This window comes from Thermoanaerobacter kivui (genome assembly GCF_000763575.1).
GTDB lineage: Bacteria > Bacillota > Thermoanaerobacteria > Thermoanaerobacterales > Thermoanaerobacteraceae > Thermoanaerobacter > Thermoanaerobacter kivui.
Genome location: NZ_CP009170.1, coordinates 1828871 through 1886173 on the forward strand (window position 1 = coordinate 1828871; position 57303 = coordinate 1886173).

Sequence of the window (57303 nt, forward strand, 5' to 3'; positions counted from 1 at the left end):
TCCTACAATTTCTACTGTATCATAGTTGTTTTCTACTCTTATTCTGTTTATGTCTACGAAAATAGATACTACTAAAGAAATAGCAATAAATATTACAAGTATTTTTCTTAGCTTCAAATTAATCTCTCCTTTGTATTCGCTTTTGTAACACATCGACATTTAAGGTGGGTAACTACTCATATTATATCACAAAAATTTCTTTAGAGCATAAAAAAACAGCGCAAAGCGCTGTTAATTTTTTGTATATTTCCCCATCACAACTATGTATGTGTGTTTTGTCGCTTTTATGCCTCTGCCATCAGAGCGTGGAAAAAGCAAAAGGTGATTAGCAGGTATAAGGTCATTATCTTTCAAATTTGTACCTGCAGTAAGGTCCGCTACTCCATCAGTTTTTGTAACAATTACTGCTGAATTTGCAATTCTAACTATCGCTTGGGTACCGCCCTCCATTGTCAAAACCTCTCCTGCATTTAGTTCAACTACTTCATAGCTTGCCCCTGTCTTTGCCTCTTTTAGCTTATCATCAACATAAGCTTTTACCTGATTATATTGCGAATCAACATAGCTTTTGCTGACAAGGGGGTCTTGCTGACTTCCTGGTTCAGGATTTTGATCAGCATAACCAATACTCAAAGCCACTAAAATCACAACAAAAACCAATATAAGCGCATAAACTTTTTTCATTTGTTCTTCCTCCTATAATTCCCCTCTTCCACCTCTATTTTATAAAAAAATAAATGACATTTCAACAAAAAATAAGAACTTATCTTAAAATAAGTCCTTAAAAATCAATCAACCCTAAACTTATTTGCAAAGCTTCATTGACTTTCTCCATCATTTCCTGGTCAAAATGGCCAATTTTTTCTCTTAAACGTTTTTTGTCGATAGTCCTGATTTGTTCTAACAATACTACAGAATCTTTGTTAAGTCCATATTCTGCCCCATTTATTTCAACATGAGTGGGCAATTTGGCTTTGTTGATCTGAGATGTAATTGCCGCTACTATTACTGTTGGACTATATTTATTACCAATATCATTTTGAATTATAAGTACAGGCCGAATTCCACCCTGTTCAGAGCCTATTACAGGGCTTAAATCGGCATAAAAGATATCTCCTCTCTTTATCACCATAGTCAATCACACTTTTTCAATTTCATTTCATATCCTGTAAAACATTCATTTTCTGCGGTTAGGCCCATTTCCGCAAGTTCACTATTAATTGCTGCCATCTCGAGATATCCTTTTTTCATGCTCTCGCGTATTTGAACTTTTTTCCTCTCGCGTATATATAATTTCATCGCTTCTCTTATAAATTCACTGCGATTTCTGTTTTCCATAGCGGCAAGAACATCGACCTCTTCTAATAAACTCTGAGGTAAGCTTACAAGTATTCGCTTTGTTTCGCCCACACTTAGGACCTCCTTACGCACTTATATAATTTATTATATATTACTATATATAATGATGTCAATCATCTGTAAATTTTATACTATAAAAGTTAAATTTTTAAATAATTTTTTACCTCTAGTACTTCCCCTTTGTAAATATATATTCGAGGTACCCTCCTCGATATTCCACAATATACTTCATAAGGTATAGTATTTAGTTTTTTAGCTATTTCATCAACAGTTATCTTTTTATCCTGCTGCATGCCAAAAATTACTACTTCATCTCCCACCTCAACATTATCTACATCAGTAACATCAATCATACACTGGTCCATACAAATTCTGCCAACTACTGGTGCATATTTGCCTTTTATTAACACATGATGATTGTTTGACAGCAATCTGTTGAAACCATCTGCATATCCAACAGGTAGGGTTGCTATTTTGCTTTTTCTTTTCGTCACAAATGTTCTGCCATAACTTATATATGACCCTTCTGGCACTTCTTTTACGTATACTACTTTTGTTTTAAATGACATTGTTTGCTTTAAATTCGCTCTTTTTTGCACTTCTTCTGAAGGATAACTGCCATACAAAATTATCCCCGGTCTTACCATGTCTAAATAACTGTACTCAATGTCAAGAATAGCTCCACTATTTGCAATATGCTTTAATGGAATATCTATTTTCCTTTCTTTAAGTTTTTCCAACAATTTTTTAAACATGTCAAATTGCATTTCAGAATAAGTTTTGTCTTTTTCATCCGAAGTAGAAAAATGGCTGAATATACCTTCCAATTCTATTCCCTTCATATTTGCCATTTCTTCAATTTCTCTCTGAGCTATCTCCAAATCCGTATACCCGATTCGTCCCATTCCCGTGTCAATTTTGACATGGACCTTTGCTTTTTTACCTTTATTTAAAGCCATTTTTCCCAGTTCCCTTACATACTTTATATCAAAAACCGTTTGAGTTATATGGTACTCTATTAGGTCTTTAGCCTGTGTCAGTGGAGTATAGTCAAAGATAAGGATAGGAGATTTAATTCCGCAATCTCTTAGTTCCAAAGCTTCATCTACAGTTGCCACTGCCAAGTATGAAACCCCATTTTCTATTAAAACCTTTGCCACTTGACAAGCTCCATGTCCGTAAGCATTCGCCTTTACAACCCCCATTATCTTCACTTTATTTCCTATTAACCTTTTGACTTCGTTTAAATTGTTCACTATATTGTCAAGGTATATCTCCGCCCTCGTGGGCCTAATTTCATCAAACACCATAAAATCCTCCCTTAGTTTATCTCAATGACTTAATTATCTTCAGCACTTCTTTTTCACTGAAAGCATCGTTTATAATTATTTTTATTTGAATACCATTCACTAAGGCAACATACGCTTTTTCTCCTTTATCTCCTTTTACATAGTAGACACCATCTGAAAGTGTTTGCTTTTCACCTTCTTGTGTAAAATTCGAATTTACAGTCTCTACTATTTTAATCATGTTTTCACCTGAAGTATAAATAAGAGTTACTCCATTGTTTTCTCTTTGGTCCACTAAAATATTTAAAAGTTTATAGCCACTTGGCATATAAACAGGAATTAAGGGATTTATTCCACAATATTCATAAACTTCTTTTGCATCTATTGACATTTCATGAGATTGCAAAATATTTATAGCCAAAGTAGTTATGCTATCTTTTGTAAACAGCTTATCATCTATCTCAGGGTTATACTCAAAATCCCGATAAGTAACTTTAGCAAAAACTTCACTGTTAATATCGTATATTGTTAAGACCTGAGGCTTTAAATCTTTTTTTGAAAATCCCATCTCCTCTTTATACATAAATATATTTCTTTCCAAAATAGGAACCGCAATTACATAAAAGTCGTTTGTCTCTTTTTTATCGATTTCTCCACCAGCATTTATATAGTTTTTTATAAAAGAAGTAACAAGAGAATACAACGGCACTTCTTGTGTATTTTCTGCTACGAAGATTTGATTCACTTTTGAAAAATAAACATAGCTTCTATTTCCATTATAGACGATAATTTTATCTGGATTTTTATTTTCATCTAAAACTTCTAATCGATATTTCCCTTTTTTGTAAAATTGCATAACAGTGAATTTGCTGTATATTTTGTTATTATAAAGCTCTATAGAAGCTGTAGCAATATAGCTTTCTAAATTATTCAATTGCTCTTTAATGGAGGAAAAAGGGTCTTTTCCTTTTTTTACTTTTTGGCTGCAGCCAGAAAGTAAAAGTATAAAAATTAACAAAACTCCTACAAAGCGAAATTTCAATACCCACCACCTTCTCACATCCCACATTTAAAAGCTTCAGAAATAAATTCAATAATATTTGTAGCTGTCATACTGTATTCTCCAAAGTGCTCTTTAGCTATATCTCCCGCTTTGCCATGATAAAAAACTCCGTAAACTGCAGCATTTATAGCATCAAATCCCTGAGCCAAAAAAGCTGTAATCATACCGGTTAAAACATCACCACTGCCAGCCGTTGCCATTCCCGGATTACCTGTGTTATTTATATATATGCGGCCATCCTTGCTTCCTATTATAGTTTTAGACCCTTTAAGAACAAGTGTAACTTTATATTTTTCGCAAAAATCTTTTACCACTTCAAATATATTATCCTTTATTTCACTGATTTTTAACCCTGTAAGCCTTGCCATTTCACCATAATGGGGTGTAAGTATGACATTTTTATTCTTTATGACATCAAGACTTCCTACCAAAGCGTTAAGAGCATCAGCATCTAAGACCATAGGTTTGTCAACATTTTTTACAATTTCACACACAAGCCTTGAAATGTCTTCATTATGGGTCATACCCGGCCCTATAGCAATCACCTCACTTTCATCTATCAATTTTAACAATTGATCCAATGCTTTATAAGAGAAAATTCCATTTTCATCTTCTACCCCATAAGTTATAACCTCATAAAGGTCACTTTGTAAAACCTGCTGTATCGTCTGCGGTACTGCCAATTTTACCAAACCGCATCCCGTTTTAATTGCACTTTTGGCACACATATGAGCTGCCCCAGTCATATTTTTTGAACCAGCCATAATTAAAGCTTTTCCGTAGTCTCCTTTGTGAGTGTCTCCATATCTTTTTTGAAGTTTCACATCTTCTAAACCAACTAAACTGTAATTATATCCAACTTCCTCCGCGAGTTTATGGGATATTCCAATATCCGCAACCGAAACCTCACCCGCATAATCAACTCCCGGATATAGTAAAAGACCTGGCTTTAAAAATTGCATAGTCACAGTTTTATGAGCCTTTACAGCACAACCTTCAACACGACCTGTATCTGCATTTAAACCTGAAGGAATATCTATAGATACAACCACTTTATTAGACTGATTTATCATCTCAATGACTTCTCTGTAAATGCCAGTTATTTCTCCCCTAAGCCCTATTCCATAAATTGCATCAACTATGAGGTCACTGTCTTTAATGATTTTTTCTAAGAATTTCAGATGCTTCCTTTGAGTAATTTCTGCCACATAAATTCCCATATTTAATATTGCATCCAAATTTCTCTTGGCATCTCCAGTTATTAAAGCCGGATTAGCAGTTAAAAAGACTTTTACGTCTATCCCCCAGTTGTAAAGGTTTCTTGCTAAGACATAGCCATCCCCACCATTATTGCCTTTGCCAGCTATAATTACTACAGACTTTAAATCATGCTCCTCTAAAAGTTTTTTAACCTCTATAGCAACTTCTCTTCCCGCATTTTCCATCAAGCAAATAGAAGGAATTCCTATTTTTTCTATAGCTTTTTGCTCAACTTCTCTCATTTGTTTTGACGTCAACACTATCATTTTTCTCACCTCCAATGCCAACTGCAAAGCTCACTGCATAATCTTTTGTGTGGGAAATAGAAAGTTTAATAGTCTTTATCCCTTTATGTCCAGCAGCCTCTTTTGCTTTACCCTTTAAAATTACAACAGGTGCTCCTTTTTCATCATGTGCTATCTCTATATCTTTCCATCTAAAACCACTGATTCCTGTACCCAAAACTTTCGAAACGCTCTCTTTTGCAGAAAAAAAGCCTGCAACACTTTGAAATTTTGACTTTTTGCTATTGAAATATTCCACCTCTTTCGCTGTAAATAGCTTTTCTAAAAACTTTGGGTTTTTTTCATATGCTCTCTGTATCCTTTTGACTTCCACAATATCAGTACCCACAAATAATTCCATTTTTCCAAACTCCTTTACCAATCAAGCTACATAATATATTATTTTCTATACTAAATAGCAAAATCCTTCAAAAAAATAAAAGAAGGCGTTACACCTTCTTAAATCGCTATCTTACACAGTTTAACCAGCTTATCATAATCGCTTATGTAATGTTCACACATGTCATCAATCACTTCATAAAGGTGAATTGGCGATAAAGACATTTCCTTGAATAATTCTGCCAGCTTGTCTACTTTTTCAAAATAAGGACTTATATTCACCACCCTTTCCTCCCATTTTTCTACCACATCTTTTTCGTCATCAAAAACTTGTTGGACAATTTCGATTCCATACGACGGCAATTTTACTTCTTCTTTCCCATTAAAAATGCTGATTTCTGACATGACAATCGAATAACGCGTTGTAACTGTTCCCCTTACCTCCTCTGTTGTCGATACATACTCTGCAACTTTCTTGTAATACATTTTACTATCCCCTCCACTTTATTTTTTACTTAAGGTTTTTTAATAAGATTAATTATTAACTTGCAACTTATATTAATATATTCTATTTTTTTCTAAAAAATCCTTTATTTTTTTGAAAATTTTTTATCGACAGAAAAGACTATTTTTCACCTTCAACAAACAATTAACAATGTTCATACCTTTATGAATGGCCTTTTAATAATAAGAAAAATGTTGAATTATATCATTTCAAGCAAGAAAGAAAGCAACAAATGTCGAAAAGTTCCTTCAAAAATTTTTTAACCCCAATAATTTTACAAAATAGCAAAAAATCCTTTAAAATTTGTCGCTTCTACAGCCTTAATATTTTTATTATCTTCTCTTTATACTTCTTGCCAGACCTTTCACCATGTAAAATCATGCTTAAATATGGCTCACTGGTACCTATCAATCGCGACAATTCTTTTTGTGTCATATTCAGTTCCGCCAATCTGTCATTCACTAATTTCCCAAAATCTGTCAACTTTCTTTTCTTCATCAAAGCACCCCCTTGTTTTTTCTTACAAACAAAAGTTAGCATTTTTATTCAGTAGGAATAATAAAATATTTGTGTTAAAATAGATAATGATTAAAAATTAACTATTTTAAATATATATCTGAATTACGAAAATGTCAATACTAATATCGTAATTCAGAAAAACAAAGGAGGAGTGTTATGGATACAGTTGGCGAACGCATAAAATATGCTCGTAAAAAAAATAATTTGACTATAACAGCTTTGAGCAAACTCACAGGATTATCTGTTGGAAATTTAAGTGACCTTGAAAACAACAAATCAATGCCTTCTTCCAATGCTTTGATAAAGTTAAAAAACGCCCTTAATGTTTCAATAGATTGGCTTCTTACTGGCCAACAAATAGAATATGTAAAAGAAGAAGAGGAAAAATACTTATCGAGAGAAGAGTTTGAAAGCATCAGTGAAAAGGATAAAATAATTTTTAAAGCCTTTGAAACATTGCCTGAGGAAAGAAAGAGAGATATAGAAGGATACATAAAAGTGAGTTTGAATACTACTGATTTAGAAGAGTTCATTAAAAAAGAAAAGAAAGTATAATTTTAACCATTATGATTAATTATTAATCATAATGACAAAAGATTACGGCTGCATTTTGCAGCCGTAATCTTTACTCACCCATGAACATTTTCATGTCATCTTCTACGTTTGTGATACCACCAATGCCAAATTTGTCAACTAATACTTTTGTGACATTTGGTGATAAGAAAGCGGGAAGCGTAGGTCCTAAATGAATATTTTTTACTCCGAGGTATAAAAGTGCCAAAAGCACTATAACAGCCTTCTGTTCATACCACGCAATGTTGTAAGAAATAGGAAGCTTGTTTATGTCATTTAAACCAAAGACTTCTTTAAGCTTCATGGCTATCACAGCTAATGAGTAAGAGTCATTGCACTGCCCTGCGTCTAAAACTCTTGGAATGCCGTTTATGTCTCCAAGGTTTAACTTGTTGTACCTGTATTTTGCACAGCCTGCAGTTAAAATGACTGTATCTTTAGGAAGAGCTTTAGCAAATTCGGTATAATAGGTTCTGTTCTTCATTCTGCCGTCACAGCCTGCCATTACGAAAAATCTCTTTATAGCTCCTGTCAAAATTTAAAAAGGATATGCCTTTTAATGTAAAAATCAACAAATCTTGCAGATTTGCAACGTCGTATGTCTTACCGCATACACCTCTCACTGTACACCCTATGCCCTGAGAGGCTTCTTGACATTGATAGCAAAACATACTCATTTTACTTCCTCCTTTTTCTAAGTTCTTGTCCACAAATTATGATAAGCTAAAAACTCAAAAGAATCTGTGATAAAAATCACAAAATAAAAGCTCCAAATGAACATAATTCATTTGGAGTCAGACATTTATTGTATCCATTTCTATATTTTCTATATAAGCATCTGTATTTTCTTCAATATAGTCTACAACCTCTTGAACTATTTTATTTGTTAAAACAGCATCACTGCCACACACCGAAAAACCTATGACAATTGATTTGTGTAAATTTTGGTTTTCTATTTCGGATATAGAAACATTATAGTGACTTTTTACTTTACCTACAATACTTCTTACAATCATTCTTTTTTCTTTTAAAGAATGAACCCAATTTGCACGTAGATATATTTTACAATAAGATACAATCATATATATCCCCTTACCTAATTTCCTCCAGAAAATTTTTACAATATAATTATACCTTACATAATAAACTGTTTCAATAAAATCACACCTTCTCTATCTAACGCGTATTATAAATAGAGTCTGGATAGAGAGGAGTGTGAACATATGAAATGGCTAATTATTCTTGGTTTCGCAATATCATCAAGCATAGATAATTTTGGAGTAGGCATTTCCTATGGTATACGAAATATACGAATAAGCCTTTTTTGTAATACAATTATCGCAGTAATCGCTTTTTTGTTTAGCATATCTGGAATTGTCTTTGGCAAATGGTTAAATTCAATACTTCCAGGGTCACTCCCTATTTTTGTAGGAGCTTTTTTGCTGTTTATAATCGGACTTAGAATTATTTTACTGGCTGTCCCTCGTAAATCTTCTTCACAAAACACACAACAAGTATCATCAAAAACTACTTCTATAAAGGGAATTTTAGAAAATCCTGAAATTGTAGATTTAGATAAATCAGGAGAAATAAGTCTATTGGAAGCAATTCTTTTAGGAATTGCCCTTTCGGCAAATGCCCTGACAAACGGATTAGGAGCAGGGCTTTTGGGCTTTTCTCCCTTTGCTATATCTTTCACTACAGCAATTGGAAGCCTTGTTTCTGTATGGGCAGGAGTACAATTGGGGACAAAAGTTGCTAATATACGAATAGGCTCTTTTACTATCGGACAATTTGGCACAATTATAAGCGGGGTTATTTTACTTATAATAGCTTATAAAGCTTTGTTCTAAGCTTTAATGTACTAAAAGTTTAAGCCGGAAAACCCGGCTTAAACTTTTTATCTATTTTGAAAGTCATACACCATTTTTGATATCTGCCTTATTACAGTATAAGCATAAGAGTCGTCAGAACCATCTACATCATTTGCAAGTACAGTTAATATATAAGGCCTTGTAGGATGGAAAACTATCGCTGTATCATTCACTACATTGGACAAATTACCTATTTTGTGTGCTACTTCTATTTCATCTGGTATAGGATAAGATATTCTGTCATTATATATAGTATTTTTAAGATAATACATCAATTCTCCTGCAGTATCCGGATGAGCATTTACATAATCTAAAAGTTTTTTCATATACATACTCATATCTCTTGGAGAAGTAATATTGCTGCTGTAGGGTATTACATAGGCCCCTAACTCTTCCATAAATTTTATATAATTATCCCTTCCTACAACTCTCATAATCATATTTGATGCAATATTGTCACTTTCTTCAATGGAGCGTCTTGAAAGCTCTCTTATGGTATAATAACTTCCAACAGGGTCTGCCTGTATAGAACCGGCGCCCCCTTCATAGTCAGCTTGAGTGTATTGCACTTTCATATTAGGGTCTATTTTTCCATCCGTTATAAGAGTATAAAGGTAAAAGTTAAGAGGTACTTTATAAGTGCTTGCCGCAATAAACAAATCATAACCGTTTATTTCAAAAGTTTGCCCTGTATTTAAGTCAATAAAGTAAACTCCGTATTTGCCAGGATATTGAGATATTAATGCTTGAATGTTATTTTTAAGTTCTTGATAATTTGTAGCATTGTTCAATTGTTGCGGCACTTCAACAGGCGGATGAGGAATTAAAATCTTTTGCCCAACATATAAACTATCCCCATCACTTAATCCATTTGCATCTATTATATTTTGGACATTCGTTCCATGACGCTTTGCTATAAAGTATAAGTTGTCCCCTGGCTTGACTGAGTAAACTATCGGGTCAGCCCAGGTAACAGTTTCAAGAGCAGCATATGTCTTAGGACCTACAATTCCATCGGGCACAAGATTTTTAGACCTTTGAAAGTCTAAAACCCCATTTAATGTCATTTTTCCAAATATGCCGTCAATAGTACCTGTATCAAATCCTGCATTATTTAATATGGTCTGCAAGTTTTCTACATCAGTCCCATACGTCCCGCTATACAAAAGCCTTGACCCAAAGGTGAATTTTGGAAGATTTCTTGCATACGAAAATATAAGTATCAATACAACAATAGCAATAATAAGAATCCATGAAAATATCTTTTTTATATTCTTCAATTTTATCACCCCATTCAATTCCAATTATACTGTATATAACATCATATTTCAACAAACATATATATCCATATATAACAGCTTATATATATATTTTTATAATAAAAAATTTTCATAATGGAAATATTAAATATGAGGTGATTTAAATATGCGCTCGATGTGGAAAGGAGCAATAAGTTTTGGTCTTGTAAGTATCCCCATAAAACTGTATACCGCTACAGAAGACCATGCCATACATTTTAGGCAACTTCACAAAGAATGTAAATCCCCCATAAAATATGAAAAAATATGCCCTGTATGTAATAGACCCGTTTCAGATGAGGAAATAGTTCGAGGGTATGAATACGAACCAGGTAAATTTGTCATTATAGATGACGAAGATTTGGAAAGGATACCCATGCCAACTGTTAAAACCATTGATATAGTAGATTTTACCGATATAGGACAAATAGACCCCATATATTATGACAAAACATATTTCATTGTACCTGAAGATATTGGAACAAAACCTTATGTGCTTTTAAGAGATTCTATGAAAGAAACAAAACGAGTTGCAATAGCGAAAGTGGTAATCAGGTCCAAGCAAAGCCTCGCATGCATACGAGTGTACGATGAAAAATATTTAGTCATGGAAACAATGCATTTTCCCGATGAAATAAAAAGCACAAACCAGCTTCCTCCCTTAAGAGAAGTCAGCTTACATGAAAATGAAATAAAAATGGCCAAACAACTTATTGATACTTTGACCTCAGATTTCAAACCCGAAAAATATGATGATAACTACAGAAAGACATTAATTGAAATGATTGAGTCAAAGATACAAGACAAAGAAATAGAAATTCCCCAAAAAGCACCTGAAGCCGATAATGTTCTTGATTTAGTAAGTGCACTAAAAGCAAGCATTGAATCTGTAAAAAAAGAAGAAAAAGCAAAAAAAGGACGCAAAAGAAAAGGCGCATAAAGGAAGATCAAATATGTCTATGATAGAAGAAAAAATATCACCTATGCTGGCATCCAGCAGTGACCCTTTTGATAGCCCCGAATGGATATATGAAATCAAATGGGATGGTTCAAGGACTATTGCCTTTCTTTCAAATAAAACAAGACTTCAAGATAGAAAGCTTGTTGATATAACCCACCAGTTTCCAGATTTAGCATTACTTCATAAGCAAATAAAAGCAAAAGAAGCAATACTTGACGGTGAACTTGTAGTTTTAAAAAACGGCAAGCCCAGTTACAAAAGCATTATGTCGAGAAAGCATCAACAAAATTTAGTAAAAATAAATCTTTTAAGCAAGATAATGCCCGTAATTTTCATAACATGGGATATATTGTACTTAGACGGTAAACCTCTTGTTGAATTGCCACTTATAGAGAGAAAAGATATACTTAGAAAAACAGTTAAAGAAAGCGAGGTCATAAAAATATCAGATTTTATATTTGAACATGGAAAAATGCTTTTTGAAGAGACAGGCAAAAGAGGACTTGAAGGAATTGTTGCCAAAAAAGCAGATTCAAAATATTTAATAGGAAAAAGGAGTAAACTCTGGCTTAAGTCAAAACATTTTATTGTAATAAATGCCGTTATTATAGGGTACAGAACTGACAAAACAGCCCTCATACTGGGGCTTTACGATGAGGAGAATAATTTAATAAACATAGGAAGTTGTGAATCAGGCCTATCCCAGAAGGAATTAAAAGCATTCTATGAAGTTGCCAAGGGGATAAAAGCCCCAGATAATTATTATAACTTTAAAGAAAAAAATGTGCAGTGGTTAAAACCTCTGCTAACATGTAAAGTGAGATTTATGGAATGGTCTGAAAACATGAAAATGAGAGCACCTTCTTTTATTCAATTTGAGTATAACGTAAAACCAGAAGAGTGCAGGTTTGAATAAACTCACTTCAAAAACTTAATATACACTCTTCTTCTCCTTGGACCATCAAACTCACAAAAATAAATACCCTGCCAAGTTCCCAAAAGGGGTTTTCCATTTTCAATAATTAAAGTTACTGAACTTCCCATAAGAGACGCTTTTATATGGGCATCAGAATTGCCTTCCATGTGTTTAAAACGCATATTAGGAATTATTTTTTCTAAAGCCGCCATTATATCTTCTCTTACAGTGGGATCCGCATTTTCGTTTATTGTAATTCCCGCTGTTGTATGAGGCACAAAGATAACACAAAAGCCATCAACAACGCCAGATTTTTTAATTTCTTGCATCACCATATCAGTAATATCCACCATAACTTCCCTTGTCGGTGTATTTATCTCCAGAACAACCATAACGACTCCTCCATTTTTTGTTTTCTGGATTTGCTTTTTATAATAGCAAATTGTATGATGGCATGTCAACATGCCTTTCAGACTGTTGACAAAATATCGGGAACCCGTTATGATGAGAAGGGTTCCTTGTTTTTTTAACGGTACAAAGCAAAAGAGGAGAGGAGAAGAAAGATGTTATCAAAGAAACAGGATGCCAGACATCAAATAGAATTTGTAAGCATAGATCAGTTAGTTCCAAAAGATCACCTTTTAAGGAAGATAGAAAGAGTTATAGATTTTAGTTTCATATATGATTTAGTAAAAGAGAAATATTCCGAAGATCACGGCAGACCAAGCATAGACCCAGTAGTACTCATAAAAATACTTTTCATTCAATATCTTTTTGGTATACCATCGATGAGGAGGACAATAGCAGAAATAAAAACAAATGTAGCGTATAGATGGTTTTTAGGGTATGGGCTGACAGAAGAAATACCTCATTTTTCAACATTTAGTCAGAACTACATAAGAAGATTCAAGGGGACGGATATATTTGAAAAAATATTTACGAAAATTTTAGAAGAAGCAATAAAACATGGGCTAGTAAATGCAGAGGAAGTATTCATAGATTCAACCCATGTAAAAGCAAGTGCCAACAAGAAGAAATACACCAAAGAAATAGTAGAAAAAGAAGCCAGGACTTATCAAGAAAAACTAGAAGAAGAAATAAACAAGGATAGAGAGGCTCATGGCAAAAAGCCATTAAAGAAAATCAAGAAGATAAAGACGAAAGAAGTGAAAGTAAGCAAAACAGACCCGGATAGCGGAATGTTAAACAAAAACGGAAAAGAAAAAATCTTTGCATATTCTTTTCACACAGCCTGCGATAAAAACGGATTTGTATTAGGAGTAAAAGTTGAAGCTGCAAATGTACACGACAGTGTGATGTTTCAAGAAGTATTAGAAGAAGTTGAAAAGAGGGTAAGAAAACCGAAAGCAATAGCAGTAGATGCAGGCTATAAAAATCCGTACATATTAAAGACAATATTTGATAGACAAATAATACCAGCAGTACCATACACAAGGCCAAAAACAAAAGATGGTTTCATGAAAAAACATGAATTTGTTTATGATGAATACTATGACTGTTACATATGCCCGCAGAATGAAATATTAACATATGTTACAACCAACAGAGAAGGATATAGAGAATACAAATCAAACCCAGAAAAATGTAAAAACTGTCCTCTAAGAGAAAAGTGTACCCAAAGTAAAGACTACACAAAGAGGATATTCAGGCACATATGGGAAGGATATGTAGAAGAAGCAGAACACCTAAGGCATACACCTTACTGTAAAGAAGTATATGAGAGAAGGAAAGAGACAATAGAGAGAGTATTTGCAGATTTAAAGGAGAAGCATGGTTTGCGATGGACGACGTTAAGAGGGAAGGAAAAATTGTCCATGCAAGCGATGCTTGTTTTTGCTGCCATGAATTTAAAGAAAATGGCCTTATGGTTATGGAGGAAGGGCAAAGGGCCCTTTGACATTTCAAAACTTTATCCATTATTTGGAGTTTTAAAGAAAATTTTATCCAGATATATACAGCCCCTGCTTTCGGTACTAAGAAAACAGGGGCTAAAATTTTGCTTTGTCAACAAACTGTAATGGCATGTCAACATGCCTTTAATATTATTAGTTCATAAACTCACAATTATTTTTTAACTTATTAAAATTCCCTTTCCTTATAAAATATTAGAGATGTGATGTTAATTTAAAAAACCTTTCCCTTTCCCTCCCCTCCACCCCGCATAAAATCTACATGAGATTTTGGAGGTAATAAAGTTTAATCCCCGCTAATACGCTTTGGTAAACCCTCTTTATTATAATATTTTTTCTTCAGGGCTAAAGCCGCATTTACAAGTGCAAGCATTACTGGAACCTCAATTAATGGCCCAACAACAGCAGCCATTGCCTGTCCAGAACCTACGCCAAAGACTGCCACAGCAACTGCTATGGCAAGCTCAAAATTGTTACTGGCTGCAGTAAAGGATAAAGTAACAGTCTGCTCATAATTGAACCCAGCAAGGTATGAGATAAAGAAACTTGCAAAAAACATTATAACAAAGTATAACAACAGTGGAATTGCAATCCTTACAACATCACCTGGGAGTGTAACTATATATTTCCCTTTTAAAATAAACATTATAACAATTGTATATAAAAGGAATATCAAAGCTAGGGGCGAAATTTTAGGAATAAATACTTTTTTGTACCATATCTTGCCTTTTGACCGAATCAAAATAAATCTCGTAATAAAACCTGCAGCAAACGGTATACCAAGATAGATTAGAACACTTTTCGCAACTTCCCAGATAGAAATCTCAACTACCATACCACCCCAAGACAGCCCCAAAATTTTCGGTAGTAATGTAACAAAGATATATATATATAGAATGAATAAAATATTATTTGAAATATTGAGTTTAAAGCTACTAACGCTGCTGCATATTCATTATCACCTTTTGCAAGGGTATTCCATACGATAACCATAGCAATACATCTTGCAAGCCCAATAATAATCAAACCAGTAGCATATTCATGCTTAGAGAGAGCTTTTCTTTTTGTAGTTGTTCGCAAGTAATCCCCTTATTCTTATATAATGATAATTTCTTTTTGTCTTCTTCGCATTGCTTTATTTCGCTTAGCTCTTTTTTTATGGTAGCTGCAGCCGAACAAAAATGGCTATTGATGATCGTATGGTAAAATTTGTAATTTAAGATGAATTTTCTGTATAAAGTTATGCCAATGGCCAGACAGTATAAAAACTGCCTAGCCAAATAAAGTGAGCAAAATTTGCGGCCACTTAATGTGAGCTAAATTCGGTAACAATTAGCAGTTTCCGCAGCAACATCCTCCACCGCTTTTTCCTTGTGATTCTAATTCTTCCATAGCTTCCTTTGTTAAAATATCGCTAATAATTTTATCTATTTTTTTACAAATCTCATTTGCAACTTTATCAACTATTTCTTCATAATCCTGAGGCATTTCTTTTAATGAAACTAATTCAGAAAGTGCTTTTTCCTCTCCAAGTATTTCTGCTACATTAACAACGGCATTTACTTTTCCACTATATTTTTCAGTTGCCCTCATTGCACAAAGTTTTGAACAACCATCAACAGCAATTGTTGGAAATACCTTAGCAAAAAGCCTTTCTTCTTCTCCTCCTGCAATAAATAAAGGAAGGCATATTGTAACGGTCTCTCCCATTCTAAGCTTTTCTAAAACCTTTCTTGTTGCAAGTCTTGATATTGTTCCTCCAAGACATTCTTCGCCACTACATGATACTATGCCAATCTTGGTTTCTTTCATTTATTTCACCTCCAAGTTATCAATTATCTCAACTATTTTATCAGCAATATAATCTACAACTTCCCATCCTTCTTCATTTAAATTCGTAGCTGTTCCCGGTTTCATTGCTCTTTTTTCCTTTGCAAACTCTATGGATTTTAATTCTTCAATCACTTCAGCTCCTGCTTCTTTTGCATTTTTGGCAGCACACATCTTAGGGCAGCCATCAATTGTGATACACTTTTTTCCTTGCATATAATTTTTTATTTCCTCATCTCCTGTAACAAGGTAAGCTAAACATTTAGTTTCTGCTTCATTCTTTTTAAGTTCCCTTACAACCTTTAAAGCTGCTTCTCTAGCTATTAAGCCATAAACCTTTCCCATCCCACTACAAGGTATTACAACAACTTTAGACATGAAACTCATCCACCTTCCTTTTCATTTTTTCAAAGTATTCATCAAACGATAATAAAAACATTTTATCTGAATCAAAATTACTAAGCTCTATATCGGCAATCCATCCCTTTTCATAAGGATTTTCGTTTATATATTCAGGACTTTCTAAAAGTTTCTCGTTTATCCTAACTATCCTTCCGCTAACTGGTGATATAATCTCAAAAACAGCTTTTCCAGATTCAATAGATCCTACTTCATCAAATTGACTTATTTCATTTCCTACAGATGGTGGATTAAAGAACATTATATCGGAAAGACTTTGCTGAACATAATCCGTAACACCAATTCTTGCTAAATTTCCATCAGCATAAACCCAACAGTCATTTTCATTGAAATAAAAGCCAGTTTTAGGCAATCTAAATATAAACTTATCCTTTTTATATATTTCATAATCTATAACTTCTGGAAATTTCAATTCTAAATTTGACAATGTTTTTTGACTGTCTTCCTCTACTAGTTGTTTAATTATTATTTCAACAATCTTTTTTTCATTTTCTCCTATTTTAAGGTCCTTTGAAAGAGTAATGTTATTTTGCTGTGATATTTCAGTTACATTTACCTTTTTATAAACTTTAAGATTCTTTTCAGAGGCAAGCTTTGTTGCACACCTTGTGTTGCATCCATCAATTATTATCAATTGATTTTCATTTGCTAATTTATTATATCTTGCATCGGCAACTCTATAGAATACTGGACAAATTATTTCACAAGAAATTTTTTCTTTTAAAGTTAGTGCTGCTTCCCTTGATACGCAACCTGCACATTTATCTAATCCATTACAAGGCAAAACAACATACTTTTTATCCATTTTGCTCCATCTCCATTCTTAATTGTTTAATCTTCTTAGTCACTTCTGATTTATCTGGAAATGAAAGAGCATCAACTCCACAGGTTTTCCCACAAGCCCTACAAAAGACAACGCAATTATAAGGATTTTTTACTATGACCTTTTTTTCTTCATTTTCTCTAACTTCATATACATCGTGTGGACAAAACTTAACGCATTCAAGGCAATTGTTACATTTATCATAATCAATTATAGGGAACCAATCTATTTTTTCCCTTGGAACTCCCATAAAAGTATTCTCACTCATAACAACTCCTCCTCAAGCCCCAACTCTTTTAATGCATTTTTAACTACCTCTAGTGCTTTTTCATTTGTCATATCCCTTATATCAAGCATAACTGCATCTTTTTCAATGTCAAGTCCCGCTTCTTTAAAGGCATCTTTGAACATTTTTCTTTGCATATTTGGCGCACAGGCGCCAATTATTAATTTTCTATGAGCCTTTAAAAAGTCTGCAAGAAACCTATCTCCATCTTCTTCACAAAGCTGTGGATGAATAAAAGCATATTCCACTGGAAGTTCAACTCTAACTTGATTTATAAAGTCCCAAATATCCATCTTTGAAAATCCTGAACACTTTCCTGTGCAAACACACATAATAAAACCTGGTAAATTCCTTTCACTCATGATAACCCTCCTTCATAGTTTATGAACTGATAAACCTAATGCACCATTTATCGCTTCAAAGACAGCCTCTGATGTTGAAATACAGCCTTCATTTAAACAAACTCCGCCTAGATTCTTTTGTTCTATCAACGTAACTTTTGCCCCTAATTTTGCACCAGTTATTGCTTGGTTTAAGCCCAAAAGCAGCAGCAGAAGCAGGACATGAAATATTCTCGCTGGTAACCATTACTTTTTCTCCATTTCCTACCCTCATAAGCGCCTTGCAGTACCGCGTTTTTGTCACATCATCATAATTATCTTTTAGGTTTTGTTTTTCTTTTTCCTTTAAAAATTTAACCCCAACAGGTTCTCTTTCAAGCCCAAGAATCTCTTTCAATTTGGTGCACATTCCAATAAATTGTTCATTAAGCTCAGCACCTCTCCTTCTAATCCTTTCTTTCACACCATTTCGTTTTTGAGTGAAGTCTTTGAATATCTTTCTGAATAACAGAATACCTTTCTTTATTGCTAACTATAGTTTCGATAATATGTCTCATAACGATATCATCCAAATTCAAGTAATAAAAAATCCATTGTCCTTGTCTTTCGTCTCTCACAAATCCAACATCCCGAAGTTTTGCAAGGTGCCTGGATATTTTAGGCTGTGTTTCCTCCATAATTTCGCACATCTCACATACGCAAAGTTCTTTATGAAACAATAAAACCAAAATCCGCAGCCTTGTTTCATCGGACAAAACCTTAAAAAATTCTACCAATTTATCCATCGCTCCACCCTTTCTTCATCATTTTTGGTTATGGAAAAAACTTTTTATAATCTCTTCAACCTTTTGTTCCACTTTGTCCATATTACTCACATCATTGAAGTTTTTGTTTTTTTTCAATGCCGAAATCACTGGTCAGCACTATTTCTTCATATCCTGTTATTCCTACTTTATCCAATGCTTTTGATGAACACTTCATTGGACAGCCGTTTAGTGCAATAAACTTATCATTTTGCTTCGCCATGTCAATAATCTTTTCAATTCCTAAAGGGAGTCCTAATGCGCAAACCATGTTAATTTTTTCATTGTCTACATACTTCAATGCTACCTTACTTGTCATATTCCCTACATTACATGCCCCTTGGCAAGGCAAAATACCTAACTTCATAAAGATCACTCCTATAATTATATTTATATACAAATGTGCGTATATAAATATATCATACTGAATTGTATTTGTCAAGAAGTTGAAGAGACTGTTAATTTTAAAAAAAACTCTTTCCCTTCTCCTCTCCTCCAACCCGCATAAAATCTACATGGAATTTTATGGGATGGAATAAAGTTTTTCTGTGAATCAGTATTATTTTTCCTATTATTTTCCAAATACTGCTCTAATTTGTGTGAAAAAAGTTGGTCCGAAAGGGGCAGGATCATGGTTCAAGGAAAAAAGGGATAAGTGGCGTAAGCCCTATATTTTTCAAGGCTTTACCACTTCAAATATCTTTATAAGATTTTACTCAAAAGTGCAAATATTACAAAATAAACTGAAGTAAATAGCGAAAACTCTATTATGATGCTTTTATACTGTTTGTTTTTAAATTTTTCTTTTGTATTTTTATCTAAAAGTAGCATAAAAACTATATAAATTACACCTGTAATTAGGCTTTGTATAAGTTTATCTAACACTTATGTTGCACCTCTCTTTATAAGTCTTTTAAAATTTACATAGCTTTATTTAAAGTCATAAAAACTACAAAATAAACCAACATGTTTTACTTTAAGGCCCTGTATTTCTGTTTCATTTTTGCTAGAGTAAAAACCTCTATCTGCGGCAACTTCTTTAGGTGCTTTATTTAAAATCTTTATAGACTTCTTCACCATTGGTACGGCCAGGGTTTTGTCGGCAGGATTACCTTCTTCAACATGACTGCAAGCTATCAAACCTTCTTCTGATTTTACCAATACTTCTTTTCTGCCAAATTCTATCTCGGCCTTTGCTTTACCTCTTTTTATAGGCCTTGCTTCCTGAGCGAAGATGCTGACTATCCTGTTGGGAATGGAAATAGTAGTTTTTAAAGGCTAAAACATCATCATAAAATCCTGTTTTAAATATCAAAATATTAACTCCTATTATAATTATTGCTAAGATAACTAAATATAAAGCACCCCCAAAAGCATCTAAAATATTTAACACTCGCAGTAATTCCCAAACCAAATAAACAGGCACTAAACCAAAGATCAAAATATAAACCATTGATAATAAAAACATAGTTACTTTAAACGCTATTTTATTCCCTTTATAATACAAAAATATATTGAACAAAATCAGTCCATTAATGATGATTTTTTCTGCTAATCCCTTAATACCATTAGATATTAAATTAACAGTAAAATCTCCGAACAAAATAAGAATTAAAATAATTATACCAGTATTTACAATTTTTCTGCCTCTGTTAACCTGTTCATTATTAAAAAGCAAAACTATCTCCCTCTCCAGTTTTAGTATCTTCTTGTTCCACAATCTCAATCTAATTATAACAAATTTTCTCTTGAAAAAATTTGTTAAGAACTATATCATTCTTAATGGAAAAACTTTTTTCCCTTTTTGGAACGACATTTTTACTCACGGAAAAACTTCCGCCAAAAACAATTTCCAAACTTGATCCTTATCTCCTTTTTCCTTGCCCCTAACTATGTTAATTTGTAAAAAACCCTTTCCATTTCCAATCCCTCAAACCCGCATAAAATCTGCATGGCATTTTCTGGGAGGCAATAAAGTTTTTCCTTAGTGCAGTAATATTTCTCCTATAATTTCCCAAACACTGCTCTACTTTGTGCGAAAAAAGTCTTTCCAAATGGGGCAGGGTCAAGGATAAAAGGAAAAAGGGATAAGTGGCGTAAATTCCGCATTTTTTGAGGCCTTATCACTTATCCCTTCTCTTATTCCTTTACCCTTTATCCTTATCCCTTCATCTATCCTTTTCCCTTTTTTACCCCTCAACGGAACCACTTTTTTCACATGGGGAAAAAATTTTTTTGAAATATACATACACTTCAGCCTTTTGACCTCCATTACTCTACAGTTACTGATTTTGCAAGGTTGCGTGGTTTATCTACATCGCAGCCTTTTTCAACTGCCATATAATATGCTAAAAGTTGCAAAGGCACAACTGTCAATACTGGAGTAAGCTCTTTAAGCGTTTCAGGTATATATATTACTTTATCTACAACGCCCTCCAGCTGCAAATTACCTTGCTTTGCAAAGGCGACTAAAAAACCACCTCTTGCTTTTACTTCTTTTATATTGCTGAGCATCTTTTCAAAAAGGTCATCTTGTGTTGCAAGAGCTATCACAAGTGTTCCATCTTCTACAAGGGCTAAAGTTCCGTGTTTTAACTCACCAGCCGGATAAGCTTCTGAGTGAATATAGGATATTTCTTTAAGTTTTAAGGAACCTTCCATAGCAACAGCATAGTCCAATCCTCTTCCAATGTAAAAAACGTCTTTTGCGTTGTAATGTTCATAAGCAAATTTTTGAATTGTCTCTTTGTTGTCAAGAAGGTACTGAACTTTTTCTGGGAGCTTCTTTAATTCTGTACAAAGTTCCATAACCTTTGTTTTAGTTATTGTTCCTCTTTTTATTGCAAGGTCCATAGCTATAAGATAGAGGGCTACAAGTTGCGTAGTATAAGCTTTGGTAGAAGCTACAGCAATCTCTGGTCCCGCCCATGTGTATAGTACATCATCTGCTTCTCTGGAGACAGAACTTCCAACGACGTTTGTAATGGCTATAACTCTTGACCCTTTTTTCCTAGCTTCTTTTAATGCAGCAATGGTATCTGCTGTTTCCCCCGACTGGCTTATTACAATTGTAAGAGTTCTTTCATTTACTAAGGGGTTTCTATATCTAAATTCTGAAGCGACATCTACTTCAACGGGTATTCGCGCAAGATTTTCTATGACGTATTTGCCAACTACACCTGCATGATAAGCTGTTCCACAGGCCACAATAAAAATTTTATCTATCTTTTCAAGGTCTTCTTTAGTAATTTTCACATCATCTAAAACTATTTCTGAATCATCAATTATTCTGCCTCTTAACGTATCTTTTATAGCGCTTGGCTGCTCGTGAATTTCTTTTATCATGAAATGTTCATAACCGCCCTTTTCAGCCGCCTCTACATCCCATTTTACTTCAAAAAGCGATTTTTCTACTTGCCTTCCAAACATGTCTATAAACTCTACGCTGTCTTTTTTAATTATGGCAATCTCATGATCATCAAGAAAATATACACTTCTTGTATGTTTTAATATAGCTGGGATATCAGATGCAATAAAGTTTTCACCATTGCCTATTCCAACTATAAGAGGTGCTTCTTTTCTTGCAGCTACAATCATATCGGGATTGTTTTTGCACAAAACACCTAAAGCATAAGAGCCTTCAATTCTGTCTAATACTTTTTTCACAGCCTCTACTATATCGCCATTGTAATAATATTCCAACAAATTTGCTACAACTTCTGTATCAGTCTCAGACTTAAAGGTATAACCTTCCTCTAACAGCCACTTTTTCAGTGGAAGATAGTTTTCAATTATGCCATTGTGAACTACTGCAATTAGCCCTGATTGGGACAAATGAGGATGAGAGTTTGTATCAGACGGTTCGCCATGCGTAGCCCACCTTGTGTGTCCTATGCCTATTGTCCCTACCATATTATCTTTTTCAACAAGCTCTTTTAGGACGTTTAACCTTCCCTTTGCTTTCTTTATATTTATATTGCCATCATTTAAAATGGCAATTCCTGCCGAATCATAGCCTCGATACTCCAATTTTGTCAAACCTTCTAAAAGTATTGGCGTCGCCTGTTTATCGCCAATATATCCTACAATTCCACACATACTCGGTCTCCTCTCACTTTTGTAATAAAGATTCCTCCCTGCCCGGACTGCTTTATGCCACAGTCGCCTGTGGTTTTACCAGTCCTTTATCGGTCGCAGGGAAACCGCAGGGCACCCGCCGATAACTCGATAAACCCTGTCCTCGTCAGCTTAAAGTGTATACTTTAAGCCCAGGCGCTTTTTAAAGTTTTAGCTTTTGCCTATCTGCTCTTTTTCAATAAGCATCCCCCCTTTCAAATAATACCTTTCGCACTTTTATTTAATTTAATTTTCTTTCTATTAATTCGGCAAGTTCTTTTGCCATTTGACTAATTTTATTATAATCTTTTCCTTCTACCATAACTCTCACAAGAGGCTCAGTACCCGAGGGTCTTATAAGTACTCGTCCTTCTCCTCTCATTTCCCTTTCTAAGTTTTCAATTTCCCTTTTTATTTCTTCATCCTCTAAATAAGCATGTTTTAACTCATTTTTTACTTTTGCATTTATAAGGACTTGTGGGTAAGTAACCATGCAGGCAGCTAACTCTGACAATTTTTTGCCACTTTCTTTTAAAATAGAACAAAGTTTTAAAGCAGTAATTTCCCCATCTCCAGTAGTATTGTCATTAAGGAAAATAATATGGCCTGATTGTTCGCCACCAATAGAATATCCGCCTTTTATCATTTCTTCTAAAACATATCTGTCTCCTACTTTTGTCCTTATGAGATTAATCCCTTGCTCTTTAAGTGCAATTTCAAAACCGATATTGCTCATAACCGTTGCCACAACTGTGTTATTTTTTAACCTACCTTTTTTCTTTAAATCTATAGCACATATTGCCATTATGTGGTCTCCATCAACAACGTTTCCTTTTTCATCAACTGCAATAAGCCTATCAGCATCTCCGTCAAAGGCTAAACCTATGTCGGCCCCATTTTCTATGACGAGTTGTTGCAATTTTTCAGGATGAGTAGACCCACAATTGACATTTATCTTTTCCCCTATAGGCTCTGCTCCATGTAATATGACTTCCGCCCCTAGTTCTTTAAATAGAATTGGCGCTACTGTGCTACTAGCTCCATAAGCACAATCAATTACAATTTTCATTCCCTTTAAATCCCCATCAATAGTAGACTTTAAGAACTCTATGTAATCTCTATGAGAATTTGTGTATTCTTTCCTGGTACCTATTCCCGTCCCAATAGGAGAAGGCAACTCAATTTTTTCTTTTATTATATTTTCTATTCTATCTTCTACTTCATCTGGCAATTTATACCCATTTTTATCAAAAAATTTTATCCCATTGTACTCTACGGGATTATGAGATGCCGATATCATAACTCCAGCATCTGCTTGATATAATCGGGTAAGGTAAGCTATCGCTGGTGTAGGAATTATCCCCACACTTATGACCTCCGCCCCTACAGAGGTAAGGCCAGCAGCTAATGCGCATTCTAGCATGTCGCTAGAAATACGGCTGTCTTTTCCCACTACAATTTTGGGCCTATGACTTCCTTCCGTCAAAGCATATGCTCCTGCTCTTCCTAGTTCAAAAGCAAGTTGTGGAGTCAAGTCATAATTAGCTATACCTCTAACACCATCTGTACCAAACAACCTTGCCATTTTCTATCTCCTCTCAATAAATCATACGATAATATTTTATCACAGTGAAAACCATATTTCAATTTACACTATTCCTCCAACATTGTTAATATATTTTGCATAACTTTGTCTCTCAATTCAATAATTTCCATCTTTATATCAATATTCAGATTTGGGTAAATTGGTTCCCCTATTTTTAGTTCAATTTTTCCCCTAAATTTAGGAAAATATTTGCCAAAAGGTAGTATTTCTCTTGTGCCTTTTATAGCCACTGGCACAATGGGCTTTCCCGATTTATATGCTATATACATAGCCCCTTCATACATTTTTTCTACTTTGCCAGTTGGTGATATTCCTCCTTCTGGAAATAATCCTATAGAGTTTCCCTCCTTTAGTCTAAATAACGCCTGTTTTATGCCATTTAAATCAGGCGAATTTTTCTTTATGGGAATTGCTTTATCAATTTTTAAAAAATATTTTAAAAAACGTCTTTTATAAAGTTCAGAACTTGCTAAAAATATAACGGGTCTTTTTACAGAACAGGCTACCACAACTGGGTCTAGCAAACTTTGATGGTTTGCAACAAAAATACAAGCTCCCTCAGGCAAATTTTTCTCACATTTTACTTCAAAGGAATAGAATATCTTAAGAATCAATTTAGCAATAAACCGTAAAATTCTATATAACAAAAAAATAATACCTCCCTTCCTTCATGACAAGTTCATAAAACAGTGCTATAAAATATATTCGTCATAATATTTGACAATCCTTCTTTTAATAAAAAGGAGGAAGATAATCTCTTCCTCAGTTTATCTCAAGTCCTTTTTTAAATGCATTTATATTTAATTCAACAAATTTTTGTGGCACGTTATTTTTTATTACCTCTTCCCAATCAATGCCTTGTAGTCCTAAATATTTAACAAGTACTCCTAAAAGAACTATATTTTGAGCCTTTATATTTCCAAGGCTCTCTGCTATTTTATCTGCATCTACTGCAATTGTCTTTACGCTTTTTGATATTTCCTCAATTAAGTTCTTGGGATACTCTTCTTTGCTTATGAGCACAGAAAGTGGAGGTATTTCTACCGTATTTACAATAACAACGCCGTCTTTTTTAAGATAATTTAACCATCGCACAGCTTCCATTTTTTCAAAGGCTACGATAACATCAGCAGCCCCAACTTCAATGACTGGAGAATAAACTTTTTCTCCAAACCTTATTTGAGTATTGACACTTCCTCCTCTTTGAGACATGCCGTGGACTTCTGACATTTTTACATCATAACCACTTTTTAATAGTCCTTCCGCCAAAACATTACTGGCTAGAATAGTGCCTTGCCCTCCTACCCCTACCATTAATATGCTTTTCACTTCTTGCACTTTATTTCACCTCACCTTTTCTATAGCATCGAAAGGACATACCTGCATACAAACTGTACATCCGGTACACTGGTCAGGGTCTATGCTAAATATTCCATCTTTTTTGCTTATAGCAGGACAACCTATCCTTAGACACAAACCGCATTTTTTGCATTTATCTTGGTCTATTCTACACTCTCCCTGAGGTCTCGGAGGAATCAAAGCACAAGGTCCCTTTGCTACAATTACCATTGTATCGTCAGTATTCATAGCTTCATCAACAGCATTTTCAACTTCTTTTAAGTTAAAAGGATCAACCACTCTTACTCTTTTTACTCCTATTGCTTCACTTAATTTCGCTATATCTATTTCTGGAGCCTCTTCTCCCATCAAAGTTTTCCCAGTTCCAGGATTGTGCTGATGCCCCGTCATAGCTGTTATGCGGTTGTCAAGAATTATAGGTACAGCATTTCCTTTATTGTATACTATATCAATCAAACCTGTTATTCCTGAATGGAAGAAAGTTGAGTCACCTATTACACTAAAAATCTTTTGTTTCCTTCCTTTGTGTTCATTGGCCTTTTGGAATCCGTGAGATCCAGAAATACTTGCTCCCATGCAAACACATGTATCTATAGCTTCCAGTGGAGGAGCTGCCCCTAAAGTATAACATCCAATGTCGCCTAAGACTGGAACTCTCTTTTTTTTCAATACGTAGAAAACTCCCCTGTGAGGACATCCTGCACAAAGCATAGGAGGTCTACCTGGCACTTTTGTATCAACTGATATATGCTCTAATTCTTCACCCTTTATAGCTTTTCGTATTATACCAGGATTTAATTCCCCTACTATCGGCAATATCTCTTTGCCTATGACTTTTATTCCTAAGCTTTTTACATGTTCTTCGATGTAAGGTTCCAATTCCTCTACAACGTATAGTTTTTTAACTCCTTCTGCGAATTTTTTTATAAGCTCTGATGGCAAAGGATAAGTCATTCCTAATTTTAAGATTGAAACTTCATCTCCAAAAACTTCTTTTACATAAAGATAGCTTATACCACTGGTAATTATGCCAATTTCTCTATCATTCCATTCTATTCTGTTAATAGAAATTTCTTCTGACAATTGTCTTAAAGCCTTTAATCTTTCTTCTACAACTACATGCCTTTTTTGTGCATTAGCAGGCACCATTACATATTTAGGAATATCTTTTTTATAAGGTTTCATCTCTACATTTTGTCTTTCACCTAATTCTACTACTCCTTTGCCATGACTTACCCTTGTTGTAAGCCTTAACAAAACAGGAGTATCGTACTTTTCACTTATGTCCAATGCGTCTCCTACAAAATCTTTACATTCTTGACTGTCTGAAGGTTCTAACATGGGTATTTTAGCAAATTTTGCATAATACCTATTGTCCTGTTCATTTTGTGATGAGTGCATTCCAGGGTCATCTGCCGTTACAATTACACAACCCCCATTAACACCTGTATATGCAAAAGTGAAAAGTGGGTCTGCTGCCACATTAAGGCCAACATGTTTCATAGCAGCAAGACTTCTTGCGCCTGCGATAGAAGCACCAATTGCTGCTTCAACAGCAACTTTTTCATTTGGCGCCCATTCAGAATATATTTCTTTGTACTTAGCTATATTCTCTATTATCTCTGTGCTTGGTGTACCAGGGTATGCAGCAGCAAAAGTGATGCCGTACTCATAAGCACCTCTTGCTACTGCTTCATCTCCCATCATTATTTTTTTCATTCATTTTCCCCCCCATTTAATTTATCGTTATCAAAAAGATACTGCACAGGCAAAAGCTATAGAATTAAACTTATCTTCGTGGGAATCAGCTCTTGAAACTAGAACAATTGGCGCTTTTGCTCCTACCACAATTCCCGCACTTCTTGCCTTTGCAAAATAAGTAAAGCTTTTACCTAAAGCATTTCCTACCTCTATAAATGGCACCAACAAAATATCGGCATCTCCTGCAACCTCACTTTTTACTCCTTTGTGAATTGCCGCCTCTTTGCTTATGGCAAGGTCAAAAGCTAAAGGACCATCTACTATTCCTTCTATCTCACCTCTTTGGTTCATTTCCTTTAATTTAGCGGCTTCAACAGTGGAAGGCATTTTAGGGTTTACCACTTCTACCGCCGACAAACACGCTACTTTAGGATTTTCTATTTCTATAGCTTTTGCCACTTTAATAGCATTTTTTAAAATTTGCACTTTCTCTTCTAAAGTGGGACTTATATTCATTCCTCCATCAGTCAAAAGCAATAACTTGTGATAGTTGGGAATTTCATAAACCATTACATGACTGAGTAGTCCTTCTCCTCTAATTCCGTATTCGCCGTCAAGTACAGCTTTTAAAAGAGTAGCCGTAGGAACAAGGCCTTTCATGACAAAAGAAGCCCTACCTTCTCTAACTTCTAAAACTGCCCTTTTGCATTTTTCCGACTCTTCTTTTTCATCAATTATTTCATATTGCTTAATATCAATGCCTATATCTTTTGCAATAGTTTCTATTTTTTCTTTAATACCTACCAATATAGGATTTCCTATCCCTTCTTTTCTTGCAGATTCGCATGCTAACAATACTTCACAGTCTTCTGCCCCTGCCACAGTAAATATTTTATTGAATCCTTTTGCTTTCTTTACAATTTCACTTAATTTTTTCAAGTTTACACCTCCTACAGAAAAAATAACCTCCGAAGAGGTTATTTCAGACTGTAGACAAACTTTCGTAAAGGAGATATTTTGCATAAGGAGCGACTTGTTACAAAGCGGTAACAAAACTTAGCAAGACCGAGGGTGGAGGCAGGGCCGAAGCCATGGATGTCGAAGGCGGGCACCTGAGGCAAGGAGGCCGATTGTGCCCGGTACCCTGCCGGAGCCCGAAGGTCGAGCTTTAGTTTTGTCGCTTTGGAACATCGGAGCGACGATGCAAAATATCTCCTTTGAATATTCTTTAACTTTGTCAACAAACTGAAATAACCTCCGAAGAGGTTATTTTTTAGTTGTAATGAGACTTTTTACTAATTCTGCTCCCCTATTTAACGCTTTTTCATTTATAGGCATCAAATGCTCTTTACCTTTGCCAAAGACCTCAGGCAGAGCTTTTAGTACTGTTTCCATTTTTACAACTTTAGTGGCTTCTATGAAAGCTCCTATCATCACCATGTTAGCAATTTTTAAATTACCCAATTCATTAGCAATATCATTGGCAGGTATCTCATACACTTCTATATCTTTTCTCTCTGCTTTTCTATCTACTAATGAAGTATTTATGAATAATTTTCCACCTGGTATCACATAAGATTCATATTTGTCTAAAGAAGGCCTATTCATTACAACTACAGAGGTAGCCTCTGTAATAATTGGAGAGCCTACTTCCTCATCTGATACAGTGACATTACAATAGGCAGTTCCTCCTCTCATTTCAGGACCATAAGAAGGAGTCCAAGACACATTTTTCCCTTCAAACATTCCCGCATAGGTAATTATAAGCCCCATTGATAAAACTCCTTGACCACCAAAGCCTGCAAAAATTATTCTTTCTTCCATAATTACTTAACCTCCTCTAAGGTGTTTTTATACACACCCAAAGGGTAATACGGTTCCATGTGCTCTTTTATCCAATTTAATGCCTCTACCGGTGTCATACCCCAGTTAGTAGGACAACTAGAGAGCACTTCTATCATAGAAAACCCCTTTTTTTGTATTTGAGCTAAAAATGCATTTTTTATGGCTTTTTTAGCCTGCATTACATGTTTTACATCGTAAACAGATACTCTTTCGATATATGCTGTACCCTCAAGGGTCGCTAGCATTTCACTCACTCTAATGGGATAACCATTTATTTCTGGCTTTCTTCCGTAAGGAGTAGTAGTTGTTTCCTGACCAATTAATGTAGTAGGAGCCATTTGTCCTCCTGTCATTCCATAGTTAGCATTGTTGACAAAAATAACTGTTATATTTTCTCCCCTTGCAGCCGCATGAACAATCTCTGCTGTTCCAATAGCTGCTAAGTCTCCATCTCCTTGATAAGTAAACACAATTTTATCAGGATGAACTCTCTTAATACCTGTAGCAACTGCTGGAGCCCTCCCATGAGCTGCCTCTTGCATATCACAATTAAAATAGTCATATGCAAATACAGCACATCCTACAGGAGCAACACCTATTGCCTTATCTAAAACATCTAACTCTTCCATAATTTCAGCTACTAACCTGTGGATTATACCATGAGTACAGCCTGGACAATAATGAAAAGGCGTATCTGTCAATCCCTTTGTTTTTTGAAATACAACAGCCATTATTTCGCACCTCCTGCTATTTTCTTAATTTGTTCTAGCATCACAGCTGGCTCTGGTATCATACCACCCGGCCTTCCGTAGAAATAGACCGGCTTTTTGAATTGTACTGCAAGTTTTACATCTTCTACCATTTGTCCCATGCTCATTTCTACAGTCAAATAAGCTTTTGCGGTATCAACTGTCTTTTCAAAAGGCTCTTTCGGGAAAGGCCACAAGGAGATAGGTCTTATTAATCCTACTTTATACCCTTCTCTTCTCGCAATATTCATCACATTCTTTGCTACGCGGGCAATAGTACCATAGGCAACTAAAATAACCTCCGCATCTTCGCAATTTATCATTTCATATCTAACTTCATTCTTTTCAGCTTTTGCATATTTTTCAAATAATTGATAATTATATTTCTCTAATACAGGTGGATCGATATATAAAGAATTGATTATGTTTCTATGCTCTCTATTTCCTCTTCCTGTAGTAGCCCATGTTTTTTCTGGAATATCTCTCTTTCTTTTTTGAATATTTTCAAAATCTACAGGTTCCATCATCTGACCTAACATCCCGTCTCCCAATATAACAACAGGGTTCCTATATTCATCTGCAATATCAAAAGCTTCTTGGACTAAATCTGCCATTTCTTGGATTGTAGAAGGAGCAAGGACAATCAATCTATAATCTCCATGGCCTCCTCCTTTTGTAGATTGAAAGTAATCTCCTTGAGCTCCTTGAATATCTCCTAATCCTGGGCCACCCCTCATTATATTCACAATTACACAAGGTACTTGAGCACCTGCAAGATATGAGATACCTTCTTGCATAAGACTCAAACCAGGGCTGCTGGTGGAAGTCATAACACGAGCTCCTGCTCCACCTGCTCCATATACCATATTTATAGCAGAAACTTCACTTTCTGCTTGTAAAAATACGCCACCTACCTCTGGCATTCTCTTTGCCATGTAAGCTGTAACCTCATTTTGAGGTGTTATAGGATAACCAAAGTAATGTCTACACCCAGCTTGAATAGCTGCTTCCGCTAACGCCTCATTACCTTTCATTAATACCTTAGCCATCTTACTCCCCTCCATTTATTTTATAACTGTTATAACAGTATCAGGACACATCATAGCGCAAAATGCACAACCTATACATTTGTTCATATTTTCCGGTTTAACAGTGGCAGGATGATATCCCTTCACATTTATTTTGCTCATGTCCATTTCAATAATTTTCTTGGGACAAGCATTTACACACAATTCACAACCTTTACATAAATCTTCATTAAAAATAACTTTTGCCACATAAATTCCTCCTCTCACATTTTATCCCATGGAGTTTTCATATAAAGGTCAATTGGAAATATCGGATATCCTAAGTCAGGAACTTTGTTGAGCAATTCTCTTTTTACAGTCACCATCTTAATAGGTATCCCTGTAATTTTTGAGACTTCCTCCACCACTTTTTGACCTTTTAAAATATCCTCTACTGTTGTTTCATAAGATAAATGAGTATTGTTTACCAAATGAGTTACTTTAATTTTAGCTGCTTCTTCAATCGATTTAAGATATTCAATGACCGATTCTACATCTTTTGTAAGTGGCCTGTTTACATTAACTACAAATAATACTTCTGCACCTTGATCCTTTATTATATGCCGATACTGACCTAATGGAGTTGCTCCTACATCGTCTCCCCCAACATCGAAGACTGCATATTTATCCTTGCTGTATAATGCCCCATAGATATTGCGGGAAATAGCAGGCACATCTGCATTCATATATTTCTCTTCTACTCCTGCTACTCGTATTCCCCACTTATCAAAAAGTTCTTTTCTCACTTCCCTCAACCTAAAATATGGATTTACAATATCTAAATCGACTATTTCTACCTCTTTTCCTGATTCTCTTATAAACTTAGCATAATTTATTGCAACCTCGGTCTTACCTGTACCGTAATGCCCTACTACAATTGTCAACCTTTTAAAATCCATTATCCATCATCCTTTTAACTATACATTTTAGCTTTTTCTTCACCGCTAAGTACCCGATATGCCCCCTGCGCCAAAGCTAACATTTCATCCTCACCTGGATATACATAAACAGGAGCTATAAATTTTACCCTTTCACTTATCCTTTTTACAAAATCCTCGTTATACGCAATTCCACCTGTAATTCCTACTGCATCTACATGGCCTTTTAAAACCACTGCCATCGCTCCAATTTCCTTAGCTGTCTGATAGGCCATAGCTTCTAAGACCAATTCTGCTTTTTTATCTCCTTCTTCAATTTTTTTATAAACTTCTCTTACATCGTTAGTGCCTAAATGTGCCACTATTCCCCCTTGTCCTATTAACTTCTTTTTCATCTCCTGATAGGTGTATTTACCACTATAACATAATTTTACTAAGTCAAGTACAGGAAGGCCTCCCGCTCTTTCTGGAGAAAAAGGCCCTTCCCCATTTAAAGCATCATTTACATCTACTACCCTGCCGTGTTTATGAGCCCCAATAGATATACCGCCACCTAAATGAGCAATAATTAAATTTACTTCTTCGTATTTTTTGTTTAAATCAGCAGCTAAACGGCGAGCAATTGCTTTTTGATTTAAAGCATGGAATATACTAGATTTTTCAATCTCAGGCATTCCTGTTATTCTTGCTATATCCTCTAATTCATCTACTACTACAGGGTCTACTATATAGGCTGGAATATTGTGTTCTTTAGCTAAAGTATAAGCAATTATACCCCCTAAATTGGAAGCATGTTCTCCTCTTTCAGCCTTCTTTAAATCCTCTAACATTTTTTCATTTACAATATAAGTTCCACTTTCTATTGGCTTTAAAAGTCCGCCTCTCCCTACTATTGCATCAATTTCTGAAAGAGAAATGCCTTTTTCTTTTAACATATTTAAAATCGCCTGAGTTCTAAATTCAAACTGGTCAATAATACTTTTGTATTTGCTAAGTTCTTCAGTGCTGTGTCTCAAAGTCTCAGTAAAAACCGACTCTTTGTCTCTAAACACGGCAACTTTTGTAGATGTAGAACCGGGATTTATTACGAGAATCAAAAACAAAACAATCCCCTCCGTCTACTTCCTCAATTTATATTATATTACACTTCATTTTTACATTAAAGTTTTTTCAAAAATTTATTAATGTTATTTCAAAATTTTAAGGAATGAGCAGGAAGATCCTGCTCATTATTTAACAATATAATTGTCTTTTACGGCAGCAATAGTTTTTATCCTCTCTTCCGCAACTCTGTCAGCTGCAACATATGTCGGTATGTTCTCTTCTTTGGACTTCTGTATCACCTTTTTCACTGTATCAAATATCATTGAAACCTTTCTCATAGCCCTTTCTCTGTTGTAGCCAGAAGGATTAAGCTCATCAGCTACATTTATCACTCCACCAGCATTTATGATATAATCCGGAACATAGAGTATACCTTTCTCCTGCAGTATGTCTCCATGCCTTTCTTCTTTTAACTGGTTATTAGCTGAACCTGCTACTATCTTGCACTTAAGCTGTGGAATTGTCTCATCGTTTATTATCGCTCCTAAAGCACAAGGCGCAAATATATCACATTCTACCCCGTATATCTCATCCGGCTTTACATATTCGGCTTTAAATTCTTCCACCGCTCTTTTTACATTGTCCTCAAATATGTCTGTTACAATTAGCTTTGCTCCTGCTTCATATAGGTGCTTTGCTAAATTGTATCCTACATTTCCTACTCCTTGTATTGCAATTCTCATGCCTTTAAGATCTGAAGTACCAAAAACTTCTTCGCTTGCTGCTTGTATTCCTCTAAATACCCCATATGCTGTAAAAGGAGATGGGTCACCACTGGTTTCAGCCAGCCCTGCAACGTATTTTGTCTCATAATGTATATATTCCATATCTTTTAAGTTTGTTCCCACGTCCTCAGCAGTTATATATCTTCCTTTAAGGGACTCTATATACCTTCCAAGACTTCTAAACAATGCTTCTGATTTGTCTTTTCTTGGATTTCCAATTACAACTGTTTTACCACCACCTAAGTTTAAACCAGCAGCAGCATTTTTGTAAGTCATCCCTCTTGCAAGCCTTAAAGCGTCGTTTATTGCATCCTCTTCTGAGTCATAAGTCCACATCCTACATCCGCCTAAAGCAGGACCTAAAGTTGTGTCATGAATTGCAATTATCGCCTTAAGACCCGAAGTCTTGTCATGGCATAAAATCACATTTTCATAATCTTTAGTTTCCATTATGTCAAATATTTTCATAAATATCTTCCCCCCTATTTAATAATCAAACATTAGAAGCAAGAGATGCCAACATTATAGAGTTAAATTTAGCTTCACTGGAGTCTGCCCTTGAAGTCAAGACAATCGGCCTTTTTGCCCCCATTATTATTCCTGCTATCCTTCTTTCTGCTATATAGGTTATAGCTTTATACAGCATATTACCAGCTTCTATATCAGGAACCAGAAGAATATCGGCATTCCCCGCAACAGGGCTTATTATACCTTTATGCCGCGCCGCTTCTACCGATAAAGCATTATCAAGAGCCAACGGTCCATCTATTATAGCCCCTTTGATTTGACCTCTTTCACTCATTTTTGAAAGTATTGCTGCATCTAATGTAGCTTGCATATCAGGATTAACTGTTTCGACAGCTCCTAAAACTGCAACCCTTGGAGCATCAATTCCAATTTGCCTTGCAACGTCTACTGCATTTAAAATTATGTCTATTTTCACTTTCAAATCAGGGGCAATGTTCATTGCCGCATCTGTCAAAAGTATAAGCCTGTTATAAGGAGACTCAAAAACAGCTACATGGCTTAACGTTCTACCAGTTCGAAGACCAATTTCCTTATCTAAAACAACCCTTAATATCTCCGCCGTCTGTACAAGGCCTTTCATCAATATGTCCGCTTTGCCTTCACTCACAATCTTTACAGCTTCGCGACAAGCTTCTAAGTTATTTTTTGTATCTATTATTTCGTGCTCTTTTAAAGGCATTAATATTGAAGATGCTATCCTTTCTATTTTTTCTTTATCACCAACTAATATGGCTTTTACTATGCCTCTTTCATGAGCTTCTTTAATCGCTTCTAATACATCTTCATCCGCCGCTTGAGCTACTGCTATAGTTTTGGGAGGCAAGTCTTTTACGTAATTATACATTTCTTCAAATGTTCTCATATCCTACACCTCATCAGTTATAAATCTTGGGCTTTTCAATATTTCTTAAAACCCTCAATGCACCATCTCTTAAAGCTTCCATTTCATCTCCCCCTGGATATAGGGTTATTGGTGCAATAAAGCTGGTCATATCAATGATTATCTCTATTAGTCGTTTAGAATAAGCAAGTCCACCAGTTAAAATTATTGATTTCACATCCCCCTTTAATACTGCCGCCATTCTGCCAATTTCCTTTGCAATTTGATAAGCCATAGCTTCAAAAACTAATTTAGCTTTTTTATCACCATTTTGTATGCGTCTCTCTACTTCTCTCGCATCATTTGTCCCAAGATGGGCTACCATTCCGCCCATACCTACAACTTTTTTCTTCATCTCATCAAAACTGTATTTACCAGAATAACAAAGGTCAACAGCTTTCATCGATGGCAGGCTGCCTGTCCTCTCAGGTGAAAAGGGCCCCATTTGATTTGCATTGTTTACATCTACAATTTTTCCTCCCGTTATCGCCGCTACCGAAATACCTCCCCCCATATGAGCCACAACAAGATTCAATTTCTCTTCTTTAATACCATTTTCCCTTGCATATCGATGAACACACGCTTTTATGTTTAAAGCATGAGATTGGCTTTTTCTTGGAAGTTCAGGGAGGCCAGAAATTCTTGCAACATCTTCCATTTCATCAACAGCTACAGGATCTAATGTATAAACAGGAATATTATACTTATCTCCTATAGCTCTTCCAATTAGTCCACCGAGATTTGAAGCATGTTCACCTCCAACTCCCTTTCTCAAATCCTCAAGCATAATATCGTTTACAAGATAAGTACCACTTTGGACCGGCTTTATAAGTCCACCTCTTACCACAATTGCAGATATTTCTTTCAACTTTATGTTATTTTGCTCTATCCAATAATTTATAGCATTTAACCTTAAATCAAATTGCTCAATGATACTCTTATATTTTTTAAGCGCTTCAATGTCGTGGGCAATCTCTGTTTTTACAATTTCTCTTTCCTCTTCATACAACGCCACTTTAGTAGAAGTAGAACCCGGATTGATAACTAAAACTTTCAACAGGTTCACCTGCCCCTTCTTAATACATAATATGATGTTCTATTACAATTTTTGAGTGTTATTAAAAATTTTTTAACCTTACAATATTTTAATTCTACATATTTGTCAAAAATCCTTCTTTTAAATTAAAATTTTTTTATAATAGGTTTATATTTTGTGGAATTGATAGAGTTTTAAGTAAATTAATAAGCGGGTATCCCCCGCTTTTATTGGATATTTACAGTTACTTTATCAGGCTTTATTTTTATTATTTGTAAGTTTAGATTAGTCGTTACATTTACAGCCAAAGAATGCGTACCAGGTGATAAATTAGTTACATCTATATATGCATTGAAATCTGCAGAAGTAACTCCATCAACAATGCTTTCAGGTCCAGATACTGTTACAATTATTTCCGGATTTTGAATTACAGCATTTTTGTTATCTGCTCCTCTTATATCTATATTGCTTATAGTAATCTCTTTAGTTGCTATTTTTTGTATATCTATATATACTTTTGCATTAATATCGCTTTTAACAAGTTTCACACCATCTGGCAAATCAAAAGGTACATTTAAAGTGACAGGTTCATTTTTACCAGAAATATCGATTTGCTTAGTGCTTATAGATTTTATCGTATTTAGGACAGTCTCATCACCAGTAATATATACGTACTCTGGCAGTACATTTACAGATGATATCATATATCCTTCCATTGGTTTCCCGAATATTTTAGGAACTACAGGCACACGAATAGATTTATTTACGGGAATATACACTTCAACAAGATTAGGAGTAATAGTAACGCCTTTTACTTCTTTTCCTTCTCTGTCAACAGCAACCACTGGAACAGAGATTTTTATATCTTCTTTTTTATAAGAAACATTGACCCCAGCTATAACATTTTTTATAAGATTAATTTTGCTTTCTGGCCCAATCACTAATACCTCTCCTGGCGTTGGAACAGCAGGTTGCATAGCATAGCCATCCATCACATTGCCAATTATTTTTACGGTAACCTGCATTTGCGTTTTTGCAATTTTATCTATTTCTACTTTTATTTCTGGCGGATTTATTGAAACTAATGAGACATTTCTAGGTAATCCTTCTACTGTAACAGGAATAACATTTGTCCCATTAGAATTTACTCTGCTTAAATCTGCAAAAACTGATATATTCTGAGCTGCTATATTTAAAACATCACTGCGCCTTCCTCTTACTTTTACATTCACCGTATAATTTTTTTCATCTAAAACAATAAGTCCTTTTTTCTCTAATGTATCGCTATTAATCAATTTGACAGGCACATTGCTTATTTCATAAGGAATTTCTGGATTCTCTTCTCCCATTACATAAAGCCACAGTAAAAAAGCCAATACCAGTGACAGCAATTTTATTGTAAAGTCTTTAGTCAGCATGTTTGTTCCCCCATTTTTTCCATACAGGCTTCTTGTTTTCTTTTACTTCAAAGATGCTGGACAATACCTCTTTCAAAGTCTTTGCATCTAGATGCCTTGAAAGCCTGCCATTTTGCGCAAGAGATATAGTGCCTGTCTCTTCAGAAACGATTATCGCTACTGCATCAGATATTTCAGTAACACCTATTCCCGCTCTATGACGTGTTCCTAATTCACTACTTAGATTTTGGTTGTCTGTTAAAGGCAAAAAGCAACCTGCCGCCATAATTCTATCTCCACGAATTATGACAGCTCCATCGTGTAAGGGCGTATTAGGTATAAAGGTATTTATTAAAAGCTCACTGGAAATTTTAGAATCCATGGCTATGCCAGTTTCAATAAGCTCATTAAGGCCTGTCTCCCTTTCTAAAACAATTAAAGCTCCTATTTTTGAGCGGGACAAAAATTGCACTGCATCGCATATCTCTCCCAAAACCTCAGACATATCTTTTTCCTCTTCATTAAAAAAGAAGAAATTCTTGCCTAAGAAGCCACTCCTACCTAAAGACTCTAATCCACGCCTTAACTCCGGTTGAAAAACAATTAAAAGCGCAATAACTCCTACAGTCATAGCATTTCGCAATATATAATTGACTGTCCTAAGTTGCAGCCATTCGCTCAATTTAGTGATGACAATGAGCACAGCAAGACCCTTAAGTAACTGTTCCGCTCTTGTTTTGTGTATTACCATAATTAAGCGATACATGACATAGGCTATTATTAAAATATCTATAACGTCAGTAATTCGCATCGTTTTTATGATATCTATAAGTCCATTAAACAAAAAATTCACCTCTCAAGGCTTTGTGGTAAATTGTGTGTACATATTAATTATACAACAAATTTGAATAAAAAATAATTTAAACTGAATTAAATTTTAATTAAAGTGGAAAAATTATTTTAGCAAAAAATAAGGAGGATGAAAATGAATAAAGATAAAATTATAGAAAAAAATATAAAGGAAAAATTAGAAAAGGAAAAGGTCTCTTACGGAGTAGATATAAATGTCCGGTGTATCAATGGTCATGTAACTTTGTATGGAATAGTAGATAACTTATCCGAAAAAAATCACGCTCAAAAAATAGCAGAAAGCGTAGAAGGCGTAAAAAAAGTAGAAAATAACATCACAATTGCAATAGACAGCAAAATAACAGACAAAGATATAAAGGAGAGTGTTTTGAGAAATCTTCAGAACTCCAAATTTCATGAAGAAATAGGAGAATTAGGTGTTGATGTAACCGACGGTATCGTAACTTTATATGGAAAGATTAATAACGCACAGCAAGAAATAGAAAGCATAAGTCAAGCAGCCCAAGCCATGGGTGTCAAAAGTGTAATAAGCAAATTAGAACTTAACAAAGAACATAAAATAGATGATGTGTCTATTGTAAATTTAGTAGTACAAAAGCTGTCTCGTTATGATTTGAGTTTGCCTGATTTAGTTATTACAGCAAACAACGGGACAGTAACATTAAGTGGATATGTAAATAATTTAAAAGAAAAAGAATTAGCCAATGAAGCAGCTCAAAGCGTAAATGGGGTAAAAAAAGTGATAAATCATATAAAAATTAGAGAGAAGTCATAGAAGGGTATGTCATTCTATGACTTCTACTCTTATGTCATTCTTTTCTACTTCTTTTTTCAATGGATTTATCACATCTTTATGAAGTATAACATCCAGAGCAGACCTTAAAGACTTGCCTACTATTATCTCAGTTATATTATTTTCTTTTGCGAATTCTGCCAGCGTTTTTGAGATTTTTTTACCCACCAAAATAGAAACTCTTCCACCCATTTTTTGTGCTAAATCAAAGAGCTCAAGAAGAACTTTGTTTTTTTTTAAAATCTGTTGATATGTCATTATTTTTATTAACGTATACAACACAAAATTCGCCATTAGTTTCTCTTGCTCTTTCAGCACCTCTTTCCACAAGCCTGCGGCAGCTTTTTTGCGGGGTTACGCAAACCATGATCCTGCTCTTTACGCCAGGCTCGTAACTTAAAACCATTTTAAGAAAACCCTTTTCAGGTGCAATACTCTTTCATTTAATATTATATGTGAATTTTCTATCTTACGTCAAATCTTTGCACAAGGCTTCAACTTTCTCTACTCCTTATTACCTCCATTTCCTTAAGTTTTTCATAAATTCTCTTAAGTATATTACATCTTCTTTAGAAGGCAGCATTTTCCCATATACCGTTTCATTGTATATACGTGTCACGTTATCAAAACCTAAAAAACCGTGTATTACCACCAGCGACAGACATGCTGTCATAATATATTCAAACAGATTTTGCTTTAAATCTTTTGCCATTGTATTTCCCCCAAAGGACAACTTTAATATCGAGTTTATTGATTTTCTCTTCTATTTCTTTTGGGTTGTTTACATAATAAATTATTAAGTCTCTGTTTCTTCTTAAGTTGGACAGCTCACCCAAAATAACATTATCTAAATAAATAAGGAGTTATTAGAATAAGTGTCACATCATAAGGAATGCTTTTGCACAGCCTTAAAAAGTCTTCTAAATTTCTTTCATAAACGGGAAAATTTTTCAAAGAAGCAGTCATAAAAGCTGTAAAATCCCTTATGGTTTTACCCCTTACCTGCATTTTTCCAGTGTTATGGTCTATAAGGCTTATGGGGATGTTGCTGGAAAGGCAAAATTTTGCTATAGAAACCATGCACTCTGCGCAATTTTCATCTAAAAATCCGTGCACATCATTTAAAAAGTGATTTTTATCAAGATCCCAGATAAAGGTAATTTAAAACTATAAAAAAAGCAAACTCATAAACAAGAAAATACAATACCTCTCCGCCGCTGAAAACAGCAAAGGCAATGCCTTTACAAGGGACGTTTTTCCAACCCCCGGCACGTCTTCTATGAGGACATGTCCTTAAGCTAGCAAAGCTATTATCACCAACTCAATAATCTTTCTTTTACCTATTATTACTTTTTCTATATTTTCTATAATTTTATCAATAATAATGTTATCCATTTTTACCTCCGCCATTTACATCAAATTATTTTTAAAAGTTCCATCATGTCATCAATTACATAGGTAGGTTTTGCCTCCTCTATGAGGCTAAAAGGTAGGACTGTCCACTTAACAGCCACGCTATTTACACCAGCGTTATAAGCGCATAATATATCATAAGGGCTATCTCCCACCATTAAAGCATTTTCTCTGTCTATCTTTAATAGTTCTAAAGCTTTTAAAATCGGGTCAGGATGCGGTTTGTGCTTTTCTGTATCTTCTAATGCCACAATTGTATCAAAATATTTTTCAATGTTAAAAAGCTTTAACCCCCTTATAGCCAAATCTCTTCTCTTAGATGTAACTATACCCATTTTTATACCATTATTATACATTAATTCGAGGGCTTTTTTTACATCTTCCCTTATTTTTGTGTATTTATCGTGATTCATCTCGTTATAATTTCTATAAGTATCAATCAACAATCCTCATTTATCTTCACTAAACCTCTTTAAAGTTGTAGGAAGAGGTTCTCCAAAATAAGGTATGACATCCTCTGGTTTTATTGTATACCCTAAATGTTGTTCTATTGTGTATTTAAAAGATTCTATAATAAGTTCGTTCGTGTCAATAATTGTACCATCCAAATCAAAAAGTACTGTTGTTATCCCCATATTATCTCCCTTCATAAATATCTTCGCTTATTTTAGTATACAAAAAAAATTCCCTCATAACAAGGGGCAAAGTCTAACAAAACTTATTATTCTGAAACTTGTTTAAAATAATGGATTATGCCTTTATATATTGCCCAAGCAATTTTATATTGATACTTTTCGTCATTTAAAAGCCTTTCTTCTTCAGGGTTTGACATGAAACCGCATTCTACAATGACCGCCGGCATTTTAGCGTTTCGCAAAATATAATAGCTGTTAGAACTTTTTGCCATTCTGTCATTGCTAGGGTCTAAAGTATTTCTTAACTCTTGCTGAATAAGTTCTGCCAACAATTTACCTTTTTCAGAGTTGTTTTGATAAAATACTTGTGCTCCTTTATATTTTGACTGACTAAAACTGTTTAAATGAATGCTAATCAAAATGTCTCCCATCGCTTCATTTGCTTTAACAACCCTATTTTTTAAATCCTTTGAAAGTGAAGCATCAGACAAAGTATCGTCTTCTCTCGTCATTATCACAAGGCCTCCACTCTCTTCTATAAGCTCTTTCAGTTTTTGCGCAATCTCGAGATTTAACTCGTCTTCGTCCTTACCGTATTTCCCCGGCTTTCCAGGGTCATGCCCGCCATGACCTGCATCTATCACAATGACTTTGTTCATTATTGGAACAAATTTAAAAGCAGGTATATATCTCTCTTTTGCATTATATAACGCTATTATTAAGCCTACAATCATTAAAAACACTGCCCATCTTGTAAGCCTCATGTCCACATCCCCTTCTCTTTTAGTAAAAATTATTCACTTAAAAGACTTTATATGTCACTTAATAAGAAAATTCACATATTATGATTAAAGAAAGGGGGTAAAAACATGGTTACTCTGGAATTCACATATGTAGTACAACCAGGAGATACGATATTTTCAATTGCTAAAAAGTTTAACACTTCAGTTGATGCCATTATCGCAAGAAACAATATCATAAATCCATCTTTGATATATCCAGGACAAACGCTTATCATTCCGGTACAAGGAAATTATTATACTGTGCAGCCGGGAGATACGCTATATCTTATAGCTCAAAAGTTCAACGTCCCTTATGAAGCTATTATTTACACAAACAACCTCACATATCCCTATACCATATATCCGGGGCAAAGACTGTTTATTCCTGGAGCATCAACAACAGCACCACAGCCTGTTCTACCTCCCCAAACTCCTCCTCAAAGGCCTTGCCCAACTTATTACACTGTACAACCAGGTGATACTTTGTGGAGTATAGCCCAAAAATTTGGGGTGTCAGTAGATGCACTAATTAAAGCAAATTACTTGGTAAATCCAAACTTGATATACGCCGGCCAAACTTTGATAATCCCTTGTCCTACATCGCCACCTATTGAATACCCCACACTAAAGATTGGAGATAGAGGGCCCTTTGTAGTAAATCTCCAAGCAAGGCTAAAATCCTTAGGTTTTGACCCCGGCCCTATTGATGGAATCTTCGGTTCAAAAACAGAAGCAGCTGTAAAAGCTTATCAACAAAACAGAGGATTGCCAGTAACAGGCATTGTCGATGATGTGACATGGAACGCCCTATTGTTCGGAACCCCACCTGTTACAACACCTACTCCATTGGGAAAAGTTTATATAGTAAAACCCGGTGACACTCTGTGGAATATAGCAAAAGCCTATAACACAACAGTATACGCCATATTAAAGGCAAATCCGGATATTAAAGACCCTAATTTAATTTACCCCGGCCAAAGAATTATAATCCCTGCTCCTTCACAGCAAACCATTCATTATCAAGAAGTACAACAAGAGGTAGTTGAAGAAGAAAAAGAAGAAGAAAAAGAAGAAGAAAAAGAATAATGTAAAAAATAGTCAGGAAAAATCCTGACTATTTTTTTAAGCTATCTATATATTTTTCTGCAATATAAGCAGCTGTTGCGCCGTCTCCTGCTGCTGTTACTACTTGTCTTAAAGACTTATGCCTTATATCGCCTGCAGCAAAAACTCCTGGAATATTGGTTCGCATGTCATCATCTGTGATAATATACCCGTATTCATCAAGGTCCACTATTCCTTTGACCAGTTCTGTATTAGGAGCATATCCAATCGCCACAAAGACTCCATCAACATTTAGTGTGCTTTCTTCACCAGCCTTAACGTTTTTAAGTTTTAATCTCTCTACTCCATACTCTCCTTCTACATCAACTACTACAGTATCCCAAATAAATTCAATCTTTTCATTTGCAAAGGCCTTTTCTTGCTCAATCTTAGTAGCTCTTAATTCATTCCTTCTGTGAATTATATAAACCTTTTTGGCAAACTTAGTTAGATACAAGGCATCTTCTACTGCTGTATTTCCTCCGCCTATGACTGCCACAGTAGCATCTCTGTAAAAAGCTCCATCGCAGGTAGCACAGAAAGATATACCCGCCCCTATAAATTTATCTTCATTTGGAACGCCTAATTTTTTAGGCGTAGCGCCCATCGCCAAAATAATAGCTTTTGCTTCATAAGTACCATTGGAAGTGGTAACCTTTTTAACATCCCCTGCTATATCTATGCTTTCAACATCCTCATTTACAATTTTAAGACCATGTTTTCTAACTTGGGCTTCCATTTTTGCAATAAGGGCAGCACCGCTTATCTCTTCATAACCGGGATAATTCTCTAGCTGGTATGTATTAACTATTTGCCCTCCCAGATAAGTTTTTTCAATAAGAACAGTGTCAAGCCTTGACCTTGCAGCATACAATCCTGCAGTAAGTCCAGCAGGACCCCCTCCTAAGATGATTAGGTCGTACATAATAAAATCACTCCTCCTTTGAAAATAAAATATAATATGGAAGCAGGAAAAACACTGCTTCCATTATTATATCACAAACTTTTTATATTTACATCATCCCTACCGGCTGTCTAAACTTATTCCTTGCCTCCTGTATATCTTGAGGCTGTGCAGGCTTTACAGGATACCATCCTCTTTGGTTGACAGAGTTCCAAACCGATTTTTGGTCCTCAAATGCAGAATTCAAAATGTTTATATATTCTCTTCGTATGCTTTCATTAGCAGATTCAACTGCCGCATGGCTTAACATTTCTATCGCCAATTTGTAATTTCCTAATACATTCATCATTATATCTTTATCTGTAATCTGCGTATTTCCGTACATACTCTTTACACTCCTCCTAACTTAAATGTTTTAATAGTGAATTAAAATTATTTTGACATCTATTAGCGAGATTTTGACACAATGCCTTAAGTTGTGGGTCTTGACATCTTGTAGCATAATCATTTAACGTCTTTGTCATGTTTTGCTGTAATGATAAAATATCATCCAGGTAAAGTAATTCTTTGCTTGTAAGTTGCATATTTACCCTCCCTTCTTAGATTTCATTTTTAATATGCGCACAAAAATAAAAAATATGCAGGATAACTCCGCATATTTTTTATTTTATATAGCCTTTTCTTTTTAACTTTTCTATATGTTCCTTGAGTTTTTCTTCTATATTTATATTGTATTTTTCTTCCAAAACAAACATCATTGAAACCGCTACCTGTGCCACATCTAAAAGCTCTTCAGAAACTTTTTCCATAATTTCTTTTTCACTTAGGGTGACATTCTCACCATTTAAACCTCTAAATTTTCCTATAGCTTGCGCCAATTCTCCAGCTTCCTCCATTAATTTAAGAGCCGTGGATTCCAATGATGGCGTCAAATTATTGAGTTTAGGCAAGCTTATCTCCTTAAAATTCGTTTTCATAATCCCATCCCTCATTTTTTTAAGCTCTTTTTCGCCTTGCCATAAATGGTGTCAATTGAGGTGCCACTTCTTTAATCAAGTCCAGCATCTTAAAAGACACGTTTCTTATATCCCATTGAGCTTCATTAGTGCATCTCAAATTTGCAAAATGGTCAAAAGCCCATAAATCCGCATTCATAAGTACCAAACGCTTGTGCGCATTCGTAACCACATACGAGCTTACTGATGGCAGTTTTTCTTTTAACACTCTGTACAACTCTTCTGAAGCTTTTATAGCTTCTATCAAAGTCTCAGTAGCGTTGGCTTTCTCTATATTTGGGGGAATGACAAAACCATTTTCAATTGTAGGTTCACTGTAATCAAAGACAATTGTCCTGTGTCTTAAAAGCTGATGCCAATTTGCTTCACTTATTTTCAATTGAAATTTAAACCTTACAGATTTAAAAGCCTCTATCAAATGGTCAAACTCACCAATTTCTTTAACTGCCTCTTGTATAATTTTTGTCTTTTCCTCTTCTGTCATATTTTTTACTGCATTTTGTACTGCTTTAAAACTTTTTCCTGAATATGTAAACAAAATATGCATGATTACAACATCTTCAGGAGAATATTCGCTATCTTTCCCTGTATAATCTACTAAAATGACATCCTCATCCGAAGGTTCGACTTCCTTTACAAAATTCGCTAAATTTTTTAACCTATCATGAACTTTTAATTGATAAGTAGTAGGATTTGTATGTCTTAGCATACTGGGAACAATTTTTTCACCTTGTTCTATTATCCTTTCAGCCAATAATTTTGCCTCTATAGTAGGATGCGCAAAAAGCTTCCTTACAATATCCTGTAAATCCAACGCATTTAACGCCACTGCAAAGCTTGTCCTTGTAGCTAAAAGAAGAGCATATCTCGCATCCTCAAAAGCTATTTTACTGATTCTATTGTAAAATTTCTCTTCGCTTTCTCCCTCTTTTTTCTCCTCTGTCTTTGCCAAATATTTTGTCAGCACTTCTACAAGTTTTTCATAAACATCATAAGAAATATTCCACACTTTTAAAAACTTTTCTTTTAACTCTGGATATTCCTCAAGTTCTGGAGGTATTACAACTTTGTCTTTGGTTGGCTTTTGGTACCTCTGGCTCCACTCTATAAAAGCCGGTCGTCTGTTCATAAGCTCAATATCCCCTGATAAAAGCCTCGAAACATCTTCTACACACAAATGCATTAAATGCTGTTCCGCAATGGAAGAATGGCCAAACCTTTCCACCCACTTTTCGTGAAATTCTTTAGCCTTTTGTATCGCTTTTTCCAAAGGTATACTGTGCTTAGGTATGTACTCGGTTATGTCCAAATCTCCATCTGTCAAGGATTCAATTATATTAAGCCTCCAACTTGTATCTCTCCTGCTCACTTTTGAATTTATAGGAGGTATGATAAATTCGGGTAAAGAGTGTATGAAATAGACAGGACCGTATACATCTGTTACAAAGTTTTCTAAAAGCCTTTCTTCCTCATGGGACAGCTTTCTCATTTTCATGGCAAAAACTCCCTTCAAAATTATAAAATCAATGCTTTTGCACTTTATATTATTATATCATAAAACCATTTTTCAAAAAGAAAAAAGATTAAAAAGCAAAAAAACAGTTATCCTGTCGATAACTGTTTTCCTCGTAAATGGTGACCCATCCGCGACTCGAACGCGGGACACCCTGCTTAAAAGGCAGGTGCTCTACCTCCTGAGCTAATGGGTCATATGGTGGAGGGAGATGGATTCGAACCATCGAAGGCGATAGCCAACAGATTTACAGTCTGCCCCCTTTGGCCGCTTGGGTATCCCTCCAAGTTTTTAAGAAAAGAGCAATAAAAAAAGTCCTTTCTTCATTTACCAAGCTCAAGAACGACTTACAGATGATATTCTATCATATAAATTGCGATTTGTAAAGAGTTTTTGCATGGTTGATAATGTCAAGAATTTATATAGCACTTATTCTCTGTTTTTTAACCCTCCTACACCGGCTTCGATTTAAACCCGTGTAGTCAAGTATTGAATATTTTATTTACTTGTTGCTATTGTATTTATGTTATATCATTTTAGGTTCTTTGTCAAGAGTTAGGGATGGTATTTTTTGAATGATGCCTTTACTTTTTAGATTACATCATGATTCCATTATTAGCAACTTCATACATTAAATATGAATAATTCATTAATTGTCTATCCTAAAAAGGTCAACATCTCGATTAAAAATTTTGCCTACTATATTGACAAGAACAAAAATATCAATTTATTTACTAATCTAGTTTCTTTTATCTAATTTTTTAATCTTTGCTATAATAAAAAGTAGCACAGGTATTATTATCTCTATTATAAGGTTTTCTGTTGTAAAGACTTTTTTTAGGTATTCAAGAAAATTTCCTATATCTCTGCAGGCATAGGCAGGTAAAATCGAGAGGAAAGTTGCCATGGGGAGCAAAGCAAATCTATAATCATCACATTTGAAAATTTCTTCAATGCCTTTCAGGAAAAAGTATATAAATACAGCGATCTTTATATAAATCCCTGTAATCCATATGGATACAATAAAGACATCAAACCTCGCAGTATAATTTTCTATTCTTATGTTGCGAGCCTGTTCCAATATAGGAAACTGCATATTAGCAGTCGTCTCAGCACCAAAAATTCCTATTGGAAGAACACCTATAAGAGAGACGAAACCTACTATTATTATTGCGAAAAGGCCTCCTTTTAAGGTTTTTTCTTTTTGTTCAATATGAGGAAAAATAACAAGTAGAATGACACTTTCAAGGATCCATGAAGTTATTGGAAAAGAACCAATTAAAGGAGGCAGAATTCCTTTTGCTAAAATTGGTGTAAAATTATCAAGTTTTACATTGCGCAGAGACATTACTGTTAAAAAAATTAGGGCAAATATTCCAAAAGGGAGAAGAATCTCATTCATCTTGGCAATGACAAAAAGACCTTTTGATACAGCATATATTACAGGGATTGTTGTGACGATAAGGAACACCAGGGCAGGTGTTTCCGGCATAAAGGCAGTATTCATAATTTCTATAAGTTGTCTTGTTACAACAAATGCTACATTAAGGCAAAATAGAAGATATAGTATTGATATAATTTTCCCAATAAATTTTCCTGTAATTTTTTCAATATATTCAAATAAGGACTGTTCTTTAAATATCATTGCCAATTTATAATATATTAAAAAAATAAAAGCACTGAAGATGGTTGAGATTATCACAGATAACCACGAATCTTCTTTTGCATAAGAAGCCACGAAGGACGGAAGACATACACTTTCTGTAGCTGTTATGATTATAATTATAAGAAATATGAATTGTTTCATAGATAATTTCTTTCCTGATGTTATTTCGCTTTTTTCAATTTTTTTTAACATAGTTTCTCCCTTCCTTGTTAAACTTATATATATTATTTGAAAAAAAATAAATAATATTCCTTAATGAACGAAATAATAAATTATAGATACCTCTTAAAAACTGACGAATTAGGACAAGGAATTTAAAAAAGATGAGATATATGAGGTGTTAGAAGTGTTAGAGATAACTATTCTTACAATAGTTTTTGTGATTACAGCAACTGTAGAGTTTGTCCCACTTTTTAAACAAAAAAAGTGGAAAGAGATAATCATATCTTTTATCCTTCTTTCAGTAAGTTATATTTTGTATATTTTGTGGATATTTGATATAACAATAGAACCAGTGAGCAAAATTGTGGGTATAATTTATAAACCCATGATAAATCTTTGGAATCAATTAAGTTTTTTATGCAAATAGAATTGAAATTCTACTAAAAAACTACCCTATCATGTTTCTCGGGGTCTTTTCTTGGCAAGTGTAAACATAACTCCTATGAGCTTTACTGAAATCGCAATTAATGTTTGTTTCTTCTCTAAAGGATTTTCTCGCCTTTTTAAAAAGTAGTTGTAAAGTGCTTTGAATTCTTTGTTTTTGGCTACCAGTGTTAGGCTTGCTCTGTATAGAAGATTTATTCAATGAGTTTTTCTGCTCTTTTTATGCCTACTCTTTTATTGGTAACTCTTTTTAGTTAAATCAATAATTTTTATGATTATTTATCAAATTAAAAATTTATGAATTATAATTTATCTTCATATATTTGTAATTTCAACTCACAAAAAAAGAGGCCGCCAACTATCTTTCTTGACAGCTCCTTTTTAATATCAAGCTTACCTCTCTTTGTAGTTGCTCTTTGACTTTTTCCCATATGCCTTCCCTTTTGTAAAGTTCACGCAATTCGTTTAAGTTTGGGAAGGAAATTGCATTTCCAAGACAAAGATTGGCACATGTATTACAACCTATTATGCAATTATAAGGTTGTGCAACAATAGGTCCTTCTTTTGTCCACTCATAAACATTTCTGCCACAATTCATGCACATCCCGCATTTAACACATTTATCATGATCAATTGTGGGAAACCAATTTACTTTTTCTCTTGGATATCCAGTTAACCAAGCCATGAAAATTCATCCTTGCTTAGTTTAATTACATTAAAGTTAATCCTTTTGCACAACTCAAATCGGCAAATGCAACCACTGAAACACTCCTATCATCTTTAATCCCATGTAGAGGAATACTATAGCAAATAGGAGTTTAAGCTGTTTTGCAGGAACTTTGTGTGAAACTAATGAGCCAATTGCTGCAAAAGGGATACTTGTGGCAGCCAAAGCCCCGAACTGCACCCAATTAACATAACCTGTAGAATACGGAGGTAATCCTGCAATTCCTAAGCCATTTACCATATATGATATTGCTCCACCTAAAGCTGAAAATGCCATCATAACCATAGATGTTCCAATAGCTTCATGCATTTTGAACCTTAAAGCGAGAACCATAACAGGTACCATTAATACTCCGCCACCAATTCCAATGATTCCTGATACAATGCCTAACAATACACCACATATTATATATGTCCATACATTATCTACAATCTCTTTTTCCTGCTTCATTGGTTTTGCGGTTGCCATTCTGATAGCTCCTAAAACCACAGCAATGCCAAATACCTTTGTAAGAACTGCCCCTGGTGTCTTAGAAGCAATATAAGCACCTAAAAAGGAACCTGCAAAAGCTGATATTCCAAGGAGTATTCCTTGTTTCCATCTTACAGCACCTTTACGATTATGTGTAATCGCACCGCTGATTGATGTAGGAAGCACAACCATCAGGTTAGTGCCGAAAGCCACCCTTATAGCAATGGTAGGATCAACACCTAATTTTTGTAGAATCCAGTACTGAACCGGAACCATAATAAAGCATCCACCTACACCCAGCATACCTGAAGCAAAACCAACAGCTGCTCCAGTTATCAGCAATATTATGACCTCTGTTAATATGGTCATATTCAATCCCTCCTAAAATCTTTTATATTCTTAAAACATTTCAGCTATCTTTTGATAATTTTCTGAATCTGGTATCAATTCTGGACAATCATCAATGGCTACTTCATCTAATGATAATTTTGTAGCAAAGGACATGCATGTAGGTAATCCGCACTTTTTACAATTGCTCTTTGGTAAATACTTAAAGATGTCAATTGCTTTTGGCTGTTTCCATTCTTTGTAACTTGGTGTTATTTGACCTTTGCGACTAATAATATCGTTGATATATTTGATACATTCATCACAGATTTCTTTGGCAACATCTTTATCTAAGAAAGGTCTAAGCGAAATGGTATCTCCTTGGATTGCAACCGTCCATGGCTTGCCTTTGCACTCTTCAGGAAATCCTTTGAAGTTGAATTTTATCCAATTTAAATTAGAAAGATATTTTGCCTTTTCGGCTAGAGCATTGATATAGGGTAGTATTTCTGTAAGGTCACGGTCCACCTTTATTGTTGCTACAAGAATTTCACCACCCGCATGACACGCTGCATAATCAATTTTTACCTCATAATGCTTAATAATTGTGTTTTCCATTTTTATTTTAATCCCTCCATTTTTGAATTGTGCTTTCTAATTTCAGATCCAAAATATTTGCTTTATGATTTTAAAAGATTTTTCTTGATTTTCTCACATAAATCAGGTGAAGAACGTATTCGTGAACAAGATATGCCATTTTTCAGATTGCTTCTAATTACTGAAAAAATCTCATTTTCCAAAACTTTCATACAGTTATTGAACATTTCAATGTCAAGCGAATAATAGGTCATTTTACCTTCTCTTGAGTCTCTAATTAATCCCGCTTGTTTCAATATTTTTAGATGATGTGATACTGCTGGCTGGGACATTTTTAAAGCATCCATGACTTCACAAACTGCCATTTCGTGTTTAGAAAGGAGAAATAAAATACTTATTCTGTTATTATCCGCTAAAGCTTTTAATATATCGATGCTCTTTTGTTCGATATTACATCACTCCCATCTAAATATAAAAATATTTTTATATTTAGATTTTATACCTCAAAAATGTATTTGTCAACACTTTCTATTTGATAAATTACATAAAAACCTAACAGAAAGTGTTGACAAATATAAAACAAGTGTGTTTATTAAGTATTTTAATATTTTACCATGATTTTTATAAAAATTTTAACTTATATCATAAGCCAACTTGGTAGTAATTATAGTATGAGCGAAATTGCTAAGTCAACAAACGTGTCAGTTGCAACTGTTATGAGACTATTTGACAAAGAACCTATCTTTTTAAATTAATCCTTTTCTCAACGCTTGGGTAAAGGCTAAGGTCGGTATGAGGAAGGAATAAAGCTTTTTCAAGGTAGTGTATATAGCCCTCTTCCTCACCTAACTCCATATATGTGAGGTTCTCTTTAATATCCTTTAAAACCTTATGAGCCTCTCTTTCCATGAGCATCTTTTTCGCAGCCTTTAAGGATGTATTCCCAAGAATGACAAATTTATCTCTTGGAATGTCAGGATACATCCCTATGTTTATCGCCGCTTCTATATCAATGTATTCACCAAGCGCGCCTGCTACATAAAATTTGTCAAGGTCACTTAAGTTTATATTCATAGTTTCCAGCATATACGAAACGGCTGCATTAGCTCCTGCCTTTGTTCTCATAAAATTATCTATATCGTTTTGAGTAATGTAAACATCCTCTGTAATGAATATCCTATCACCATTTATAAGCTTGCCTCTTCTGTCTACAAGACCATGAATAAATAGCTCAGATAAAAGCTTTATCATACCTGTACCACATATGCCAATCGGTTTGACATCGCCTATAACATGGAACTTAAATTTGCCATCTTCATATCTGACTTCATCAATAGCCCCTTCCATTGCCCTCATGCCTTTTTCAAGGCTACCTCCTTCAAAAGCAGGACCTGCCGCTCCAGCTGCGCAAAGTAGCCAGTCCTTGTTTCCAAGCATCATTTCTGCATTTGTGCCTATATCGATAAAAAAAGAAACCTCTTCTTTCTTCCACATATCAGAAATCAATATTCCGCCTACAACATCCCCACCTACATAGCTGCCAATGCTTGGCAAGATATACATCCTTGCAAATGAATTTACATTAATACCTATATCTGCAGCTTTGATAAAGCCCGGAGCATTTATTATAGGGGTTTTAGGCACCCTGCAAATTGTCTCTATGGGAAGATTCAAAAGCAGGTGGACCATAACAGTATTAGCCCCTATGCCTATACCTAACAGATTCTCCATGTCTATTTTCTTAGAGAATCTATCAAGGATAGACAAAATATCTCCGGCCACCAACTTCTGAAGTTCGTCCCTTCCTGCTTTGTTGTTGAAAGCATGAAACATTCGATGCAGAACATCTTCCCCTATCTTGACTTGCGAATTGGTACAATTTGCTGAATCTAAAACCTCACCAGTGTTAAGATCAATCAACTCTGCTGATATTGTGGTGCTTCCTATGTCAATGGCAACTGCGTAACATTCCTCTACTCTACCTGCTTGAATTGACAACAAGTGATACTTCTCATCATACATCAAAGAGCAGGTAACCTCGCCTTTTCCTTTTTCAAATTCCTTGTATATTTTTTCGTACAATTCAAAAGGAATTTCAACCCTTCCATGGAGCAAATTTTCCAACTTCTCTCTTACTCTATCTACATAGGCTATATTATCACCTTGTCCCGGTAACTTCATTTTTAGATACTGCTTAAAAAAAACCTTTGCCATTTTACTCACCTCAAGAAAGTTTTTGTAAATAAAAAATCTTTTTTATTGTTTTGATCTGCAAATCCCATCTTTATTACCCCTTTTTTGTTTTTTCTTTTAAGTATACTCTTGCCTAACCTAAATGTAAAATATTAAAATAAAATAAAATTGATATGTAAATACATATACATCGAGGTGAAAAAAGTGACTCTAAGACACCTAAAGATATTCCTGACTGTATGTGAAAAAGGCAGTATGACAGCGGCAGCCAACCACCTTCATATGACACAGCCCCCAGTTAGCCAAGCAATTGCCGAACTTGAGGAATATTATGGAGTAAAACTGTTTGAACGCTTTGGGCGAAAAATCTATCTTACCAACGAAGGTGAAAAACTCTATTCGTATGCTTCTCACATATTGGCTTTGGCAGATGAAGCACAAAAGCAGCTTTTGGACCTTTCTCAAAACGGCATCTTGCGAGTTGGAGCAAGTATGACAATTGGAACTGCAATTTTGCCCTTTATAATAAAAGATTTTTATCAATCTTACCCTAAGACTTATATTCAACCAGTGGTGGACAACACCACAACAATAATTAAAATGATTGAAACTGCCAAGCTTGATATGGCCATCGTAGAAGGGCTGGTCTCAAGCGCAGATATAATCAAAATTCCTGTATATGATGATGAACTTGTTTTGATATGTCCGTCAGAGCATCCATATGCAAAGAAAAAGATAATTGAACCCCACGAGCTTGAAAATCAGCACTTTGTGATTCGCGAGGAAGGAAGCGGAACACGCGAAATTTTTGAAGCCGCCATGCACGAATATAACATCAAATGGAATATTGCAGGAGTGTTTAACAGCACTGAAGCAATCATCAACGCCGTTCACTGCGGCTTGGGCTTTTCATTCATATCTCAACTTTTAGCCGATGAAGCTATAAAAAGGCAAAAAGTGGAACTGGTAAAAGTTCCTAAACTCAAAATCAAGCGCAAATTCAATATCGTATACCATAAGAACAAGTTCATCTCTAATGCTATGGAAAAATTCTTAGGCTATTGCCAAAGATATTTTGGTTCTATAGCATATGTTGGGGTGGGTAAGAACCACCTTTTCAATGTATGAAATTGCTAACAATTACGTTATATTTTGATATGAAAACTAAGGGCAGGCATTCAGAAAATACCTACCCCAACTCTAACAAAGAACCTTAATTTTTTTAATATTCTTTCTTTCTTGAGTGATAGTGAGTGTGAAGCTCCTCATGAGCTTTTGGACCACAAGGCTTTTCATAATATTCTTCGTATACCTTTTTAACCTCTTCGTTTTCATGGGACTTTCTCTTAGGAAGATTTCTGTCGTTTTTGTAAATGCCTTCCATCCTCTTTTTCCTAAACTCAGGATCATCTGTATATGGCTGTCCGCCACCACTCATACAACCACCAGGACATGCCATAACCTCTACAAAGTCATACTTTGTCTCACCGCTTTTTATCTTCTCAATCAATTTCTTAGCATTTCCAATGCCATTAGCTATAGCAATTCTTACTTTCTTACCCTTAATATCCACTTCTGCCTCTTTTATTCCCTCTAAGCCTCTTACAGCAGTAAACTCTATTTTATCCCCTTCTAACTCTTCACCTGTCATAATAGAATATGCTGTTCTCAAAGCTGCTTCCATAACACCGCCTGTCACACCAAAGATTGCAGCCGCACCCGTTGACTCTCCAAGTGGTGAGTCAAAGTTTTCTTCTTCAAGCTTAATAAAGTCTATACCTGATTCTTTTATCATTCTTGCAAGTTCTCTTGTTGTCAAAACAGCATCTACATCATTATTAAACTCGGGTCTTGTTGCCTCAAATTTCTTACCTATACATGGCATAACTGATACTACAAACATATTCTCCCGTGCAACGCCAATCTTCTTAGCATAATAATTCTTTGCAATAGCACCAAATATTTGCTGAGGAGACCTTGCTGTGGAAATATTAGGAATAAGTTCGGGATAAAACTTCTCAACAGCAAGTATCCACGATGGACAGCAAGATGTAAACATTGGAAAATTCTCGCCTTTTTCCAATCTCTCAACTAACTCTGCTGTCTCTTCAACTATGGTCATATCTGCAGCAAATTGCGTATCAAATACTTTGTCAAAGCCAAGTCTTTTGAGTGCTGCTACCATCTTTCCTGTTACAATTTCACCTGGTTCTAAACCAAATTCTTCACCCAGTGCAACACGAACAGCTGGTGCTACTTGAACAACTACAACCTTATTAGGATCAGAAATAGCCTCATAAATCCTTTCTATATCTGTTTTTTCTGCAAGTGCTCCTGTTGGACATACTCTTACGCACTGACCACAGAAAATGCAGTCTGACTCAAGGAGTGGTTTTTCAAAAGGTGTGCTGATATATGCTTTGAAACCTCTTGAAGCAAAATCAATAGCACAAATGTGTTGTACCTCCTCACATATGCGAACACATTTGCCGCAAAGTATGCATTTGTTAGGATCATAGTATATTGGTCCGTTATCCTTAATCTCATAATTTCTCTTTTCGCCTTTAAATCTTATATTTCTAATATTCAATTCATAAGCATATTTTTGAAGCTTACAGTGAAGGTTTTTATCACATTCAAAACAATCAGCATTGTGGCTTGAAAGAAGGAGTTCTAATATCACCCTTCTTGCTTTTAGGACTTTAGGGCTGTTGGTCTTTACTACCATGCCTTCTCTTACAGGCGTATGGCATGATGCAACAAGGTTACCTCTCGCATCCTCAACAACACACAAACGACAAGCACCAAAAGGTTTTAGATCATTGTCATCACACAATCCCGGTATTTCTATCCCCAATTTCTCAGCCGCTTTTTTAATGGTTGTTCCCTTTTCAACTTGCACTTGCTTACCATCTATTGTTAACATTACCATGTTCATTAAAATCTCACTCCTTTCCCCTCTTATTAACCTTTATATATTGCGCCTTTTGGACAATTTTCTGCACATGCTCCGCACTTAATACACTTGCTCTGGTCAATTACATGAGGTTTTTTCTTCTCACCCGAGATTGCACCAACAGGACAAACCTTTACACATTTACCACAACCTATACATTTACCAGGGTCAATTTTATATGCTGCAAGAGCTTGACAAGCACCTGCTGGGCATTTCTTATCACGAATATGAGCCTCATACTCATCTCTAAAATGCTTTATTGTGCTAAGAACAGGATTTGGAGCTGTTTTGCCAAGACCACAAAGAGAAGCACTTATTATTACATCTCCAAGTTCTTCAAGAAGTTCAATATCTCCTTCCTTGCCTTTACCTTCAGTAATTCTCTCGAGTATTTCTAACATCTTCTTATTGCCTTCACGGCATGGAATACACTTTCCACAGGATTCCTCAACTATGAAGTTTGTGAAGAACTTTGCGAAGTCAACCATACAGGTATCTTCATCAACTACAACAACACCTCCAGAACCCATTATAGCTCCCGCTTTTGACAATGAATCAAAATCTATAGGCAGGTCTAACTGACTTTCAGGCACACATCCACCTGAAGGACCACCTAACTGTACTGCCTTAAATTTCTTGTTATTTGCTATACCGCCACCTATATCAAATATAAGCTCACGAAGTTTCAATCCCATTGGGACTTCAACAAGACCTGTTCTGTTAACCTTTCCTGATAGAGCAAAGATCTTTGTACCAGTACTTGTTGGAGTACCTATTGATGCAAACCATTCTCCACCATTTAGGATTATTTCTGGTATGCATGCAAATGTCTCAACATTGTTCAAAACCGTTGGCATCTCCCAAAGTCCACACTCATTTGTTCTTGGTGGACGAACCCTTGGCATACCACGTTTTCCTTCTATAGAGTAAGTAAGAGCAGTGGATTCACCACAGACAAATGCACCTGCACCTTCTCTTACATGTAACCTAAATGAAAAACCAGTTCCAAGGATGTTATCTCCAAGCAATCCCAATTTTTCGCATTCTTCAATTGCTTTTCTGAGC

70 protein-coding genes, 2 tRNA genes and 5 pseudogenes (2 of these 77 only partly in view) are annotated in these 57303 nt (G+C 35.0%); 9 read left to right on the plus strand and 68 right to left on the minus strand.

All coding sequences use genetic code 11. From position 1 onward, the window contains the following. From TKV_RS09175 to TKV_RS09220, 10 genes are all read right to left on the minus strand, one after another. Positions 1-117, minus strand: partial view of a DUF5693 family protein gene (locus TKV_RS09175; protein ID WP_049685681.1) — the start only. Its footprint begins 1896 nt before the window's first position; the window shows 117 of its 2013 coding nt (coding positions 1-117); its start codon is at positions 115-117; its stop codon lies off the left edge, out of view. Between the two features lie 114 nt (positions 118-231). Beyond that, positions 232-684, minus strand: a complete 453-nt coding sequence (locus TKV_RS09180) for a hypothetical protein (protein ID WP_049685682.1) — start codon at positions 682-684, stop codon at positions 232-234. A 97-nt stretch (positions 685-781) separates the two neighbouring features. Then, on the minus strand, positions 782-1132 hold the full coding sequence (locus TKV_RS09185; RefSeq protein WP_003867472.1) for a type II toxin-antitoxin system PemK/MazF family toxin: 351 nt from the start codon (positions 1130-1132) through the stop codon (positions 782-784). A 2-nt stretch (positions 1133-1134) separates the two neighbouring features. Then, positions 1135-1410: a CopG family ribbon-helix-helix protein gene (locus tag TKV_RS09190; RefSeq protein ID WP_003870023.1), complete on the minus strand. Its 276-nt coding sequence runs from the start codon at positions 1408-1410 to the stop codon at positions 1135-1137. Positions 1411-1499: 89 nt separating this feature from the next. Then, positions 1500-2666, minus strand: a complete 1167-nt coding sequence (alr, locus tag TKV_RS09195) for an alanine racemase (RefSeq protein ID WP_049686269.1) — start codon at positions 2664-2666, stop codon at positions 1500-1502. 19 nt (positions 2667-2685) lie between these two features. Beyond that, positions 2686-3690 (minus strand): LolA family protein, encoded by a 1005-nt coding sequence (locus tag TKV_RS09200; protein ID WP_148307263.1) that lies wholly within the window; start codon positions 3688-3690, stop codon positions 2686-2688. A gap of 14 nt (positions 3691-3704) precedes the next feature. Further along, positions 3705-5237: a bifunctional ADP-dependent NAD(P)H-hydrate dehydratase/NAD(P)H-hydrate epimerase gene (locus tag TKV_RS09205; protein WP_049685684.1), complete on the minus strand. Its 1533-nt coding sequence runs from the start codon at positions 5235-5237 to the stop codon at positions 3705-3707. Next, entirely contained in the window at positions 5200-5616 is a 417-nt protein-coding gene (acpS, locus tag TKV_RS09210) for a holo-ACP synthase (RefSeq protein ID WP_049685685.1), read from the minus strand. The genes TKV_RS09205 and acpS overlap by 38 nt, the downstream gene beginning before the upstream one ends. Positions 5617-5714: 98 nt before the next feature. Beyond that, complete coding sequence (locus tag TKV_RS09215) at positions 5715-6080, minus strand: DUF6514 family protein (protein WP_049685686.1); 366 nt, start codon at positions 6078-6080, stop codon at positions 5715-5717. Between the two features lie 331 nt (positions 6081-6411). Then, positions 6412-6597 carry a helix-turn-helix domain-containing protein gene (locus TKV_RS09220; RefSeq protein ID WP_049685687.1) on the minus strand — a complete coding sequence of 62 codons (186 nt, stop codon included), beginning with the start codon at positions 6595-6597 and terminating at the stop codon, positions 6412-6414. A 177-nt stretch (positions 6598-6774) separates the two neighbouring features. Between TKV_RS09220 and TKV_RS09225 the strand changes: the two genes are divergently transcribed. Further along, positions 6775-7173, plus strand: coding sequence for a helix-turn-helix domain-containing protein (locus TKV_RS09225; RefSeq protein WP_003867464.1), 399 nt, complete (start codon positions 6775-6777; stop codon positions 7171-7173). A gap of 70 nt (positions 7174-7243) precedes the next feature. Here TKV_RS09225 and TKV_RS09230 read toward each other — a convergent pair. The 3 genes and pseudogenes from TKV_RS09230 to TKV_RS09240 form a co-directional block, all read right to left on the minus strand. Continuing rightward, positions 7244-7729 (minus strand): annotated as a pseudogene (locus tag TKV_RS09230) (hydroxylamine reductase); the annotation flags it as partial. Beyond that, the gene (locus TKV_RS12875) at positions 7683-7868 is read right to left on the minus strand and encodes a hypothetical protein (protein WP_049685689.1); all 186 of its coding nucleotides are present in this window, start codon (positions 7866-7868) and stop codon (positions 7683-7685) included. The pseudogene TKV_RS09230 and the gene TKV_RS12875, both read right to left, overlap by 47 nt. Before the next feature lie 117 nt (positions 7869-7985). Continuing rightward, a complete protein-coding gene (locus TKV_RS09240) occupies positions 7986-8273 on the minus strand; it encodes a DUF503 domain-containing protein (protein ID WP_049685690.1) in 288 nt (95 codons plus the stop codon). Positions 8274-8390: 117 nt separating this feature from the next. Between TKV_RS09240 and ytaF the strand changes: the two genes are divergently transcribed. Further along, positions 8391-9044 carry a sporulation membrane protein YtaF gene (gene ytaF / locus TKV_RS09245; RefSeq protein ID WP_394214530.1) on the plus strand — a complete coding sequence of 218 codons (654 nt, stop codon included), beginning with the start codon at positions 8391-8393 and terminating at the stop codon, positions 9042-9044. A 47-nt stretch (positions 9045-9091) separates the two neighbouring features. Here ytaF and TKV_RS09250 read toward each other — a convergent pair whose 3' ends face one another. Further along, positions 9092-10345: a serine hydrolase gene (locus tag TKV_RS09250; protein ID WP_173402338.1), complete on the minus strand. Its 1254-nt coding sequence runs from the start codon at positions 10343-10345 to the stop codon at positions 9092-9094. Positions 10346-10490: 145 nt separating this feature from the next. Here TKV_RS09250 and ku point away from each other — a divergent pair, with 145 nt between their 5' ends. Both ku and ligD read left to right on the plus strand, forming a co-directional pair. After that, entirely contained in the window at positions 10491-11303 is an 813-nt protein-coding gene (gene ku, locus TKV_RS09255) for a non-homologous end joining protein Ku (RefSeq protein WP_049685693.1), read from the plus strand. A gap of 13 nt (positions 11304-11316) precedes the next feature. Beyond that, complete coding sequence (ligD, locus tag TKV_RS09260; protein WP_049685694.1) at positions 11317-12240, plus strand: non-homologous end-joining DNA ligase; 924 nt, start codon at positions 11317-11319, stop codon at positions 12238-12240. A gap of 2 nt (positions 12241-12242) precedes the next feature. Here the strand turns inward: ligD and TKV_RS09265 are convergent, their stop codons facing one another. After that, positions 12243-12632, minus strand: a complete 390-nt coding sequence (locus tag TKV_RS09265; RefSeq protein WP_049685695.1) for a secondary thiamine-phosphate synthase enzyme YjbQ — start codon at positions 12630-12632, stop codon at positions 12243-12245. A 171-nt stretch (positions 12633-12803) separates the two neighbouring features. Here TKV_RS09265 and TKV_RS09270 point away from each other — a divergent pair, with 171 nt between their 5' ends. Next, complete coding sequence (locus TKV_RS09270; RefSeq protein WP_049685696.1) at positions 12804-14279, plus strand: IS1182-like element ISTte1 family transposase; 1476 nt, start codon at positions 12804-12806, stop codon at positions 14277-14279. A gap of 178 nt (positions 14280-14457) precedes the next feature. Here TKV_RS09270 and TKV_RS09275 read toward each other — a convergent pair whose 3' ends face one another. From TKV_RS09275 to cdaA, 31 genes are all read right to left on the minus strand, one after another. Continuing rightward, positions 14458-15006 carry an arsenic resistance protein gene (locus TKV_RS09275; RefSeq protein ID WP_322785805.1) on the minus strand — a complete coding sequence of 183 codons (549 nt, stop codon included), beginning with the start codon at positions 15004-15006 and terminating at the stop codon, positions 14458-14460. Further along, positions 15000-15251: an arsenic resistance protein gene (locus TKV_RS14285; protein WP_322785806.1), complete on the minus strand. Its 252-nt coding sequence runs from the start codon at positions 15249-15251 to the stop codon at positions 15000-15002. The genes TKV_RS09275 and TKV_RS14285 overlap by 7 nt, the downstream gene beginning before the upstream one ends. 252 nt (positions 15252-15503) lie before the next feature. Further along, on the minus strand, positions 15504-15983 hold the full coding sequence (locus TKV_RS09280) for a putative zinc-binding protein (RefSeq protein ID WP_049685697.1): 480 nt from the start codon (positions 15981-15983) through the stop codon (positions 15504-15506). Next, entirely contained in the window at positions 15984-16379 is a 396-nt protein-coding gene (locus TKV_RS09285) for a putative zinc-binding protein (RefSeq protein WP_236617246.1), read from the minus strand. It lies immediately after the preceding gene. Continuing rightward, entirely contained in the window at positions 16372-17226 is an 855-nt protein-coding gene (locus TKV_RS09290) for a putative zinc-binding protein (RefSeq protein WP_049685699.1), read from the minus strand. The genes TKV_RS09285 and TKV_RS09290 overlap by 8 nt, the downstream gene beginning before the upstream one ends. Continuing rightward, positions 17219-17512, minus strand: a complete 294-nt coding sequence (locus TKV_RS09295) for a 4Fe-4S dicluster domain-containing protein (protein ID WP_049685700.1) — start codon at positions 17510-17512, stop codon at positions 17219-17221. The genes TKV_RS09290 and TKV_RS09295 overlap by 8 nt, the downstream gene beginning before the upstream one ends. Beyond that, positions 17509-17892: a hypothetical protein gene (locus tag TKV_RS09300; RefSeq protein ID WP_049685701.1), complete on the minus strand. Its 384-nt coding sequence runs from the start codon at positions 17890-17892 to the stop codon at positions 17509-17511. The genes TKV_RS09295 and TKV_RS09300 overlap by 4 nt, the downstream gene beginning before the upstream one ends. 88 nt (positions 17893-17980) lie before the next feature. After that, positions 17981-18334: a DUF169 domain-containing protein gene (locus tag TKV_RS09305; protein ID WP_049685702.1), complete on the minus strand. Its 354-nt coding sequence runs from the start codon at positions 18332-18334 to the stop codon at positions 17981-17983. Further along, positions 18318-18656 (minus strand): ArsR/SmtB family transcription factor, encoded by a 339-nt coding sequence (locus TKV_RS09310; RefSeq protein ID WP_049685703.1) that lies wholly within the window; start codon positions 18654-18656, stop codon positions 18318-18320. The genes TKV_RS09305 and TKV_RS09310 overlap by 17 nt, the downstream gene beginning before the upstream one ends. Before the next feature lie 91 nt (positions 18657-18747). Next, the gene (locus tag TKV_RS09315) at positions 18748-19041 is read right to left on the minus strand and encodes a putative zinc-binding protein (RefSeq protein ID WP_049685704.1); all 294 of its coding nucleotides are present in this window, start codon (positions 19039-19041) and stop codon (positions 18748-18750) included. A gap of 335 nt (positions 19042-19376) precedes the next feature. Further along, a complete protein-coding gene (locus tag TKV_RS09320) occupies positions 19377-19559 on the minus strand; it encodes a hypothetical protein (RefSeq protein ID WP_049685705.1) in 183 nt (60 codons plus the stop codon). Positions 19560-19604: 45 nt separating this feature from the next. Then, positions 19605-19835, minus strand: a complete 231-nt coding sequence (locus TKV_RS09325; RefSeq protein WP_049685706.1) for a hypothetical protein — start codon at positions 19833-19835, stop codon at positions 19605-19607. 37 nt (positions 19836-19872) lie between these two features. Beyond that, the gene (locus TKV_RS09330; RefSeq protein ID WP_049685707.1) at positions 19873-20352 is read right to left on the minus strand and encodes a hypothetical protein; all 480 of its coding nucleotides are present in this window, start codon (positions 20350-20352) and stop codon (positions 19873-19875) included. Between the two features lie 387 nt (positions 20353-20739). Further along, positions 20740-20892: a hypothetical protein gene (locus TKV_RS13020; protein WP_158506604.1), complete on the minus strand. Its 153-nt coding sequence runs from the start codon at positions 20890-20892 to the stop codon at positions 20740-20742. Positions 20893-20945: 53 nt separating this feature from the next. Continuing rightward, positions 20946-22772 (minus strand): glutamine--fructose-6-phosphate transaminase (isomerizing), encoded by a 1827-nt coding sequence (glmS, locus tag TKV_RS09340; protein ID WP_049685709.1) that lies wholly within the window; start codon positions 22770-22772, stop codon positions 20946-20948. Positions 22773-23031: 259 nt separating this feature from the next. Then, complete coding sequence (gene glmM, locus TKV_RS09345; protein ID WP_049685710.1) at positions 23032-24375, minus strand: phosphoglucosamine mutase; 1344 nt, start codon at positions 24373-24375, stop codon at positions 23032-23034. Between the two features lie 68 nt (positions 24376-24443). Beyond that, positions 24444-25043 (minus strand): lysophospholipid acyltransferase family protein, encoded by a 600-nt coding sequence (locus TKV_RS09350; RefSeq protein ID WP_049685711.1) that lies wholly within the window; start codon positions 25041-25043, stop codon positions 24444-24446. 115 nt (positions 25044-25158) lie between these two features. Then, positions 25159-25734 carry an indolepyruvate oxidoreductase subunit beta gene (locus tag TKV_RS09355; RefSeq protein WP_049685712.1) on the minus strand — a complete coding sequence of 192 codons (576 nt, stop codon included), beginning with the start codon at positions 25732-25734 and terminating at the stop codon, positions 25159-25161. Positions 25735-25740: 6 nt separating this feature from the next. Further along, positions 25741-27474 carry an indolepyruvate ferredoxin oxidoreductase subunit alpha gene (iorA, locus tag TKV_RS09360; protein WP_049685713.1) on the minus strand — a complete coding sequence of 578 codons (1734 nt, stop codon included), beginning with the start codon at positions 27472-27474 and terminating at the stop codon, positions 25741-25743. A gap of 30 nt (positions 27475-27504) precedes the next feature. Beyond that, complete coding sequence (locus TKV_RS09365; RefSeq protein WP_049685714.1) at positions 27505-28395, minus strand: bifunctional enoyl-CoA hydratase/phosphate acetyltransferase; 891 nt, start codon at positions 28393-28395, stop codon at positions 27505-27507. Positions 28396-28722: 327 nt separating this feature from the next. After that, positions 28723-29280 carry a 2-oxoacid:acceptor oxidoreductase family protein gene (locus TKV_RS09370; protein ID WP_049685715.1) on the minus strand — a complete coding sequence of 186 codons (558 nt, stop codon included), beginning with the start codon at positions 29278-29280 and terminating at the stop codon, positions 28723-28725. Positions 29281-29282: 2 nt separating this feature from the next. Further along, entirely contained in the window at positions 29283-30032 is a 750-nt protein-coding gene (locus tag TKV_RS09375; RefSeq protein ID WP_003870045.1) for a thiamine pyrophosphate-dependent enzyme, read from the minus strand. Next, positions 30032-31099 carry a 3-methyl-2-oxobutanoate dehydrogenase subunit VorB gene (locus tag TKV_RS09380; RefSeq protein ID WP_049685716.1) on the minus strand — a complete coding sequence of 356 codons (1068 nt, stop codon included), beginning with the start codon at positions 31097-31099 and terminating at the stop codon, positions 30032-30034. Before TKV_RS09380 ends, TKV_RS09375 begins: the two co-directional genes overlap by 1 nt. 15 nt (positions 31100-31114) lie before the next feature. After that, complete coding sequence (locus TKV_RS09385; protein WP_003870047.1) at positions 31115-31327, minus strand: 4Fe-4S binding protein; 213 nt, start codon at positions 31325-31327, stop codon at positions 31115-31117. 14 nt (positions 31328-31341) lie between these two features. Beyond that, positions 31342-32016, minus strand: a complete 675-nt coding sequence (locus tag TKV_RS09390; RefSeq protein ID WP_049685717.1) for a hypothetical protein — start codon at positions 32014-32016, stop codon at positions 31342-31344. Positions 32017-32030: 14 nt separating this feature from the next. Then, the gene (gene buk, locus TKV_RS09395) at positions 32031-33104 is read right to left on the minus strand and encodes a butyrate kinase (RefSeq protein ID WP_173402352.1); all 1074 of its coding nucleotides are present in this window, start codon (positions 33102-33104) and stop codon (positions 32031-32033) included. 120 nt (positions 33105-33224) lie between these two features. After that, a complete protein-coding gene (locus TKV_RS09400) occupies positions 33225-34292 on the minus strand; it encodes a Glu/Leu/Phe/Val family dehydrogenase (protein WP_049685719.1) in 1068 nt (355 codons plus the stop codon). A 25-nt stretch (positions 34293-34317) separates the two neighbouring features. Continuing rightward, positions 34318-35214: a phosphate butyryltransferase gene (gene ptb, locus TKV_RS09405; RefSeq protein WP_003867443.1), complete on the minus strand. Its 897-nt coding sequence runs from the start codon at positions 35212-35214 to the stop codon at positions 34318-34320. A gap of 13 nt (positions 35215-35227) precedes the next feature. Beyond that, positions 35228-36292 (minus strand): butyrate kinase, encoded by a 1065-nt coding sequence (gene buk, locus TKV_RS09410; protein WP_173402354.1) that lies wholly within the window; start codon positions 36290-36292, stop codon positions 35228-35230. Between the two features lie 203 nt (positions 36293-36495). Next, positions 36496-37686: a CdaR family protein gene (locus tag TKV_RS09415; protein WP_049685721.1), complete on the minus strand. Its 1191-nt coding sequence runs from the start codon at positions 37684-37686 to the stop codon at positions 36496-36498. Continuing rightward, positions 37676-38509 carry a diadenylate cyclase CdaA gene (gene cdaA, locus TKV_RS09420; protein ID WP_049685722.1) on the minus strand — a complete coding sequence of 278 codons (834 nt, stop codon included), beginning with the start codon at positions 38507-38509 and terminating at the stop codon, positions 37676-37678. The genes TKV_RS09415 and cdaA overlap by 11 nt, the downstream gene beginning before the upstream one ends. A 141-nt stretch (positions 38510-38650) precedes the next feature. On the opposite strand from cdaA, the gene TKV_RS09425 reads away from it, so the two are divergent. After that, the gene (locus tag TKV_RS09425) at positions 38651-39310 is read left to right on the plus strand and encodes a BON domain-containing protein (RefSeq protein WP_049685723.1); all 660 of its coding nucleotides are present in this window, start codon (positions 38651-38653) and stop codon (positions 39308-39310) included. 9 nt (positions 39311-39319) lie between these two features. On the opposite strand, the pseudogene TKV_RS09430 reads toward TKV_RS09425, so the two are convergent. From TKV_RS09430 to cwlD, 6 genes and pseudogenes are all read right to left on the minus strand, one after another. After that, a pseudogene (locus TKV_RS09430) lies at positions 39320-39734 on the minus strand (universal stress protein). 108 nt (positions 39735-39842) lie between these two features. Continuing rightward, a complete protein-coding gene (locus TKV_RS09435) occupies positions 39843-40040 on the minus strand; it encodes a hypothetical protein (protein WP_049685724.1) in 198 nt (65 codons plus the stop codon). A gap of 131 nt (positions 40041-40171) precedes the next feature. After that, positions 40172-40444: a hypothetical protein gene (locus tag TKV_RS13630; RefSeq protein ID WP_236617247.1), complete on the minus strand. Its 273-nt coding sequence runs from the start codon at positions 40442-40444 to the stop codon at positions 40172-40174. Between the two features lie 117 nt (positions 40445-40561). Further along, positions 40562-40723 (minus strand): annotated as a pseudogene (locus TKV_RS12500) (AAA family ATPase); the annotation flags it as partial. A gap of 20 nt (positions 40724-40743) precedes the next feature. Continuing rightward, positions 40744-41391 (minus strand): annotated as a pseudogene (gene ppaX, locus TKV_RS09445) (pyrophosphatase PpaX). Positions 41392-41462: 71 nt separating this feature from the next. After that, entirely contained in the window at positions 41463-42140 is a 678-nt protein-coding gene (gene cwlD / locus TKV_RS09450) for an N-acetylmuramoyl-L-alanine amidase CwlD (RefSeq protein WP_049685725.1), read from the minus strand. Positions 42141-42245: 105 nt separating this feature from the next. Between cwlD and TKV_RS09455 the strand changes: the two genes are divergently transcribed. Then, positions 42246-43244, plus strand: a complete 999-nt coding sequence (locus TKV_RS09455) for a LysM peptidoglycan-binding domain-containing protein (RefSeq protein ID WP_049685726.1) — start codon at positions 42246-42248, stop codon at positions 43242-43244. Positions 43245-43272: 28 nt separating this feature from the next. On the opposite strand, the gene trxB is transcribed toward TKV_RS09455, so the two are convergent. The 8 genes from trxB to TKV_RS09495 all read right to left on the minus strand — a co-directional run bounded on the left by trxB (position 43273) and on the right by TKV_RS09495 (position 48553). After that, a complete protein-coding gene (gene trxB, locus TKV_RS09460; protein ID WP_049685727.1) occupies positions 43273-44187 on the minus strand; it encodes a thioredoxin-disulfide reductase in 915 nt (304 codons plus the stop codon). Positions 44188-44275: 88 nt separating this feature from the next. After that, complete coding sequence (locus tag TKV_RS09465; RefSeq protein WP_049685728.1) at positions 44276-44551, minus strand: spore coat protein; 276 nt, start codon at positions 44549-44551, stop codon at positions 44276-44278. A gap of 16 nt (positions 44552-44567) precedes the next feature. After that, positions 44568-44750 carry a spore coat protein gene (locus TKV_RS09470; protein WP_049685729.1) on the minus strand — a complete coding sequence of 61 codons (183 nt, stop codon included), beginning with the start codon at positions 44748-44750 and terminating at the stop codon, positions 44568-44570. A gap of 78 nt (positions 44751-44828) precedes the next feature. Further along, on the minus strand, positions 44829-45143 hold the full coding sequence (locus TKV_RS09475) for a MazG-like family protein (RefSeq protein ID WP_049685730.1): 315 nt from the start codon (positions 45141-45143) through the stop codon (positions 44829-44831). Between the two features lie 19 nt (positions 45144-45162). Next, complete coding sequence (locus TKV_RS09480) at positions 45163-46677, minus strand: FAD-dependent thymidylate synthase (protein ID WP_049685731.1); 1515 nt, start codon at positions 46675-46677, stop codon at positions 45163-45165. A gap of 138 nt (positions 46678-46815) precedes the next feature. Then, positions 46816-46891: transfer RNA gene (locus tag TKV_RS09485), tRNA-Lys, on the minus strand. Between the two features lie 3 nt (positions 46892-46894). Further along, positions 46895-46980, minus strand: a tRNA-Tyr gene (locus TKV_RS09490). Positions 46981-47434: 454 nt separating this feature from the next. Further along, positions 47435-48553 (minus strand): GerAB/ArcD/ProY family transporter, encoded by a 1119-nt coding sequence (locus TKV_RS09495; protein ID WP_049685732.1) that lies wholly within the window; start codon positions 48551-48553, stop codon positions 47435-47437. Between the two features lie 145 nt (positions 48554-48698). On the opposite strand from TKV_RS09495, the gene TKV_RS09500 reads away from it, so the two are divergent. Next, on the plus strand, positions 48699-48950 hold the full coding sequence (locus TKV_RS09500; protein ID WP_236617248.1) for a hypothetical protein: 252 nt from the start codon (positions 48699-48701) through the stop codon (positions 48948-48950). 29 nt (positions 48951-48979) lie between these two features. On the opposite strand, the pseudogene TKV_RS12505 reads toward TKV_RS09500, so the two are convergent. The 6 genes and pseudogenes from TKV_RS12505 to TKV_RS09525 all read right to left on the minus strand — a co-directional run. Next, positions 48980-49162: pseudogene (locus TKV_RS12505) on the minus strand (IS110 family transposase); the annotation flags it as partial. 163 nt (positions 49163-49325) lie between these two features. Then, the gene (locus TKV_RS09505; RefSeq protein WP_049685734.1) at positions 49326-49652 is read right to left on the minus strand and encodes a 4Fe-4S dicluster domain-containing protein; all 327 of its coding nucleotides are present in this window, start codon (positions 49650-49652) and stop codon (positions 49326-49328) included. A 54-nt stretch (positions 49653-49706) separates the two neighbouring features. Then, the gene (locus TKV_RS09510; RefSeq protein WP_049685735.1) at positions 49707-50534 is read right to left on the minus strand and encodes a sulfite exporter TauE/SafE family protein; all 828 of its coding nucleotides are present in this window, start codon (positions 50532-50534) and stop codon (positions 49707-49709) included. Between the two features lie 30 nt (positions 50535-50564). Then, positions 50565-51110 (minus strand): (Fe-S)-binding protein, encoded by a 546-nt coding sequence (locus tag TKV_RS09515; protein WP_049685736.1) that lies wholly within the window; start codon positions 51108-51110, stop codon positions 50565-50567. Positions 51111-51172: 62 nt separating this feature from the next. Next, positions 51173-51538: an ArsR/SmtB family transcription factor gene (locus tag TKV_RS12150; protein WP_084574239.1), complete on the minus strand. Its 366-nt coding sequence runs from the start codon at positions 51536-51538 to the stop codon at positions 51173-51175. Positions 51539-51827: 289 nt separating this feature from the next. Beyond that, complete coding sequence (locus tag TKV_RS09525) at positions 51828-53303, minus strand: ASKHA domain-containing protein (RefSeq protein WP_049685737.1); 1476 nt, start codon at positions 53301-53303, stop codon at positions 51828-51830. A gap of 174 nt (positions 53304-53477) precedes the next feature. On the opposite strand from TKV_RS09525, the gene TKV_RS09530 reads away from it, so the two are divergent. Continuing rightward, the gene (locus TKV_RS09530; protein WP_158506605.1) at positions 53478-54410 is read left to right on the plus strand and encodes a LysR family transcriptional regulator; all 933 of its coding nucleotides are present in this window, start codon (positions 53478-53480) and stop codon (positions 54408-54410) included. Positions 54411-54504: 94 nt separating this feature from the next. Here the strand turns inward: TKV_RS09530 and TKV_RS09535 are convergent, their stop codons facing one another. Next, positions 54505-56220 carry an NADH-dependent [FeFe] hydrogenase, group A6 gene (locus TKV_RS09535; protein WP_049685739.1) on the minus strand — a complete coding sequence of 572 codons (1716 nt, stop codon included), beginning with the start codon at positions 56218-56220 and terminating at the stop codon, positions 54505-54507. 26 nt (positions 56221-56246) lie between these two features. Beyond that, a protein-coding gene (nuoF, locus tag TKV_RS09540; RefSeq protein ID WP_173402339.1) for an NADH-quinone oxidoreductase subunit NuoF crosses the window boundary here: on the minus strand, positions 56247-57303 show its 3' portion. Its footprint extends 836 nt past the window's final position; the window shows 1057 of its 1893 coding nt (coding positions 837-1893); its start codon lies off the right edge, out of view; its stop codon occupies positions 56247-56249.

Bases quoted from the DNA above. Each gene is read 5' to 3' on its own strand.
- TKV_RS09180 (WP_049685682.1), bottom strand. From the start codon at position 684: ATGAAAAAAGTTTATGCGCTTATATTGGTTTTTGTTGTGATTTTAGTG.
- TKV_RS09185 (WP_003867472.1), bottom strand. From the start codon at position 1,132: ATGGTGATAAAGAGAGGAGATATCTTTTATGCCGATTTAAGCCCTGTA.
- TKV_RS09205 (WP_049685684.1), bottom strand. From the start codon at position 5,237: ATGATAGTGTTGACGTCAAAACAAATGAGAGAAGTTGAGCAAAAAGCT.
- acpS (WP_049685685.1), bottom strand. From the start codon at position 5,616: ATGGAATTATTTGTGGGTACTGATATTGTGGAAGTCAAAAGGATACAG.
- TKV_RS09215 (WP_049685686.1), bottom strand. From the start codon at position 6,080: ATGTATTACAAGAAAGTTGCAGAGTATGTATCGACAACAGAGGAGGTA.
- TKV_RS09220 (WP_049685687.1), bottom strand. From the start codon at position 6,597: ATGAAGAAAAGAAAGTTGACAGATTTTGGGAAATTAGTGAATGACAGA.
- TKV_RS09225 (WP_003867464.1), top strand. From the start codon at position 6,775: ATGGATACAGTTGGCGAACGCATAAAATATGCTCGTAAAAAAAATAAT.
- TKV_RS12875 (WP_049685689.1), bottom strand. From the start codon at position 7,868: ATGAGTATGTTTTGCTATCAATGTCAAGAAGCCTCTCAGGGCATAGGG.
- TKV_RS09240 (WP_049685690.1), bottom strand. From the start codon at position 8,273: ATGATTGTATCTTATTGTAAAATATATCTACGTGCAAATTGGGTTCAT.
- ku (WP_049685693.1), top strand. From the start codon at position 10,491: ATGCGCTCGATGTGGAAAGGAGCAATAAGTTTTGGTCTTGTAAGTATC.
- ligD (WP_049685694.1), top strand. From the start codon at position 11,317: ATGTCTATGATAGAAGAAAAAATATCACCTATGCTGGCATCCAGCAGT.
- TKV_RS09265 (WP_049685695.1), bottom strand. From the start codon at position 12,632: ATGGTTGTTCTGGAGATAAATACACCGACAAGGGAAGTTATGGTGGAT.
- TKV_RS09270 (WP_049685696.1), top strand. From the start codon at position 12,804: ATGTTATCAAAGAAACAGGATGCCAGACATCAAATAGAATTTGTAAGC.
- TKV_RS09275 (WP_322785805.1), bottom strand. From the start codon at position 15,006: ATGGTAGTTGAGATTTCTATCTGGGAAGTTGCGAAAAGTGTTCTAATC.
- TKV_RS09280 (WP_049685697.1), bottom strand. From the start codon at position 15,983: ATGAAAGAAACCAAGATTGGCATAGTATCATGTAGTGGCGAAGAATGT.
- TKV_RS09285 (WP_236617246.1), bottom strand. From the start codon at position 16,379: ATGTCTAAAGTTGTTGTAATACCTTGTAGTGGGATGGGAAAGGTTTAT.
- TKV_RS09290 (WP_049685699.1), bottom strand. From the start codon at position 17,226: ATGGATAAAAAGTATGTTGTTTTGCCTTGTAATGGATTAGATAAATGT.
- TKV_RS09295 (WP_049685700.1), bottom strand. From the start codon at position 17,512: ATGAGTGAGAATACTTTTATGGGAGTTCCAAGGGAAAAAATAGATTGG.
- TKV_RS09300 (WP_049685701.1), bottom strand. From the start codon at position 17,892: ATGAGTGAAAGGAATTTACCAGGTTTTATTATGTGTGTTTGCACAGGA.
- TKV_RS09310 (WP_049685703.1), bottom strand. From the start codon at position 18,656: ATGGATAAATTGGTAGAATTTTTTAAGGTTTTGTCCGATGAAACAAGG.
- TKV_RS09315 (WP_049685704.1), bottom strand. From the start codon at position 19,041: ATGAAGTTAGGTATTTTGCCTTGCCAAGGGGCATGTAATGTAGGGAAT.
- glmS (WP_049685709.1), bottom strand. From the start codon at position 22,772: ATGTGTGGAATTGTAGGATATATTGGCGATAAACAGGCGACGCCAATA.
- glmM (WP_049685710.1), bottom strand. From the start codon at position 24,375: ATGGCAAGGTTGTTTGGTACAGATGGTGTTAGAGGTATAGCTAATTAT.
- iorA (WP_049685713.1), bottom strand. From the start codon at position 27,474: ATGAAAAAAATAATGATGGGAGATGAAGCAGTAGCAAGAGGTGCTTAT.
- TKV_RS09370 (WP_049685715.1), bottom strand. From the start codon at position 29,280: ATGGAAGAAAGAATAATTTTTGCAGGCTTTGGTGGTCAAGGAGTTTTA.
- TKV_RS09375 (WP_003870045.1), bottom strand. From the start codon at position 30,032: ATGGCTGTTGTATTTCAAAAAACAAAGGGATTGACAGATACGCCTTTT.
- TKV_RS09380 (WP_049685716.1), bottom strand. From the start codon at position 31,099: ATGGCTAAGGTATTAATGAAAGGTAATGAGGCGTTAGCGGAAGCAGCT.
- TKV_RS09390 (WP_049685717.1), bottom strand. From the start codon at position 32,016: ATGGATTTTAAAAGGTTGACAATTGTAGTAGGGCATTACGGTACAGGT.
- TKV_RS09400 (WP_049685719.1), bottom strand. From the start codon at position 34,292: ATGAAAATATTTGACATAATGGAAACTAAAGATTATGAAAATGTGATT.
- ptb (WP_003867443.1), bottom strand. From the start codon at position 35,214: ATGAGAACATTTGAAGAAATGTATAATTACGTAAAAGACTTGCCTCCC.
- TKV_RS09415 (WP_049685721.1), bottom strand. From the start codon at position 37,686: ATGCTGACTAAAGACTTTACAATAAAATTGCTGTCACTGGTATTGGCT.
- TKV_RS09425 (WP_049685723.1), top strand. From the start codon at position 38,651: ATGAATAAAGATAAAATTATAGAAAAAAATATAAAGGAAAAATTAGAA.
- TKV_RS09435 (WP_049685724.1), bottom strand. From the start codon at position 40,040: ATGGCAAAAGATTTAAAGCAAAATCTGTTTGAATATATTATGACAGCA.
- cwlD (WP_049685725.1), bottom strand. From the start codon at position 42,140: ATGAGGCTTACAAGATGGGCAGTGTTTTTAATGATTGTAGGCTTAATA.
- TKV_RS09455 (WP_049685726.1), top strand. From the start codon at position 42,246: ATGGTTACTCTGGAATTCACATATGTAGTACAACCAGGAGATACGATA.
- trxB (WP_049685727.1), bottom strand. From the start codon at position 44,187: ATGTACGACCTAATCATCTTAGGAGGGGGTCCTGCTGGACTTACTGCA.
- TKV_RS09465 (WP_049685728.1), bottom strand. From the start codon at position 44,551: ATGTACGGAAATACGCAGATTACAGATAAAGATATAATGATGAATGTA.
- TKV_RS09470 (WP_049685729.1), bottom strand. From the start codon at position 44,750: ATGCAACTTACAAGCAAAGAATTACTTTACCTGGATGATATTTTATCA.
- TKV_RS09475 (WP_049685730.1), bottom strand. From the start codon at position 45,143: ATGAAAACGAATTTTAAGGAGATAAGCTTGCCTAAACTCAATAATTTG.
- TKV_RS09480 (WP_049685731.1), bottom strand. From the start codon at position 46,677: ATGAAAATGAGAAAGCTGTCCCATGAGGAAGAAAGGCTTTTAGAAAAC.
- TKV_RS09495 (WP_049685732.1), bottom strand. From the start codon at position 48,553: ATGTTAAAAAAAATTGAAAAAAGCGAAATAACATCAGGAAAGAAATTA.
- TKV_RS09505 (WP_049685734.1), bottom strand. From the start codon at position 49,652: ATGGCTTGGTTAACTGGATATCCAAGAGAAAAAGTAAATTGGTTTCCC.
- TKV_RS09510 (WP_049685735.1), bottom strand. From the start codon at position 50,534: ATGACCATATTAACAGAGGTCATAATATTGCTGATAACTGGAGCAGCT.
- TKV_RS09515 (WP_049685736.1), bottom strand. From the start codon at position 51,110: ATGGAAAACACAATTATTAAGCATTATGAGGTAAAAATTGATTATGCA.
- TKV_RS09525 (WP_049685737.1), bottom strand. From the start codon at position 53,303: ATGGCAAAGGTTTTTTTTAAGCAGTATCTAAAAATGAAGTTACCGGGA.
- TKV_RS09535 (WP_049685739.1), bottom strand. From the start codon at position 56,220: ATGAACATGGTAATGTTAACAATAGATGGTAAGCAAGTGCAAGTTGAA.